The sequence below is a fragment of the Actinopolyspora alba genome (genome assembly GCF_900112765.1).
In the GTDB taxonomy this organism is placed as follows: Bacteria; Actinomycetota; Actinomycetes; order Mycobacteriales; family Pseudonocardiaceae; genus Actinopolyspora; species Actinopolyspora alba.
In genome coordinates this window covers 1-57671 of the sequence record NZ_FOMZ01000008.1, presented here as the reverse complement: position 1 = coordinate 57671, position 57671 = coordinate 1, and the positions used below count along the sequence as shown (strand labels likewise).

The window sequence follows — 57671 nt, the reverse complement described above, 5'->3', positions numbered from 1 at the left end:
CGAACAGCGCCGCACCGTTTGGCTCACTCACGCCGGTACGGGACACCCCAAGACGACCGAGTAGTCGTGCCGTCCACCACGTCGTGGACGCTGGCACGAGACGGTCTCATGGTCCATACGAGATTCCGGTTTGGTTCGCCTCCGGCCAGCTGCCGTTGAAGGTGATTTTTCGGATGGCTGGGTAACTCGATGTAGCGTTCGCTCATGCGGTGTTGCCAGGAAGCTGGTCCGTGACGCAAGGAGGTTTCTCGTTGGTTCGGCGGTGTGAAAACGTGCGGCGGCGGTTGTAAAGTCGCAGGTCGCAGAGGGGTGCTCTCCACGTGCGTGGAGGTTGGAGCGGCACAATTACCACGGCGTGATAGCCAAGCGCTGTGCTCGCCATATCTGGGAGAAGGTCTGTGACGTGGCGAGTTCGCGCGGTCGTGTGATTACCGGCTGGTCAGGGGTGCGGTGCGGTTGGTGGTGTCGGCATACTTCGTGCCGTGTTCTGGATGAATTCTGGGCCCCTGGTGGTCGAGCGTGACCTGGACGACGTTCGGGAGGCGTTGCGGCTGTACGGCGAGCCGCACGAGCTGGTGCGGTTCGATCTGGAGCGGGAGTACGGGTTCACCGAGGAGCAGTTCACGGAGTGGTGGGCCACTGCCACCAGTGCCGCCAACCCGCCGACCGAGCGCGACAGGGAAATGATGCGCCGCTTGTTCGAGGAAGGCGACGAAACCGGATTCTCGGAACGGATCGACGACTTGAGTGACCCCACCACCCCCCCGATTTGGTTGCGGCACTGATGGCTCGATACACGATTCGCTGGGGCGAGCAAGCCGATCGGACTTACAACGACCTTCCGTCACGGATTCAAAAAGCTGTCGACGAACGATTGGACGAGCTGTGCGTCGACCCGCGCACCGGAACTTACGACAAAGGTCGTGACCAGTGGAAAGCCGCTTTCCACGGTGGTTTGGTCATGTACACCGTCGGTGAGCGGATGTTGTTGATCGACGTGCTGCGCATCACCGCGCTCTGAGGCGTCGCGAGGATTTTCGACAAGGCACTCGCGGGTTTGTGCGGGATGTTCAGGGATGAGTCTTGCCAAAGTCCAGTGTGGTTCGGTTCCGGTGAAGTATTGCGGAAACTGGTGTGCCCGGTCTCCTGTGGCTGGTTCGTGGATACTGTGGTGCGATGCGGCCGTTGGCTTGTGGTCGCGGGTGGAGGTTTCTCGTTGCTTTGGCGGTGTGAAAATGTGCAACCGTGGTCGTGACATCGCAGGTCGCGGAGTGCTCTCCACGGACGTGGAGGTGAACCGCGGAACTCCACCGCCGCCGTTACCGCGCCGGAGTGCTCTCCACAGGGGCGGAGGCGGAGCCTGAGCTCCGGAGTGGTCAGAACGCGAGGGGATCTGAGTAGTCCTGCCGATGTCACTGTTCGGGTGAGGTCCGAACCTGGCGGCATGTCACAGGAGGGGAACGCTGTCGCGGGATGCGGGGAGGTCGGGACCGGTCGGTTCCGACTGGCCACCGAGACGGCGGGGACGATCATGGTCGTGGCCGCGCCGGTCCTGTTGGTGACGAGTATGGCCGGGTTCTACCTCGCGGCCGGTGTCGCGACCGGTTGGAACTACGAGGCCACCGAAGCGAGCTGGATCCTGCTCGGGGGATTCGGTTTCTACGTGTGGGCGATCATGCTCCTCGGAGCGCCGTTGTCGTTCCTGCTGTGCGGCGTGACCCGGCGTGCTTCGCTGCCGGAGCGAATCGCGGTGCGCAGAGCGGTGCTCTTCGCCGCCGTGGCGGGGCTGCTCGTTCCCGAACTCATGCTGCTGGCCGCCGGATTTATGTAGGAATTCCGAAAACCCCGTTCGGCGGCGATTTCTCGCGAAATCGCCGTGCGGTGTCGGAGAGCGAAGGGGCTCGCGAGGCCGGATGTGGTCTCTCAGCTGCCCTCGGCTTCCGGCGCGGTTTCCCGCGTGGCCGCGTTGATGGCGCGGGCGCAGTCGAGAACGGCCAGGTCGGCCAGCAGCCAGCCACGGGGCGGTGGGGGTGTGGTGGGAGCTTCTTTCAGCTGTTGGGTGAGTGCCAGGAATGCGGTGGCGTCGGTGGGGTCCAGTTTCTCCGCCGAGGTGACGAGATCGCGCCACTGCTGCTCGGTCTCGTCGGTGAGTTCGATCTTTCGTATCCAACCGAGCAGCGCCGTCACGCTCGCCGAAGCCGACTCCGGGACACGGTCGAGCTGCCCCAGCCGCTCCCGTGCCGCGTCGAGTTCCTCGGTCGGGGCCATCTTCTCCTCCTCACCGACGTCGCTGCCTGGTCGCACTGGGGATGGTAAATCCCTGCTGAACACCACTTCGGAGTGTGGGAGCGCTGTTCACCCAACTTCTCTGATCGAGATCTCGGGCTCGGGGTTGGGAGCTCATGCGATCGTCGCGGTACTGTTTCTACGTACCTCTAATCGGAGACGAGCGTGGTGGCGAATGGCTCCGAGTGTCCCGCGAAACGTGCGGCGGCGGTTGTAACACCGCGGTTCGCGAAGGTGTTCTCCACGCGTGTGGAGGTGGACCGCTGTTGTGGTCGGCCTTGCCGATGTGGCTGACGTACTCTCCACGGGCGTAAAGGCGACCTCCGAATTCCTTCGGACGGCTCGTGCGTTCGCTGCCGTGAGGGGGCGGCGTAAATTTCGCGAGAAATCGATAGGGGCGGCTCTGATTCGGCTCAGCCGGGACGGTGGTGCACGTACTCGATGATCGAGCCGTCCGGATGTCGTACCGTCACCCCGTTGCCCACCGGGGCGCGGAACGGCTGTTGCACCAGTTCCGCACCTTCCGCGCGCAGTCGTGTCAGATAGGGCTCGATGTCCGACACGAGCAGCGTCCCGGCCGTGGCCCGGAACGGTCGCAGCGCTTCCGCTGAACCGCCGATGATCAGGAAGCCTCCCACCGCGGTCAGCGTCAGGTTCTTCTCCGGATAGGGCATGACCATGTCCCGCCGGAGCCCCAGCACCCTCTCGTACCACGAGGTGGTCGCTTCGAGATCGGCGGTATCCACGAAGACTCTCACGAACGTTCTCGGCTGCTGAAGGGTGCGGGAATCCGTGAGTTCACGCCAGAGTTGATCGAGCAAGAGGATTCCTTCCGTCGGCTTTCGGGTTCGGACCCCCCGACCCTCCTGCCACGAACCGGAGTCAGCCAGCGGCCGATTCGTACTGTTACCGACACTGACAGGCTCATGGAACGTGGAGGGGCGATGTCCACGACGACGATCCGAGGTGAACTCGGTGCGTTCCTGCGGGCCGCGCGCGCTCAGCTCACCCCTGCCGATCTCGGACTGAACGTGCACGGCAGTCGCCGGGTCCGTGGCCTGCGACGCGAAGAAGTCGCTGCCGTCTCCGGGATCGGGTTGTCGTGGTACACCTGGCTGGAACAAGGCAGGGTCGCCACCTCGCGGCAGGTGCTCGATGCGTTGGCGAGCACGCTGCGGCTGGGTGAACAGCAACACCGGCACGTGCTCGCGTTGGGTGGCTTCCAGCCTGAACCCCAGGAAGATACCGATTCCGCCCGGCTTGCGGCGTTGCTGGCCGAGTGGTCGCGGAGCCCGGCGCTGCTGCTCGATCACCGGTTCGACGTGCACGCGGTCAACGAGGTGCACCACACGGTCTGGCAGTCGAGCCCCGAGGTGCGGGGAGGAACGAACCTGCTGCTCGCGATGGCGACTGAGCCAGACTGGCGCGACGTGCTCGTCGACGAGCGGGAGGTGCTGTACGAACTCTTCCTGCGATTTCGAGCTCAGGCGGACCTGCACCCCACCGACCCGAGATGTCACGAGGTGCTGCGAACGCTGCGGAACAGCCGCCCCGACCTGGCTCACTGCTGGGAGTGCCGTGACGTCCGCGATTACGGGACATGGCCGGTGGTCCTCACCGGTGGGAGCGGAGGCAGGCTGCGATTCGACTTCACGCTGCTGCGTACCGATGGGACGTCGGGCTCGCTGCTCGTGCAGGTGCCGGGTAACGATGAAACCCGGGAGTGGGTGCGCGGGCGAACTTCACCGGGCTAGGTTCAAAACGTGCGGCGGCGGTTGTAACACCGTGGTTCGCGAAGGTGTTCTCCACGTGCGTGGAGGTGACCCGGGTTTGCCGCAGGCGCTTCCCGCGCCGAGCCTGCCATCTCCCCACCGGCCTCGTCCTGCCTCGGAAGGCCCTCTCACCCTCAGCCAGTCAATCCCTCAACCGCGTTCGTGCCACCGAAGAGGCGGCGGACGACTCGGGAAAACCGTGACGGGTCCGCTGTCCGATAGGGGAGTGTGCGGTTCGCGAGGGACGGACTCGTGGCAGGACGAGCGAGGGTGTTCGGGATGACGATGACCCTCGTCGACACGCCACTGCCACGAGTGCTGTTCACCCGCCGCACCGCGTCGTTGGTGTGGACGGAGGTTCGACATGGTGACTGTCAGGGTGGACGGCTTGCGAGCGCGATACGGCGGGAAGCTCGCGCTGGACGGGATAAACCTGCGTATGGGGGCGGGTATCCACGGTTTGCTCGGACCCAACGGTGCGGGAAAGACCACATTGATGCGCACGCTGGCGACAGTGGCACGACCGAGTGAGGGCAGCGTCGAGCTGCTCGGCCATGACACCGCGCAACAGGACGGCCGGAAGCGAGCGCGTCGGCGGTTGGGATACCTGCCCCAGACATTCGGTTACTACCCGGGATTCACCGTGGCCGAGTTCGTGGAGTACATGGCCTGGCTCAAGGAAATGCCCAAGGACCGTGTTCCGGAAGCCGTCGAACGTGCGATCGAGCGGGTCGGTCTGGTCGATCGGGCGGGTTCCAAGTTGAAGAAACTCTCCGGCGGGATGTTGCGTCGCGCGGGGATCGCACAAGCGATCGTCAATGACCCGGAGCTGCTGTTGCTCGACGAGCCGACGGCCGGGCTCGATCCGGAGCAACGGGTGGAGTTCCGGGGACTGCTGCGGGACATCGGCTCGACCAACACCGTCGTCGTCAGCACACACCTGGTCGAGGACGTCGCCATCGCCTGCGACGAAGTCACCCTGTTCGACGGCGGGAAGCTGATTTTCCGTGGCACACCGAACGAATTGGCCGAGTTGGGCACTTTCGGGGCGGATGACGCTCGTGGCGGGGACACCACTCTGGAACGCGGCTACACCGCGGCGCTGCGCGCCTACCGGGAAAGGGCGGTGGCATGACCGCACGTGTGCTTTGGCACGAGATTCGCCGTAGCGGCCTGCCGCTCTGGATCACTCCGCTGCTGCTGCTCGTCTCGGGGTTGGTGTTCATCCAAACTCTGCTGCGGACGGGAGGACAGCGTTTGGAGTGGGCCACCTCGATTTTCTACGACATGACGCCGATGGTCGTGCTGGCCAGCACACTGGCTCTGGTGGTCGCGGCATGGCGGGCCGGGCGCGAACGCCGAAGAGGCGTAGCTGAACTGATCGAATCCACTCCGCGCGCATCTTCGCAGCGTGCGTTGCTCTCCTGGATCTCCGTGGCGATCTGGCCCGTAGTTTCCTGCTTGCCCGCCGTAGTGGCATTCGGATCGCTCAGCCGGGAGGCGGTTTCCGGTCCACCACTGTTCGGGATTCTGGCAGCGGGGCTGGCTACAGTGGTCGCCTACGCCGCGCTCGGCTTCGCCGTGGGTACTTTTGTTCCCGGAAGATTCACGGCACCGGTGGCTGGTGTCGTCTCGTTCGTTGTCACGATCGCTCTCGGCCCACGGGTGCCCCACGGTTTGCTGTCCGTTGTTCCGCAGCCCACCTACGGCACCATCGCGACCAATCGGTCCAGCGTCGGGCTGTGGGACCGGCCGGTGTGGTGGTTCGCACCCGCTGCCGCGCTGTGGTTCGCTGCGCTGGCCGTCGCGCTGCTGGTAGTGGCTACGGCGCGACGCCGCCTGCTCACCATAGTGCCGTCAGCTCTCGCGGTGCTCCTCGCGATTCCGTTGGCGCAAACCCAGGTTTGGCGTATCGACACCGCGAGCCCGTCGCTGAACTGCAGCGATGGCAGTGTGCGTGTTTGCGTACCGAACGAGGTCGGTGTGGCTCCGAACGCTGTGGCCACCTCGACGAAACCGGTCCGAACGCGTCTGGACGACCTGCCCACCGTGGCCCCGCTGGGAGTGGTCGATTCGACTTCTGCCAGTGCGTATGTCTGGCCGCAGAACTGTCGTTCCTACCCGGAACGAATCAGGTGCTCTTCGCCGCGTCCTTCGACGGCCGGTGAGAAGCTCGCCGAGCGAGTTTCCGGCTGGCAGTGTTCGTCATCCTCCTCACCGGGAACACCCATGTACACCTCTCCGGCGCCGCGATTGGAACGCGGAGTGCGGGACTGGCTGCTCGGGCGGACGGGTGATTCCGCGTCCGAGATCGCCCGATATCTCGCCACGCTTCCCGACAACGAACGACACGAATGGCTGAGCCGCTATCTGCTCGCCGCTGAGCGGTGTGATGTTTCGGCTGTCGCGGGATTGCGGGTTTCCTGATGGTGTCCGGACGTTTTCTGCGGTTGTATCTCCGGTCCCGGAACGTTCCCGCTGTGGCCGGGGGGATGGTTTCGCTGCTCGTTCTCAGCGGTTGGAACGGGCGGTGGTTGGGTTGGACTCTGCCGAGAGTGGTCCTGGTGTTCTTCGTGGTGCTCGCGGCGGTTCTGCTGGCCGGCAGTTTCGCCACGCCGAGTCCGGAGCTCGATGCCGGTGCCGTTGTGCCGTGGTGGCGGTGGCATCTCGGGCATGCTCTGGTGGGCATCGCCGGATGTGGGGTGTCGCTGGCGCTCGCGGTGTTCGTTCACCGGCACGGCACGCCTGGTCTCGATCTCGCCGTGCTGCGCGATCTTCTCGGATTCAGCGGGTTGGCGCTGTTGACGGGGGCATTGCTCGGAGTTCGGTTGTCCTGGACGGTCCCGCTCGCCTACGCCCTCGTCGCATGGGTCTTCTCCTCGGTGACCGCACCCTGGAGCAGAGCGCTTCTGTGGCCCGTGCTGTCCCCGACAGCGGAGGTTTCCTGGTGGGCCGCCATCGGACTCTGCGGCATGGGCACCACGCTCATCGCCGTTCGCGGTACGACACCGGAGATCAGGCAGTGAGCGTCCCGCGAAAACCACCACGGATATTTCATCCGATACAGGAGTGTGCGGGCCATGAGGCGCGGGCGGCCGTCCGACGAACGGCTGATGCGAGCTGTCGCCAGGGGAGACGCGGAAGCTCTGGCGGAGTTGTACGACAGGCACGCGCCGTGGCTGTTCCTCAGACTCAAGCGTCGTTGCTCCGATCAGGGGCTCATCGAGGAAGTCGCCCAGGACACTTTCCTGGGAGTTTGGCGTGACGCCGAGCGGTACGAGCGGGGAAACGTCGGTGGCTGGATCTGGACCATCGCTGTTCGGCGTCTCATCGACGCCCAGCGGGCACGGAGTGCCAGGCCCGAACAGGCGAGCGAAGCGATCGACACGGCCCGTACGACTCCGTCGGCCGAGCAGCACGCACTCGGCGGTGTCGAACACGGTGAACTGGGCGCGGCGCTGCACAGCTTGTCGCCGGAACTCCGGGACGTCGTACGGGTCACGATCATAGACGGTATGAGCATGGCGGAGGCGGCCGCCGCTCTCGGAATTCCGGAGGGAACCGTCAAGACCCGCGCCCGGCGTGCCCGAGCTCTGCTGCGGGAGGCCCTGGCATGAAGTATCCGAGGAACCACTGCGGGGGTTGATATGGACTGGCACGTTCCCGAGCGCCATCTCGACGCGTATGTCTCCGGGGAGATCGGAGATCCCCAGGCTTGGTCCGTGGAATCACACCTCGTCGAGTGCGCGATGTGTGCCGACCGGGTCGCTCAGACCGTGGCGAACACCGAACTGGCACGACGGATCGAGAGCGTGCGCGAGCGAGTGCTCAGCCACACCAGCGGTGCGGCACATCCCCGAACAGCTCCGGAATCTCGAACAGCGATTTCCTGGTCGCGCATCCGGCGGCTGCTCGCCTCGGCCCCCGCCCTGCGCTTGCCCTGGTTGGTGGCAGCGGTGTTCGTCGTCGCGTGTGCGGCCGCGTTGAGCCTGCTCAGCAGTGGGCCGGAACAAGCGGGTTCCGTGCTGCTCCTCAACGCGCCACTGCTACCACTGGCCGGAGTGGCGCTGAGCTATGGACCGGGGATGGATCCCGCCTACGAACTCACGCTGACGACTCCGTACTCGGGGTTGCGGTTGTTGCTGCTTCGCACGATCGGTGTGTTGGCGGTGACGATTCCGTTGCTACTGGGCACGAGCTTCGTTTTCCCCACCGGGGGGATCTCCGCCGTTGCCTGGTTGTTGCCCTGCCTAGCGCTCGTACTGGTGACTCTGCTGCTGGGGAGCTGGATCGAACACCGTCTCGCCGCGGTGCTCGTCGGTGCCGCGTGGTGCTCGGCGGTGCTCATGCCCCGGTTTCTGCTCGTGGTCGATGTGTCACGGGTGTTCGATCCGCTGTTCCAGTTGATCTGGGGTGGAGTGGTCGTGCTCAGCACGGTGACCCTGATCGGACGACGCTCGGCTTTCGACAGGATGGCAGGTTGACACCTCTCGGTGCTGCGTAAATTTCGCGAGAAATCGACACGCCCCTGGCCGGGTGCGGCCTCAGCCGCCGGCCTCCTCCCGGAGCAGCCGGAGCGCCGCCCGGTGCGCCCGGTGCAGCGGGGTGGCGTCCTTGCGCAGCGTCGCGCGCACCACGGCTCCTTCCAGCAGCAGGAACCACTCCTCGGCCACGTCGGACGGATCGGGGCACCCGGCAGCCTCGGCGATCTCCGTCAGCCACGTGCGGATCCCGTCCTTGTTCCGCTCGATGATCTCGCGACCGGGGTGCTCGGGATCGGTCAGCTCCACACCGGCGTTGACGAATCCGCACCCCCGGAACCCGTCCGCCACGGTCCACTCCTCGTAGCCGTCGAACACCGCCGACAGCCGCTGCTCGGCCGTCTCGCTTCCCGCCGACACGCGTTCCAGGGTTTCCCGCCAGCGCCGGTCCCGCTCGGCCAGGTGCTCGGCCACCAGCCCGTCCTTCGAGCCGAAGTGCGCGTACAGCGTCACCTTGGTCACCCCGGCCCGTGCCGCGAGCGTGTTTACCCCCACCGCCCGGATGCCCGACTCGTAGAACAGCCGCGATGCCGTTCGCAGGATGCGTTGTCTGGCCGAACCGGGTTCGCTCGTCATTGACCCACTGTGCTTCGTGTCCACCATCGGTTGCCACTATACAAACCGGTATGTAGGGTACGGCTGCCGGTAACCACCGGCGGCGATCCGAGACGGAGGTAGTTCGATGAGCACCACCAAGCCCGTGGCAGTCGCGTTCGACGTGCTGGAGACCCTGCTGGACCTGCGCGCGCTGCACACCCGCTTCACCGACATCGGCCAGCCGGCCGAGATGCTGCACCCCTGGTTCCTGCGGTTCCAGCGCGACGCGCTGGCGCTGGCGTTGAGTGGCGAGTTCGCTTCGTTCCCCGCGGTGGCCCGCCAGGCGCTGCGCACCGAGAGCGAGCACACCGCGAGCGAGGCCGACATCGACCACGTGCTCGACGGCTTCGCCCAGCTGCCCGCCCACCCGGACGCCGAGCCCGCGCTGCGCAAGCTCTCCGAGGCCGGGGTGCGCGTGGGATGCCTGACCGTCGGCAGTCCGGAGAACACCGCGAGCTTCTTGGCCAACGCCGGTCTGGCGCAGTACGTGGACCGGGTGGTCACGGCCGACCAGGCGGGCATCTGGAAGCCCTCGCCCACCGTCTACCGGGCCACCGCCTATCAGCTGGAAGTGGCACCTCGCGACATGGCGCTGGTCGCGGTGCACGCCTGGGACTGCCACGGTGCCAAGCGCGCGGGCTGCACCTCGGGGTGGTGCTCCCGACTGGAGGGCGAACCGGGTGACGTCTTCGACGCCCCCGACGTGACCGGCGACGACCTCGTCACCGTCGCGGACCGGCTGCTCGCGCTGCCCACCCGGTGACCCGGCGGATCCACGGACAACTCCTCGTCACCGTCGACCGCATCCCCCAATAGGATGCTGGTGTTCGACACGAATCCGCAGCCAGGCGAGGAGGGGGCGAATGTCGGCAGGCGAAGGCTCGGAAGCCACGGCGTTTCCCGGGACACCCACGGAGTCCCACTGGGCGCTCACGGCGTTTCACGGGCGCGCGGGGGACCACAACGATCGTGCCATGGCCGGGGCGCGGGTCCTGGGCACCGAACTCGCCCGCTACATGCGGGCCGGGCTGACGCGGATCGGCCAGTCGCGTCCGGCGCTGAACGCGGGCTGGGAAACCGAACTCACCGCCGCGCTACCGGAGTTGCGCAGGCTCGCCGACCGGTACGAGACCTTGCTGGCGGCGGGAGCCAGGCCGGTCACCGCGTTAAACAGGTGCGCGGTCGCACTGGCGACGTTGCCGGTCATCGCCCGGCACCGGCCCGACGCCTGCGTGGTCTGGCTGGACGCGCACCCCGACCTGCACACCCCGGAGACCTCCGACAGCGGCTATCTGGGCGGCATGGTGCTGGCCGGTGCCAGCGGGAGGTGGGACTCCGGCCTCGGCGGGGAGCTCTCGCCGGGCAACATCGTGCTCGGCGGTGTGCGCGACATCGACGAGGCGGAACAGCGGTCGCTTTCCGAGGGCACCATCAGCGTCGTGTCCGCGGGTGAGGACATGGTGGACAACCTCCGCACCGCGGTCGCGGGCAGGCCGGTGTACTTCCACCTCGACTGCGACGTGCTCGAACCGGGGCTGCTGGGCACCGACTACCGGGTGCCGGGCGGGCTCACGCTCGAAGGACTGCGTGCGGTGGCCGGGATGCTCGCCGAGCACGAGACGGTCGGTGTGGAGCTCGGTGAGTTCGAGACGATCCAGCCCACCGGGGAGACCGACACGCAGGCGGCGCAGCGGTTGATCGAGGCGGTCTCGCCGCTGCTGGACAACACGCGCGGCTGACCCCGAGGTCCTCCCGACCGCCCCGAGCGATCGGGAGGACCGGTCTCCGCCCCGTGCGGAACACCGTGGTGGTGTCCAGCACGGGCCAGTCGATGAGCGGCCGGTCGGGGAACGGCAGCTCGTTCCCGGCCGGTGCGGGTCATCCGGCTGTCACGGGCGGACCAGCACCTTGAGCGCCTCGCGCTCGTGCATGGCGCGGTAGCCGTCGGCCACGTCGTCGAGCCCGACCGCCTTGTCGAACACCAGGCCGGGCTGGACCCTGCCTTCCAGCACGTCGGGCAGCAGCTCCGGGATGTAGTTGCGTGCCGGTGCGACTCCGCCGCTGATGGTGACGTTGCGGAAGAACGCCTCGGCCGACTGCGGGATGTTCGCGTAGGTCGGCGCGCCGACCCTGCCGATCGCCCCGCCGTCGCGCACCACGCCCACGGCGGTGGCCAGCGAGTCGTCTGTGCCGACGCACTCCAGCACGTGCGGGGCGCCGTGCCCGCCGGTGAGCTCGCGTACCCGTTCGATGCCCTCGGCGCCGCGTTCCGGCACCACGTCGGTGGCGCCGAACCGCTTGGCCAGATCGGTGCGCGGGGTGTGCCTGCCCATGATGACGATCCGTTCGGCGCCGAGGCGGGCGGAGGCGAGCACGCCGGACAGCCCGACCGCGCCGTCGCCGACCACGACCACTGTGGAGCCCTGCTTCACGGAGGCGGACACGGCGGCGTGGTGGCCGGTGCTGAACACGTCGGAGAGGGTGAGCAGCGAGGCACTCAGCGCCTCGTCGGAGCCGCCGGGCAGCCGGACCAGGGTTCCTTCGGCCCGCGGCACGCGCACGGCCTCGCCCTGGCCGCCGTCCACTCCGTCGGAGCCCCACATGCCGCCGTTGACGCAGGAGGTGTGCAGCCCGTCGTCGCAGAACTCGCAGTTGCCGTCGGAGAAGGTGAACGGCGAGACCACCACCTCGCCGCGCTGCGGCGAGTTCACGTCGGAGCCGGTTTCCTCGACCACGCCGAGGAACTCGTGGCCGATTCGCTGTGGTTCGGCGGCCGATCCGTCGTCGGGACCGAGCCCGACGCCCCGGTAGGGCCACAGGTCGCTGCCGCAGATGCAGGCGTGGGTCACCCGCACGATCGCGTCGGTGCTCTCCCGCAGCGTGGGGTCGGGGACCTCGCCGACGCGGATGTCCTTCGGGCCGTGGAGCAGTGTTGCCTTCAAGTCTGTGAACTCCGGATGAGGTGGGTTGTCGATTTCACGGTTCGGCGGGGAGCGGCTGTGCTCAGCGCAGGTCGACCAGCATCTTGCCGGTGTTCTCGCCGCGCATCATGCCGAGGAACGCCTCGGGGGCTCTGTCCAGACCGTGCAGCACGGTCTCCTCGTAGCGGATGCGTCCCTGGCGCAACCAGCCGCCGACCTCGGTCATGAACTCCGGGTACTTGTCGAAGTGGTCGATGACGATGAAGCCGCGCGCGGTGAGCCGCTTGCTGACCATCTGGAACATGCCGCGCGGACCCGGCTGCGCGTCGACCTCGTTGTACTGCGAGATCGCGCCGCACATGGCGATGCGGCCGAAGTCGTTCATGGTGTGGATCGCGGCTTCCAGGTGGTCACCGCCGACGTTGTCGAAGTAGACGTCGATGCCGTCGGGGGCGGCTTCGACCAGCTGTTGGTGCACCGGTCCCCGCTTGTAGTTGAACGCGGCGTCGAATCCGAGGTCCTCGGTGAGGTGGCGGACCTTCTCGTCCGATCCGGCGCTGCCGATGACCCGGCGTGCCCCGTGCAGCTTGGCGAGCTGTCCGGCGATGGAGCCGACCGCGCCCGCCGCGCCGGAGATGAACACGACGTCGGTCTCGCGCAGCCCGGTGATCTCGAACAGCCCGGTGTAGGCGGTCAGTCCGGGTGCGCCGAGCACGCCGAGGAACGCGTTGGGGTCGGCCAGCTCCGGATCCAACCGCCTCGCGGCCCCGGCGTCGAGCACGGCGTACTCGCGCCAGCCGAGCACGTGCATCACGAGGTCGCCGGGCTGAAAGCCCTCGGCCTCGGAGGCGACCACCTCGCCGACCGCCGCGCCGGTCAGGGGCTCACCGACCTGGAAGGGGGCCACGTAGGAGGGGCGGTCGTCCATCTGGCCGCGCATGGCCGGGTCGACGCTCATCACCAGGTTGCGTACCAGCAGTTGCCCGGCCGCCGGTTCGCTCACCGGCACGGTGGCGGTCTCGAAGGTCTTGTCGGTGGGCCACCCGCTGGGGCGTTCGGCGAGCCGTACTTCTCGTGCTGTCTCGGGCAGTGACAACTGCTTGTTCTCCCGGGGTCGTGGTTCGGTTCGGGATCTCGTCCGCTTCGTCCCGCGGGCGATACCAACTTTCATTGTACACAACTTAACTTGCCAAGTTTGTATTGCGCACAATTGATATTGTGCCGTGGCGGTCGGGGAGAACGACTCACGGGACACGAGACTTCCGTGGGAAAGGTTGTCGTGATCGGCTGGAGTGTCACCGGATCGCCGGGACCGTGCCGTTCCGCCGGTGTTCGCCACCGAGGAGCGGGGGCGCACGATCGACCGCGACACGCACGAACCGCCGGTGAGCACCGGCTGAACCGATCGGAACGAGCGACGACAGGAGAGGACCACACCCGTGGACCACGTTTCACTCGGCAGGACCGGAGTCAAGGTCAGCCCGCTGTGCCTGGGCGCCATGAACTTCGGTGCCTGGGGCAACCCCGATCACGACGACTCGATTCGAATCATCCACCGCGCGCTGGACGCGGGCATCAACTTCATCGACACCGCCGATGTGTACTCGCACGGCGAGTCGGAGGAGATCGTTGGCAAGGCCCTCGCCGATGGTCGCAGGGACGACGTCGTGCTGGCCACCAAGGCGCACGCCCCGATGGGCGAGGACCCCAACCGGCGCGGCAACTCGCGCCGCTGGATCGTCCGCGAGGTGGAAAACAGCCTGCGCAGGCTGCGTACTGACTACATCGATCTCTACCAGATCCACCGGCCCGATCCCGACACCCACATCGACGAGACGCTGGGTGCGCTGACCGACCTGATCCGGGACGGCAAGATCCGTTACGCGGGCTGCTCCACGTTCCCCGCTCACCGGATCGTGGAAGCCCACTGGGTGGCCGAGCAGCGCGTGCGGGAGCGGTTCGTCACCGAGCAGCCGCCCTACTCGATCCTGACGAGGGGGATCGAGGCCGACGTGCTGCCGGTGGCCCGCGAGTACGGCATGGGTGTGCTCCCGTGGAGCCCGCTGTCCGGCGGTTGGCTCTCCGGCAAGTACCGGCGGGGGCAGGACGCACCGAACACCCACCGGGCCAACTTCATGCCCGACCGGTTCGACCCGAGCGAGCCCGACAACGTGCGCAAGCTCGACGCCGTCGAGGAGCTGGCGCGGCTGGCCGCCGACTCCGGGATCACACTGGTGGACCTGGCGCTGGCGTTCGTGCTCAGCCACCCCGCGGTGACCGCGCCGATCATCGGGCCGCGCACCATGGAGCAGCTGGAGTCCCAGCTCGGCGCGGCGGACATCCGCCTCGACGCGGCGACGCTGGACCGCATCGACGAGGTCGTGCCGCCGGGGACCACGCTCAACCCGGCCGATGTCGGCTGGACCCCGCCGGATCTGGAGCGCAAGGAGCTGCGCCGCAGGCGGTGACAACCCTGGGGCAGGAGCGGCTCGGCTGCCGTAGTGGCTCGGGTGGCGGAACCTCTCGCGGGCTCTCGCCGCGGGTGCCCCGACATCGGGTAGGTACTACACAACGTCTGGGGCCGCCCTCGCGAGAGCACCACGAGAGAACCCGCGGCGGCGCCGGTCGCGGGCGTGGTGGGAGCTCGGCTTTGGGAGCCCTACCGGGGCGGCGATTTCGCGAGAAATCGACGCCGCCCCGAGATCGGGGGCGGAAACCCCTCGCGGGGGCGTCGACTGCCGGTGCGGACCGGAACGGTGGAAAGTCGTGGACCGGCGGAAAGTCGTGGACCGGTGGGAGCGCTCAGTCCTGCCGGTCGATCTCCTCGGCGGCTCGGTCCAGTGCCGAGGTGACGCTGTTCAGCGCGCTGTGCAGCTCGCCGAGCTGCTGTTCGTCCAACCCCGTGGCGCTGAGAATCCGCCGCGGAATGTCACCGGCCCGCTCCCGCAGCGCGATGCCCTCCTCGGTCGGGTGCACCACCACCGAGCGCTCATCGTCCGGACTGCGTTCCCGCCGTACGAAGCCGGCCTTCTCCAGCCGTTTGAGCAGCGGGGACAGCGTTCCGGAGTCCAGCCGCAGCGATTGGCCCAGTTCCTTGACGCTGCGTTCGCCGTGCTCCCAAACGGCGAGCATCACCAGGTACTGCGGATAGGTCAGTCCGAGCTCCGCCAGCACCGGCCGGTACAGCGTGTCGAAGGCGCGGGAGGTGGCGTGCAGCACGAAGCACAGCTGGCGCTCCAACCGCAGCAGCTGTTCGGAATCCGCGGGCGGCGATTCGCCGCCGGATTCCCGCGCTTCGTCCGTTCGGTCCGACACGTGCGCAGCATAACAGTCGGTTGTGCACAACCAAATCGTGTGGCGCCGGGACCGGTGGGCGGAGCGAGAACCGCGCGGGGGAACCCGACCGTGTCCCCCCGCGCCGGGAGGATCCGCCCGACGCGGGAGGTCAGCGGCGAGAGTCGGTGCGGGGTTCCCCCGGTCCCGGCGCTCGGAGAGGTCGGGCACGAAGCCCTAACGGCGTCCGCTCGCCAAGCCGAGCAGCAGCAGTGCCCAGACCTCCTCGAAGTCCGCGTCGAGCCCTGGTTCCTCCCACTCCGCGGCGTGTGCGGGGTTGTGGAACCGCGTGGTGGCCGTCAGCACCGCCCGCGCGGCGCGGTGCGGGTCCTCGACCTCGAACTCGCCCTGGGAGACGCCGTCGGAGATGATTCGCGCGAGCATCCCGGCCAGCGTATCCAGGTGCACCCTGATCACATCGCGCGAATCGGTGGCCAGCGCGTGGTAGGTCGCGAACAGCTCCGGATCCTCCCGCGCCATCAGGCGTTTGGTCGTGCTCAGCTGTTCCAGCCAGCTCCGGAGCCGTTCGGTGGCCGAGCCGTCGGCGGTGGTCAGCGGCCACAGTCGTGCGTTGACCCGCTCCAGCCAGCGCTCCGCCACGGCGTCGCGCAACGCGGCCTTGTTGGGGAAGTGCCGATACACGCTGCCGTGGCTGACTCCCAGGGCGCGGGCCACGTCCACCACGGTCGTCTTGCCGGGCCCGAAGCGGCGGAGGGTGTCCTCGGCCGCTTCGAGGACCCGTTCGGCGGTGAGCGCTTCGGTCACGAGGAGCCGTCCCCGGAGTCTCGCTCGCTGTCGAGCAGTGCCATGCCACCCTCGTCGTAACGCTGTCCGGCCACGGCCCCCGGCGGTACCGCGCGCTCGATCGCGGCCAGTTCGTCGGCGGAGAGCTCGAAGTCCAGGGCGCCCAGCGCCTCGGTGAGCCGGTCGCGGCGACGGGCGCCGATCAGCGGCACGATGTCCGAGCCCTGCGCCAGTACCCAGGCTATCGCCACCTGGGCGACCTCGACGCCCTTCTCCCGCGCGATCGAGCGCAACTGCTCGACGAGCTCCAGGTTGCGCTTCAGGTTCTCGCCCTGGAACCGGGGGTAGTGGCTGCGTGCGTCCTCCTGCTGGGTGTCCCTGCTCCAGTGGCCGGAGATCAGGCCACGGGAGAGCACGCCGTAGGCGGTGATGCCGATGCCGAGTTCCCGGCAGGTCGGCAGGATCGAACGTTCGATGCTTCGCGAGATCAGCGAGTACTCGATCTGCAGATCCACGATCGGGTGTACCGCGGCGGCTCGCCGGATGGTCTCGGAGCCCATCTCGGACAGCCCGATGTGGCGAACGTAGCCCGCCTCGACCATCTCCGAGATCGCACCGATGGTGTCCTCGATCGGAACACGGGGGTCGAGCCTGGCCGGGCGGTAGATGTCGACGTGGTCGGTTCCCAGCCGTTGCAGGGTCTGGGCCAGCGAGTTCTTCACCCCGGCGGGACTGCCGTCGAATCCGACGATTCCGCCGTCCGGGTCCCGCATCGCCCCGAACTTGACGCTGATCTCCAGCGAGTCGCGGTCGTGCCGCCGCAGCGCCTCGCGCAGCAGCAGTTCGTTGTGCCCGCTGCCGTAGAAGTCGCCGGTGTCCAGCAGGTTGATGCCCGCCTCGACGGCGGCGTCGATGGTGGCGTGGCTCTCCCGCGTGTCGGCTGGGCCGTAGAAGTCGGACATGCCCATCAGACCGAGGCCGAGCGTCGAGACCTCGGGGCCGGTGTCGCCAAGTGCGTATCGTTTCATGCCTTCGAGTTTCATTCATGCGATGACAGATGTCAATATCTGTCAGTTTATATCCGTGATGGCGCGGGACTCATGGCTCGGTCAGCACCACCGGCCCGTCCTCGGTGACGGCCACCGTGTGCTCGCAGTGGGCGGCCCGGCCGCCGTCGGCGGTTCGGAGCGTCCAGCCGTCCGGGTCGGTGCGGTAGTGGTCACGACCCCCGGACAGCAGCATCGGCTCGATCGCCAGAATCAGGCCGGGACGCAGCCGGAAGCCTCGGTCTGGCCGTCCCTCGTTCGGCACGTGGGGTGGTTCGTGCATGGCACGACCTATGCCGTGGCCGCCGTGGTCGGCCAGTAGTCCGTAGCCTTCCGCGCGTGCCGGTGCCCCGATGGCGTGGGCGATGTCGCCGAGCTTCGCGCCCACGAGAGCCGCCTCGATGCCACGCCGCAGCGCGGCCTCGGTCGAGTCGATCAGCTGCTCGTCGGCGGGTTCCGCCGAGCCGACCGTGAAGCTGATCGCGGCGTCGCCGCACCACCCGGCCACGAAGGCGCCGCAGTCGATGCTGACCAGGTCGCCGTCGGCCAGTTCCGTGTCGTCGGGGATGCCGTGCACGACCGCGTCGTTGACGCTCGCGCAGATGACCCCGGGAAACGGTGTCGGCGCCCCGGAGGGCTGGTATCCCCGGAACGCCGGTACCGCCCCGGCTTCGTTGATGACCGCCTCGGCGGTGCGGTCGAGTTCCAGCGGAGTCGTGCCCACCCGGGCGTTCCGGCGGACCTCCCGCAGGGCCTGCCCCACCACTCTCCCGGCCGTCCGCATGTTCGCGATCTGTCCGGGCGTCTTCAGTTCGATCACGTTGTCTTCTCCTCGTGCCGCGCTGTTTCCAATAACAATACCGGTATTATTATTGGGTGCATGGTACGAGTGCCACTCAGTTCCGACGAGATGGACCGGGGCCGCAGGCTCGGTGCGATGATCCGCGCCGCTCGCGGGCCGGAGAGCATGAACCGTACGGCCGAGAAAGCCGGGATCTCGGTGGAGACGCTGCGAAAGATCGAGACCGGACGCATACCGACGCCGGCCTTCTTCACCATCGCCGCACTGGCCGGAGTGCTGGACATCTCCCTCGATCGGCTGGCGCTGCACACGGACACCGCGCCGGATGACCCGCCGCACGGCGAGCCCGGGCGAACCGACGCCTCCTGACCGGCCGCTCGGTACCGCGACCAGATCGGAGGCCGAAGGACGTTTTCGTCGAGTGAGCGGTTTCGCCCGACGGTGCGGGGTGTTCGACGATCCGTCGAGCGACGCGGTTACAGCTCCGATTCGCCCCACACGTCGACGAGGACCTCGTCACCCAACGAGAGTTTCCCCGTGCGCAGCACCGCGAACTTGCTGCCCAGGAACACGCCGGTTCGGGTGGCGGAGGTCCGGTACTCGGCCAGCGTCCTTATCGGTTCGGGCCCCGTCTTGATGCCGGACCGCTGATCGACCCTGGTGACCCCGCAACGTTTCGCGGGTTTGGCGTAGCCCAGTTCGGTCTCGCCGATGGTGACCCGTCGTGCCAGATCCTCCGTGTGGGGCCGTCGCCAACCGGAGATCACGATGTTCGGTCGGAACCGGTCCATCGGCAGCCCGGACTCGCCCCTCGCCGCCAGCCTGTCGTTCAATTCATCCAAAGTGGACTCCGACAGCACCAGCAGCGGGCAGCTGTCGGCGTAGGCGGAGGTCCCCGTGGTGAGCCCGTCGGTGGTGCGCTCGTGCTCCGGAGGAACGCACACCAGTCGACAGTGGGCACCGATCACCTCGGAGAACCACTCCGCCGCTTCCTCGCCCTGGTCGATCCCCCGATAGCTCATCCCGTGCAGCGTCACCTCACGACGCGGCGGTTCGGTGTCCACCCCGAGGATCAGCTCCTCGACCCCCTCACCGCGAAGCGTGAGCAGTCCGCCGTCGTGGTCGATCTCGGGACGGACTCTCGCCAGCGCCGGACTCCCCCGCTGCGTCCGGAACACCCCGTTCTCGTCGGTGACCATGAACGCGCGGTCGTGACGCGGTCCGCTCGGCGTCAGATCGACACCGCTCAACGAGTTACCGGCACATCCCTTGATCGGATACCGGACCAGCTCCGAAACCTGGGGCATCGCGCCGAGTCTAGGGGCGGCGGCACCGAGCTACAACTCTCCGTCAGCCCGGTCGCCCCGATCCGTCCAGGCGACGCCTGGCGATGTCCGATCGCTGCTCGGCATCAGGCGGCGGCACGACGGTGATCCCCGCCTCGGTGAGCATGCTCAGGTCCAACCGCCACTCGCGGGTGGAACGCCGGTGCCACAGTTCGAACATCCCGGCGATGTGCTCCTCGGCGTCGTCGCGGCTCCACCCGTTGACGGCACACAGGTGTTCCAGGGCGCTCTCCGCCAGACCACGTATGCGTGCCAGTCCGAAGTGGGTGACGGTGTGGCAGGCGTCGCACAGGCAGATCAACCGCCGCAGCGCCTGCACCGCTTCGTTCTCGTCGTAGGACCACCGCTCGTGCGCCTCCAACCTGCGGGGGACCGAACGGTCCTCCGGCGCTCCGCAGATCTCGCACGCGGACCCGGCGCGGCGCACGATCATCCGCCGCAGCCTTTCCCAATCCCCGGCGGTGACGCACGAACGCACGTTGGTGAACCAGCAGGACGAGGGAACGAGGTCCACGAACAGGCCGGTGCCGAACTCCCTGTCCTCACCGGGAAGCAGCTCCGGCACCTCCGGCTGCGCCTCCCAGCGGCGCAGCGCCGACATGCCCTCCCGGGGCGCGTACCAGCGTTTCGCACGCGGATCCCAACGAGCGCCCAGCGCCTTGGCCTCGTCCTTCTCGGCGAACGGCACGTCCAGCCAGTGACGTTCCGGCATGCTCACGCCCCCGGGACGGTGCTCGGTTCCGGACGTGCGCGCACGGGCCAGGAGTCCGCGTCCTCGCGAACCCGCGCCGCACGCTGCCGCAGTCTTTCCGCCTCGGCGGCTTCCGAGACCTTGCCCGCCTGTTTGTCCAGGTAGTCCGCGAAGTTCCTGGTTTGTTCCCGGTACCAGCCGACCTGGTTGTCGTGCAGTCGCTCCAGGGGGAGCTCGCCGACCCGCTCGGGGTAGCTCTTGGCCAGCCGCCATGCCAGCCTCGCCGCGGCGAGCGCGTCCCCGTCGGAGGTGTGCGCACCGTCGGCACGCACCCCGTGGTGCTCGCACAACGCACCGAGGGTCCGCTTGCCCTTGCGGTACCGGTCGAGCTGCCGGTCGATGCAGAACGGGTCGACGACCGGTCCGGCGACCGACAGTTCACGGCCGTGGTGCCTGCGCAGCTCCGCGTGCAGCACGGAGAGGTCGAAGCTCGCGTTGAACGCGATCAGCGGGGTGCTCGGTCCCCACGACTCCGACAACGTGGTCGCCAGCTCGTCCACCACCGCTGCCGCGGACCTGCCGTGGCTGCGCGCGTGCTCGGTGGTGATGCCGTGCACCCCGCTGGACTCCTCCGGGATCTCGATTCCGGGGTCGGCGAGCCAGTTGCTGGACACGGGATCGCGCCCCGGGACGATCGAGATCAGCGTCGCGGTCACGATGCGGTCCGTGTCCGTATCGACGCCCGTGGTCTCCAGATCGAAGGCGAGCAGCGGGCCGTCGGCCCAGCAAACACCGGAATCGTCCATGATTCGAAAGTACCCGCCCTGCCACGTGGTGTGTCCAGCCGTGGGTGTCCGGTCGCGACGAAAGGCCCGATCACACGTGAAGGTGCCGCGCACGGCGCGGGCCGTGCGCGGCACCGGTGGAGTATCCGGCTGTTCCGAGGAAAACCCCGCGTCACCCTCGGTGCGGGGGTGGGCACAACGGTCGACGGCGGGATTCCTCGGCGCCGGGTCGGGCCGATCCCGGAGGATCGCCCGTTAACGGTTTCCTCACTCCTCGAAGAAGTCGATGACCTCACCGAGCACGCTGATGTCGGTCAGGAAGCCGATGTGGGTCTGGCCGACTACGTGGTTGTTGTCCGCACCCAGCACCCGGGTGTTGGTGTAGGGGATGATGACTCCGTCGGCGGGGGAGTACCAGGTGGCGTAGTCGGATTCGCCGGGAGTCCAGTCACCGGAGTTGAGCCGCTCCTCGAAGGACGAACCGGGCGTCATCTCCCGGCAGGAGGCGTACATCAGGCACGCGCTCGCGGAGGTGGTGCCCTGGTTCGCCCCGGCCAGCGAGGCCCAGTTCGCCACGTTGGTGTGGCCGCCGAGCTCCTTCATGTACCAGCGGGTGACGAGGCCGCCCATCGAGTGGTTGACGATGTCGACCTTGTTCGCACCGGTCTCGGCGAGCACGTTGTCCACGTACGAGGCGAGCTCGGCCGCGCTCCGCTTGTTCGACTGGCTCCAGTCGTACTCGAAGGCGTACAGCTCGGAGCTGGAGTAGCCGCTCAGTCTGAACTGCGCCTGGGCGGTGGTCCAGTTGGAGGCGCTGCCGGTGTAGCCGTGCACGAACACCACCGGATTCGGGCCGGCCGCGTTGGCCACCCCGAAGGAACCGAACGCCGCCATCGCGGCAGTCGCCAGCAGTACGCCGAGTATCCTGCGCATGAGTCCTCCTCTGCGATCTCGGACAGGACGCGACGAGTCTGTGACGGACGGCGGGTCTGGCACATCGGTGAAATCACCAGTGTTCGGGCGAGCGCCTTCGAGGACCTTCTTCCCGGACGCGAACGGTGTTGTCGATTTTCGTCCTGTTGCGTCTTTTCGTGGTGTTACTCACGGTTCACACTGTGGCCATGTCGGTCGGGATCACCGCGGAGACCGGGTCACCGATCCGGTTGCACAGCCGTAGCTCGGTGCTGGCCGCGCTGCGCCGCACGGCCGATCGGCGGGCGCGCGGCGGAGCCGCGATGGTGGTCGAAGGTGCCCACGGCAGCGGCAAATCGGTGCTGCTCGAACAGTTGTCCGTCGAGACGGGACTGCCGACGTTGGACCTGACCGGTGTCCGGGCGGAGCGCGACATCCCGTTCGCCGGGTTGAACCGGATCTCCCCGCCGCACGGCAGCCCACCCCTTCCCGAGTTCCCGATCGACGAGACCGAATCCGTGGCGTGGCAACGGTTCTGGCGGGAACTGGGGCGGCTGCTCGATCACGGCCCGCTGCTGTTGCGGGTGGACGATGCCCACCTGCTCGACACTCCCTCGCTGCGGGTGCTCGCACTGCTGGCGCGCAGGATCGAACGACTGTCCGCACTGCTGGTGCTGACCGCCGAGCCCGTCCACGAGGACCCGGGGCAACCGCTGGACGGGATACCCCGTTCGCGGCTGGCGCCCCTGGACTTCTCCGACGGCATGCGACTGCTGTACGGGCAAGCTCAGTTCCCACCGTCGCCCGAGGTGGCCGAGGAGGTCGTCGCGAGCTCCGAGGGGAATCCGCTCGCCCTGGTGGAGTTCGCGCGCGCCCTCACCGCGCGACAGTCGGTCGGGCTCGCCCCGGCACCTCTCGTACCACCGCACGACGGAAGGTTCCGCGGCGAGACACGGCGTCGACTGTGGAGCCTGCCCGATCTCGCGCGTGAACTGGTCATGCTGACCGTGGTCCACGACAGGCTCGACCACGAGGAGGTGCTCGCCGCCGCACCGCTCGCCGCGGCGGATCCGCACGCGTGGTCGACCGCCGCGGGGTCGGGCCTGGTCGAGTTGGGGGAGGGCGGGCCGCGACCGGCCGGTGAACTCAGCCGACGCTGCCTGGAAACCGACGCCTGTCCCGGTGAGCTGCGGCGTGCCCGGTTGTCCCTCGCCCGGGAGATCGAAGGCGCCCGGGGGTTCGAAGGTGGCGGTCACCGCACCCCCGCGCCGCGACACCGCGCCGAGGTGAGCGCGGACTCCCCGGAACGGCTCGCGACCGAGCTGGAACGCACCGCCCGCGAGGCCGAGAGCGACGGCGAGCACGACAGGGCTTCACGGCTGTACGAGCGAGCGGCCGCGTTGAGCCACCACGACGAGTCGAAGGGGCTCCGGATCCTCGCGGCGGGTCACGACGCGTGGACCGGGGGCGAGCCGCGCCGTGCCCTGGTGATGACCCGCCGAGCCAGAGCGCTGGTGCGCTCGACCGGGGCGCGCGGCATGCGCGATCTGCTGCGCGGCGGGGTCGAACTGTGCGACGGCAAACCGGCCACGGCGGTACGCGAACTCACCGAGGCGTCCAGCGCGCTGCTCGACACCGACCGCGAACTCGCGATCACCGCGTTGATGCTGGCGGGCGACGCCTGCTGCGTGACGGGCGACTACCGCGAGTACTACGAACTCGCCTCCCGAGCCGAGTGGTTGCGAAGACCCGAGGACTCCCCCGACACCGCGCTGATACTGCGCAACTTCACCGCGATGTCGGCCACCTTCCAGGGGCGGCACGAGATCGCCGCCCCGGCTCTGCGGGAGGTGATCCGACTCGCTGATCGGGCCACCGAACCCGCTCCACTCGTCCTCGCTGGGAACGCGGCGTTCACCCTGGGCGACCCGGCCGTCTCCTACCGGTTGGCCACCCGTGCACAGCGCACCGCCGAGGAGCGGGGCGAAACGGTTCAGCTGCCCTGGGCCTCGGTCTACGTCTCGCTGTCGGCGCTGTTGCTGGAGCGCTACGCCGAGGCCGAGAGCAGCGCGCTGGAAGGAGTGCGGATCTCCCGCGCACTGGGCCAGCGCAACCGGATGATCGACCACCTCGCACTGCTGGCGCTGGTGGCGGCGCTGCGCGGCGAACCGGAGACCGTGGAGATCCGACTCAAGCAGGCCACCGAACACGGCCTGCTCAGCCGGGGACTGGGCAGGCCGGATGCCTTCTGCTCCTGGGCCGCGGCGTGCGCCGAGCTCGCGCACGGCCGTCCGGTGCGGGCCGTTCACCGGCTGCGGCTGATGGACTCCGGTATCGGCGGCTTCAACCCGGCGGTGCGGGTGCTGGCGGCTCCGCACTTCGTGGAGGCCGCCGTCTCCTGCGGTGAAGCCGACGACGCCGTGCGGCTGCTCGGCGCCTTCGACCACTGGGTGAGTTCCACCCGCAGCACCACGCGAATGGCGCTGTCCCACCGCTGCCACGCACTGCTGGCAGAGCGGGCCGCCGATGCCGACGAGCGGTTCCGCGCCGCCATCGAGTCGCACCGCGAGAGCGGCGGGGCGCTCGAACTGGCGCGGACGGAACTGCTCTACGCGGGCAGGCTGCGGCGCGCCCGCAAACCCGCCGCGGCACGCGAACTGCTCGACGAGGCGGGCACCATCTTCGACGAGTACGGTGCCGAACCCTGGTCCCGGCGGGCGCGTGCCGAGCTGCGTGCCACCGGGCGCTCGGTGCCCACGCGTTCACCGGGGGCGGTGAACGAGCTCACCGCGCGGCAGGCCGAGATCTCCCGGCTCGTGGCGGAGGGTGCGACGAACCGGGAGATAGCCGAGCTGCTCTACGTCAGCGACCGCACCGTCGAACACCACCTGCGCAACGTCTTCGCCAAGCTCGGAGTGCGTTCGCGGACGGAGTTGGCCAAGCTGTTGCGGTGACCTGTCGCTGTCGCGGTGCCCTGTCGAGGGTTCGGGTCCGGCGAGCACGCGTGCCCGAGCGGCTGTCGGTTCGAACTCCGTGCTTCTCGGCGAGTCGTTCGCGTTCCCGGTGAGTCGTTCGGGTTTCTCCGCGAGCTGTTCGGGTACCGATCTGGAGGACGCGCACCAGCGAAACCCCTCGGAGAGTCATGGCTGAACAAGAGTCGGAAGAGGAACGGTCCCGGACGGACAGCAAGGGCCGACACGCCCCGCTGCGGGAGGACGAGGTCGAGCGCGCCTTCGACACCATCGTCGCCCGGGGCAGGCCGAGACTGTTCCGGACCATGCCCGAGCTGCTGGCGAGCGGCACCATCGCCGGAGTAGAGATCTCGCTCGGGGTGCTCGCCTTCCTCTACGTCGAACAGGCCACCGGCAGCGAACTGTTGGCCGGGATCGCCTTCGGAGTCGGTTTCATCGCGCTGCTGCTGGGCAACAGTGAGCTCTTCACCGAGGGTTTCCTGGTGCCCATCGCCGTGGTGCTGGCCCGCGAGGCGGGCTGGTGGCGGCTGGCCCGGTTCTGGCTGGCGACACTGGTGGGCAACCTCCTGGGAGGCTGGGTGAGCATGTGGATGGTGGTGGTCGCCTTCCCCGGGTTGCGCTCGGTGGCGATCGAGACCGGCGAGAAGTTCGCCGAATCCGGTTTCGACCTGCGCACCTTCCTGCTCGCGGTGCTGGCGGGCAGCACGATGACGCTGTTGACCAGGATGCGCATCGGTACCGACGACGACGTCGCCCGGGTGCTGGCCTCGCTGGCCACGGCGTTCCTGGTGGCGGGCCTGGGCATGTACCACTCCGTGCTGGACACGCTTTTCATCTTCGGCGGCATTCACGCCGGTGCCGGGTACGGCTACGGCTCCTGGATCGCGTTCTTCGGCTGGACCGTCCTCGGCAACGCGGTCGGCGGGATAGGGCTGACGACCTTTCTGCGGCTGGTTCGCAGCCACGAGCGGCTCTACGAGTGGCGTCGTGCCGCCCCCGCCAGCCGCCGCCCGTGATCGGTGCATGAAGTGGTACGGACGTGCGGCGCTCACCGCCGACCATGTCTGGAAAGCGATCGACGGCCTCGTCCTGGACGAGGAACTCATCCAGGTCGACCTCATCCGTGGTTGACCACGATCCGGACTTTCGCCCGACTCCGCACGTAGCCGTTCCTGAACTTCCCGACGCGCCGAGTGCGCTCCGGTTCATCGCTCGGTGTCCGAGTCCTGTTCGGTCCCCTCCCGGCTCCCGTTCTGGTCCTGTTGTTCGGTCTGTTGTCGGACCCCGGCCTGATCCGGGTAGCCGGTCTGCTCCCGCTGCTCGGTCTGTTGTTGGTTCGCCCGGCGCTGCGCCTCCCGGTAGCCGTAGGCGGCGCGACGCACCGTGGCGTCGTCCTCCAGACCGGAGCCGAGCGCACCCGCCGCCACCCCCATCGAGGTGGCGGCCAACGCCAGCCCCAGGTAGTTGCCGATTCCGATGCTTCCGCCGAGGCTGCTGCTCAGCAGCTCGGGGTCGATCAGGAACAGGCTCCCGGCCAGGTTGGCCGCGAACAGCACCACGTACAGACAGCCCACCCCCGTCACGATCGTCAGCGCGGTGGAGGAGTTGTACAGCATCCGCTGTTCCCGGTCGGCGGTGTAGCGCGGTTTCTCCCAGAGCTTGTGCGTGACGATCAGCCACGTCGCCATCAGCGCCACCGCCAGGACCACGAGCAATCCCCGGCGGAACGGCCCCAGCATGTCGGCGATCTGCCAGACCGTGCTCGAGGTCAACCCGAACACGGAAGTGGCCAGTGCGGCGGCCAGCGCTCCGGACATGCCCAGCACCAGCCGCCACGGTGTGTTGCTGCGCACCATGCCGGACAGCAGCCGTGCCCTGCCGCGTCGTCTCGTGGAGCGGTAGCGCACCGCGATCGAGTCACTGGAGGCACGTTCCCGCCGGATGGGAGCCAGTACCTCGGTCGGTGGACTGTACAGGCCGTTGTCGGTCCGATCATCGTTCCCGGTCAGCTCGGCGAGAACGCTGGCCAACAGCTGCCTCGCCCTGCGCTGCGGCTGGAACCCGCCGAGGGCGGGAAGCGAGATCACCCCGACCCGCTCGTGCTCCTGTCCGATGTCGGCAAGCACCGGTCGTTTCTCCTGCCGCAACGGCAGATCGGTCACCCCGACCGCGTAGTCCCAGCCGTGCAGCCGTCGCTGCCGTTCGGTCGCGTCGAGGATCTCCTTGCCGCTGCTGCGGCCCGCGGCGACCGGGTCGCTGACGAGCTCGATCGACCACTCGGCCTCGTCGAGGCGTTCCGTCAGATACCGTGGCAGGCTTTCGGCCAGCGAGTCGGCGACGTGACTGGGGAAATCCGGATCGCTGACCAACCCCAGTGATGCCACTGCACATTCCTTCCCGGCGATTGAGAGTTACTCGGCTCGCTTTTCGTGGTCGCTCGCTTGGCGGAACCTCTCGCACGGCTCGTGAGCGGATGCCCCGACATCGGGTAGCGACCTACACAACGTCTCCGACCGTCCTCGCGAGAGCCGCACGGCAGGACCCGCGGCGGTGCCGATGGCGAAGGGCGGTGGGAGTTCGGGCCGCGGGAGTGCTGGGAGTACCGCACCGGCGACACTGGCGCCGCGACCCGCACGGTCGCTTCCCTACAGCGGTCCCGGGCCACCCCGCCGCAACGGGGCGTCGATTTCGCGAGAAATCGGCACCAGCCGGTGCGGGATCGCCGTGCGTGCCGGTTACGTAACCACGGACCACGACTGCTCGCATCACTCAGTCGTGTTCGATCCCCTTGCCGGTCGTCGACCGGGTACCGTGCGCGGTCGGCCGTCCCTTGCCGCGGGGTGGCTCCGGGGTCACCTCCGAGCCCGAACGGCTGTGGCCCGGCACGTCGGAGGGCTCCTCCTCGGGACCCGGAGTGGGCTCCGCACCCTGCCGCAACTCGTTCAGCCTGCCGGTCAGCTGCTCGATCACCGGAACACGAGCCGCGTGTGCCCGCTCGTGCTCCAGCAGGGTGTTCAGCTCGTCCTCGGTCAGGGATCGGATGCGATGCCCCAGGGTGGAGAGCGGCATCTCGTCGTAGTCCGGTATCGGTAGTCGTGCCGTCACTGGATCTCCTTCCCGCACGTTCGTGCGGCCGGATCGGGGTACGTGTTCAGGCGGGTACGACCGGTGCCACCCAACCGTCGTCGGCGGTGGTCCAGTCCGCGCTGCGCGACCAGCCCGCGGCGAGCAGCTCGTCGTCGGCCTCTACCGGTCCCGAGACCGTCGGTGGCAGTTCCAGCTCGGTCACCTCGGCTCCCCGGTCGTCGCGCACCGTCAGGACGGGGTTGTCGTCCTCGGTCGCCGTGATGAAGTGAGCGGTGTTGACCATTCCCGTTCCTCCCGGTGTCGCTTCACGGGTCGTGGTGGAGGTTTACCCCGTGGGCGCCCCGGCTACGCATCCGAGAAGTCGGCGATGATTCCCAGTGGAGGGACGCCCGCGAACGTTCCCGGCGGGCGGGAGCGGGCGAGCGGGATCCTTTCCGCGTGCGAGCTGCCGGTGCCTGGCGTATGCAGGGCTTTCCGGCCGGAAGGAATCGAGGTGGGGTGAATGGTGCTCGCTGCCGGGGAGACGACCGGCTATCTGGGGCCGATCGTGGCTCTGCTGTGCGCCGCGGGACTGATCGGTTACCTCAGCATCCGGCTGCGGATCGTGCCCATCGTGGGGTTCCTGCTGGCGGGGGTGTTGATCGGGCCGCATCAACTCGGACTGGTCTCGGACTCCGAAGTGGTCCGCGCGGCGGCCGACATCGGCGTGATGCTGCTGCTGTTCACCATCGGCATCGAGTTCTCGCTGGACCGCATGGCCTCGATACGGCGTTACGTGCTGCTGGGCGGTGGGTTGCAGGTCGTGCTCACCGTCGGGCTCACCACGGCGGTGTCGTTGCTCTTCGGCGTCGAGTGGCGTCCCGCGCTGCTCACGGGGCTGCTCGTGGCGCTGTCCTCGACCGCGATCGTGCTCAAGGTGTTGTCCTCGTCGGGACGCACCACCACGACGGTGGGCGGGACCTCGATCGCGACGTTGATCTTTCAGGACCTGGCCGTGGTGGTCATGGTGCTGCTCGTGCCGCTGCTCGGCCGAGGCTCCGGCGGCGGCGTGCTGGAGCTGCTGCGCGCGCTGGGAACCGCGCTCGTGGTGCTGGTGGTGGTGCTTGTGGTGGCGCGCAAGGTGATGCCACCACTGCTGGAACGCGTGGCACGGACCTGCTCTCCCGAGGTCTTCCTGCTGGCCGTGGTGGCCATCGGCCTCGGAACGGCCTGGCTGACCTCGCTGGCCGGGGTGAGCGTGGCGCTCGGCGCCTTCCTGGCCGGGCTCGTGGTCAGCGAGTCCAAGCACAGTTCACACGCGCTCGGCGAGGTGCTGCCGCTGCAGATCCTGTTCAGCGCCACGTTCTTCGTCTCCATCGGGATGCTGGTGGACCTGCGTGCCGTACTGCGGATGTGGTGGCTGATCCTGCTGCTGGCCTGCGCGGTCGTGCTGCTCAAGCTGATCACCGGCGGAGTCGCGTTGTTGGCGCTGCGGGTCGGGCTGCCCACGGCGGTGGCGGGTGGCTTCCTGCTCGCCCAGGTCGGTGAGTTCTCGTTCGTGCTGCAGAGCGCGGGGCGTGCGGCCGGGGTGGAGCCGTTGGGTATGGGAGCCGACGGCGAGCAGGTGCTGGTGGCCGTGACGGTGACGCTTATGATTCTCACCCCCGTGCTGGCCGCTCTCGGCGAGCGGTTCGCCGAGGCACTGCGGCGGCGTCGTCCCACCGGGGAAACGGCGGCGGGCGAGCCGTCGGGCGCCGTGGGAGGACATGTGATCGTCTCCGGATGGGGAGAGGTCGCCGCCGCGCTGACCACCGAGCTGCGTGCCCGGGACATTCCGGTGGTGGTGATCACGCTCGGCCCCGAGCTGGCCGCGGACGCCGAGCGGCGTGCCGACCGGGTGGTGCGAGGTGATTCCACGCACGGCAACGTGCTGCACGAGGCCGGGCTGGCGACGGCGCGGTTGGTGGTCATCTGTGAGAACGCGGGGGAACAGGCCGCCCGAATCGCTGCCGTGGTCGCGCGGTTCGCGCCGGAGACGTCGATCGTGGTGCGTCCGATCGATCGCGCCGGTGCGGAGGAACTCGTGCCTGCCGGGGTCGATCGGATCGTCGACACTGTCGGCGCCGTGGCACACCCGCTGACCGATACCGTGCTGCGGCGCCTCGGGCGGCTCGATTCCGCCGGTTACCCGGACCCGAACACCCCGGTGGACTTCCGGGTCGATCCGGCCACGGCCTGTCCGCACGCCACCGAGATCGAGCCGGTGCTGCCGTCCTCGGCGGGCTGTACCGAGTGCCTGCGGCTCGGCGAGCGCGATTGGGTGCACCTGCGGACGTGTCTGCACTGCGGCAACGTGGGGTGCTGCGATTCTTCGCCGCACCGGCACGCCAGTGCGCACGCGGACACGTGCACGCATCCGATCGTGGCCTCGGCGGAACCGGACGAGAACTGGGCGTGGTGCTACTTAGACCTGGCCAGACTGGAGCGTTCCCCGAGGCGGTGATCCGTTCCCGACCGCCGGAACCCCGTCCCGGCTGCCGTGCTACCTCGGGCAGTGCTCCCTCGGGGATCACCCGGGCAGTGCTCCCTCGGGCGTGCGCTCGTTCGGTCGGCCCGCTCCGCGTGCTCGACGTCCCGCCGTGTGGCTGTGGTTCACACCGCTACGCGAAGCGGGTGAGTTTGCGCGGGGCTGTTGCCCTCGATCCGATGAGTGATCACGCTGAGGGAGTGAGCGCAGATCGTGCGGAGGTGGTGCCGTCCGTCTCGGGTGCGGCGCACCGGCGCGGCGCCGGTCGCCGGGACGGCACCGCACCACCCGCCACCGACTACCGTGCTCCGGGGGTCGTGTCCGCCCGACCGGTCGTGCTGGCGCGACTGGTGTCCGCGCTCGTCCGGGAAGGGCTGCTCGATCCCGAGCACGCCGCCCGGTGCGGACTCCGGATCCCGTTGTCCCGGGTGACCGCCACGGGCAGACTCGCTCCCACCGGGCCGATCACGTTGTCGGAGGGCACGGCACAGCCACGTACGCTGCTCGATCCAGCGGAACTGCTCGATGCGCTGCTGCGGCTGGAGCTGCTCGCGGGGGATCCGGACGCATGGCAGCGGCTTCGCGCCGATGTCGCGGAGAGCGTGGCGGCGCTGGCGCGGGCGCTGCGTGCCGAACGAGCGCGTGCCCGCGAGCTCCGCGACTCGGCTTCCGCCGTGGACATCCGATGCCGACCGTTCACCGCGCTCCTCGGGGAGCTGCGCACGAGGCACGGCTCCGACGATTCGCTGCTCGGCTCCTTCGAGCAGTGGGTGATCGACGGGCACCCGATGCAGCCCGTGGCCAAGGTCAGGACCGGTCTCGGCGCGGCCGACGAGCGCCGGTACGCTCCCGAGTTCGAGGTCGGGTTCGACATGCGGCTGGTGGCGGTGGCCCGGCACGCGGTCTCCGGCGCCGACCACACCGGTGAGCTCGACGGTGCCGGGGCGATGTGGCGCGAGCTGCGTGCCGCCTTTCCGCGAGCGACCGAGGCAGCCGAGTCGGAGCTGCTCGGCCGGGGGATTTCCCCCGCGTCGTACACGTTGATCCCGGTACACCCGCACCAGCTGCGGTTCGCGATTCCGGAACTGCACGGGGAGGCCCTCGCCGCCGGAACCGCTGTGGTGCTCGACGCCACCGTCCCGGCGCGCCCGCTGATGTCGCTGCGCACGCTGGAGGCCCGAGAACCCGAACGCCCGCCGGGATTGCAGGTCAAAACCGCCGTCGAGATACGGCTGACCGGCGCGGTGCGCGGGGTCTCACCGGGGGCGGTGCACAACGGACCCGAGCTGTCCGCGCTGTTCGACCGCATCGTGTCGCGGGATCCCGACCTGTCACCTGTGGACGAGCACGGCCTACCGCGTTTCGCGGTGTGCCGGGAACTCGCCGCCGTCGGACACCGGCCCACCGGTTCGACGGGGGACGCGGATCGTGACAGGGCGCGTGCCCGTTCACTGGCGGCGGTGCTGCGCGAGCACCCGGGAGCGTCGATGGCCGGCGGTGAGGTGGCGCTGCCGGTGGCGGCACTGCTCGCCCGCTCCCCGCTGACCGGCAACAACGTGCTCGCCGATGTGCTGGCCGAACTGAACCCCGGCCTACGGAACGGCCGGGAGGACGGAGCGGAGTCCGCTCTCGACACCGCGCGTCGCTGGCTGCGGCTGCACCTCGAGCTGGGGATGTTCCCGCTGCTCGCGCTGTTGGTGCGCTACGGCATCGCGCTGGAACCGCATCCGCAGAACAGCGTGCTGGTGCTGCGCGACGGCCTGCCGCACCGGTTTTTCGTGCGGGACATCGGCGGGGTTCGGGTGCTGTCCGAGCGGCTGCGACGGCGCGGTCACGAGTTCGCCCCGCACCGGGATTCCGCGCTGACGGGCACCGATGCCGCGGCGTTGCGCGACAAGCTGTACTTCCCGCTGTTCGGCAATCAGCTCGGCGAGCTCGTGGCCGCCGCTGCCGCCGCCACCGGCTGTTCGGAACAACCGCTGTGGCGGGTGGTGCGGGGGAGCGCCGCGGGCGTCTTCGAGCGGTTGCGAACCACGGCCGCCGACGAGGACGAGGTCGCGGACTGCGACTCCGACGCCGAGGCGTTGCTGGACCGGCCGTGGCGGCTCAAGACGATGCTGGGGATGCGCCTGGCCGGGTTGGTCACCGAGCAGCGCTACGTTTCCGCTCCGAACCCGTTGTCGGCGACATGACTCGCGAGGTCGTGTTCACCGGTGAGGTCCCCTTCCCGGGGGATTCGGACTCGTTCGACGTCGATGAGCGAGCGATGCTGCGCGAACTACGCGCCGAGGACGCCGAATTGGCCGAGGACTGGGTGGCGGAACTGCCGGCAGCGCGGCGGGACACCGCTCACCACGCCCTTGCCGCGTTGTTGCGCGAACAACTGCTGCCCGGTGCTGTGGAGGTTTTCCGACTCCCTCTTCCCCGGGACGATGCCTCGAACGAGGCGGTGGCACACCGCCTGGGGTTGTCCAGCGGTGCCGTCGGGGCACTGCGGATCCGGTGGCGCTCTCGCGAGGGCGGGTCGGTGCTGGTGCGGCTGAACGGCGGCACGCTCGTGACGGTGTGCTCGGCGGACTCACCGTTCGGGTTGTACCGGGTCCACGGGCCGGTGCTGTTCGACGACGGTGCCGCGCCAGTCGAACTGGAACGGCCAGGACAGCTGATCGACGTGCTGCGACCCGGGACCGAGGCCGACGACCGGCGCGGGCTGCGGAACGAACTCGCCGATTCCGCCCGGAATCTGGCGCTGTCCCGCGCGACGGTTCGACGCGGGGCGGCGGCCGTGGCTCTTCGGGCCACCGCTCTCGGAACCACGGGTCTGCTACCCACGCTGGCGTTCCGGCACTCCGCCAGTGAGGTCACGCTCGAGCTGGACGCGCTGACGGTCGAGGGGCACAACACGCATCCCTGCGGCAAGGTGCGGGGCGGCTTCTCCGCCGTCGACTCCACGCGCTACACCGCCGAATCCGGGCGGGTGGTCGAGCTGCGCTTCGCGGCGGTGCGGCGTGGTTTCGTGCGGTCCACACCGGACGAGTCCGGGCGTTCGGTCGGCGAGCTACTCGCCGAGCACTTTCCGGCGTTGGCGGCCGGAACGCGCCGGGAGTTGCTTCAACGGGGTGCTGATCCGTCGGATTACCTGCTGATTCCGGTGCATCCCTGGCAGGCGCGCGAGGTCGTGCCGCGCGAGTACTCCGCCGAACTCTCCTCGGGCGCGCTGCTGCTGCTCGACGAGCCGCGGCTGCCGTGCAGACCCACTCTCTCGGTGCGAACCCTGGTGACCGATCGTCCCGGCAGGCACGGGCGACGGCTGACCGTCAAAACGGCACTGGACGTGCTGTTGACCTCGGCCAGGCGCACCATCGCGCCGGAGAGTACCCGGGACGGCCCCGTGGTCGGCACGTTGTTGCGGAAACTGTTCGCCGCGGATCGGGTTCTGTCGAGTGGTGCGGGGGTCGTCCCCGACCTCGCCGGGATCGCCTTCGAGCCGTCGGAAGGCGGTTCGGCCTCGCCCGGTCGGAGGCGTGGCCTGTCCGCGTTGCTGCGCGAGGACCCCGCTGATTCGCTCCACGAGGACGAGCAGGCCGTTACCGCCGCCGCCCTGCTGGCACTCTCGCCCGTCTCGGGGGAGCCGTTGCTGGTGGAGCTGGTGGACACCGTGGCGCTGCGCGACCGCGTCACACGCGCCGAAGTGGCCAGATGGTTCCTGCGGGACTACGCGGAATCGCTGCTCGCCGCCACGTTGCCGCTGCTGTCGTGCTACGGCATCGCCGTGGAGGCACATCTGCAGAACACCCTGGTAGTGGTGCGGCGTTCCCGCCCGGCCCGGCTGCTGCTGCGTGATTTCGCCGGTGTGCGAGTGCATTCGGGTCGGCTGCGGGCGGCGGGCCACGAGGTGCCGACGACGCGGCCGGGAGTCACGACCACCGAGGATCCGGCGGTGCTGCGTGCCAAGATGTGCCACGCCACGTTGCAGGCGAACCTGGCCGAGGTGGTGTCGCTGCTGCAGCGTTCGTGCGCCCTGCCGGGAGCGGTGGCGTGGCGGATCGTGCGTGAGGCGGTCTCGGCAGTGGCCGCACGGGTCGGGCAACGGGGTGGCGCGGCGCTCGCCGCGGATCTCGCGGCGCTGTCCGCTCCCGAGTTGCCGCAGAAGGCGCTGGCCACCATGCGGCTGCGCCCTGACGAGGGGGATGTCTACCTGCCGCAGCCCAACCCGATGTCCGGCCCGTTGCCCGAGTGGGACTCCGTTCAAGCCGAGGGGCTCAGTGGTCCACCTTCTTGAGCACGAGGTGTGCGGGCTCGGTCCACGGTGAGTCGATGTTCCAGGCCGGGACGGGTCCGCGGCCCATGACCCTGGTCAGGACGTAGTTGACCTCGCGCGGTTCCACGGGAGTGAAGTTCCGGTAGTTCGCACGTAGCAGGGTTCCGGTAACCGGTCCGGCCTCCGCTATGCGCTTGTTGACGTCATCGGCCAGGTATCCACGGTCGGACAGTCCATCCACTATGGAGCATTCGCAGAAGTAGGCCAGAGTCCCGATCTCGCCGGGACTGCGTACCGTGGCGTCGCCGATCCGCTGTTCCAGCAGGTTCCCGATCCTGGCGTAGTCCGCCGGTGTCGCCCAGTTGGTCGTGATCGTGGCGCGCTGCCAGGGCATCCCGGTTTCCACCACGATCCTGGCCTGGTTGGCGAACATCGCGGTTCCCAGGGCCACCGCCACAGTCGCGGCCAGCACCGGAATTCCCCGTCGTTGTCGGGCGGCCCCCGTAGTAACGGCTCCGATCACGCCGGCGAGGAACACCGTGAGACCTAGCATGCTCGGAACGTAGTACCAGTGGTACGGCGGAACCCCGAGCGTGGTGTAGGCGTAGAAGTGCGCTACCCCGCCCACTCCCATGAGCGCCCAGGGGTGCAGCCTGTGCGCTTTCGCGTTGCGCAGCAGTCGTGTCACCAGCCATACCGGCAGCGCGAGCGCTCCGAGCGCCACCGTGCTCAGCGCCGCGATGGTCGCGGCGGGATACACCTCGTAGTACAGTCGCAGTCCGTTGCCGAAGCTCCAGCTGCCCCAGGCTTCTTGCATCTGCTTGAGTACCAGCGTGTCGGGCACGGCCGAGCCGAACGCGAACCAGCTGAAGCCGAACCACGGCAGTGATACGAGGCAGGCGGGCACCAGCCAGCGCCAGAATTTCCGCCACAGCGCGGGGCGACCCAACAGCAACACCACGACGAAGACGCCCAGGTCCAGCCTGGTCAACGCGAGCAGCCCGGCCGCTACGCCGAACAACACCCGGTTGTGTGTGGTGGCCCCCAGCAGTAGCAGTCCCAGCAGCGCGGAGGCCAGCGTCATCTCCAACCCGACCGAGGAGAGCAGGAACGGGTTGGTCAGCACGAGCAGTGTGCCGAGGACCACGGTCAGGCGCGAGAAATCACTGTGCCGTGCGGAGCGGTGCAGTGCCACGGCCAGGACCGCGTTGGCGAGTACGAAGAGGGCGCCCAGTGCCAGCACGGGCTGCCGCAGCAGGAAGGTCAGTGCCGCCAGTACCAGCACGTTCAGTGGCGAGGTGGCGGTGTTGGAGAATTCCTGCTGGATCATTCCCCAGTGGCCGTGAAGGGCCAGGTTACGTGCGAAGTCGATGGTGATGTAGGCGTCGTCCGTGAGTCCGCCTCGCACGAGCATGAACACGAGTCCGGCGAGCAGTGCCGCACCACCGGCCACCAGCGCGGTTTCCCGTTTTCCCGATCGGTTTGGTAGTGCACTACTGGAAAATGAAGGTGAGGATTTTTCGTCCCGCGTTACTTCGGTGACCGCCACTGTTTCCCCTCTCACCGCAAGAACAGTGCGAGTAGTCGCGTTTGGTCCCGTTTCGGGTTCTACAGTCGGCGTTGCCGCTCAGTGCCGTTCTCGGCCGGTGTCAAGCACCATAGCGCGTGTCGTTCCGAAACGCTCGATCGTTTTCCGGTGTCACCGCGCGGCGTTCATTTCTTTTTCGATGAGTACCAACCGCCGGAAATATTGTTCATCAACCAGCGGATGCGCTCGTGCGAGATCACGCCCTGAACCGATGTTTTCGGTTTTGCCGCGATGTAAAGTGAATTCGGTTCCATGATTTCGGGGAACCGCTCGAATGTGAGTATGGGGCGGTCGCGGCCAGGGGGGCGGAGTGGTATGAGTCAGCCGAGCTCGTTCGGACGCAGTCCCTGCCGCAGTCGTTCGAAGGTCTCGTCGAGGTAGTGCCGCAGGCTCTCGTCGGATTCGGAGTCCTGCCAGCTCTGCACCGAGACCCGGAGCGTGGTGATCGTCGTGGCGGACAGCAGCCGCACGTACACGTCCTCGGTGGTCCTGCCGAGTCGCGCGGCGAAGCCCTCGGCCAGCGAGGCCTCCAACGTGCGGAACGAGGTCACGATTTTTTCGATCAGTTCGGGGTGGTGTCGAAGCACGACGGCCTGATCACGCCAGGTGGGACCGTTCATCGCCGTGCCGATGGCCTCGCCGAGCACCGCCCGGGCCACTTCGAGCGGTTCCTCCTCGGGAGGCCGTTCCAGGACGCGTGTCGAGGTGCTGTCGATGGTGTCCCGATCCCACGGGACGAGTACTTCCTCCTTGGAAGTGAAGTAGTTGAAGAACGTCCGTGGGGAGACGTCGGCGCCGGCGCAGATGTCCTCCACAGTGACCGCGCCGGGGCCGTGCTCGCGGAACAGTCGGACGGCCGCCTGTTGCAGGGCCTGGCGGGTGGCGCGTTTCTTGCGCTCGCGCAGCCCACCGGAGCCAGCTTCACCCGCGTCGGAGGCCGGAGTGGTTCCAGCTGTGCCGGGCGCGGTGTGCGCTGATCTGGCCATGTGCCCTCTCCCTGGCTGCTGCGATGCCGCCGCTGCTGAGCTGGGGCTTCATCGTAGTGGGGCTGTCAGTGCTCGGACAAACCGGGCAGTGCTCGGACAAACCGGGCAGTGCTCGGACAAACCGGGCGTGTGGGGCCGATCACCATGAATATGCGTAGTTGCATTTTTGCAGTCGCTGCACCGATCTGTTAGAGTGCCTTACGGCGCCGGGAGCGGTGCTGCCTAACGGTCAGCGGTTCGTGGACTCCCATCCCGGCCGGGCCGAGTGTCGATCGGCTCGTGAGTGGTTCCCGGGCGCCCCGTCGCGTCGGTGATCGACCAGTGGCTCCACGGTCCACCGTTCGCAATCTTTTCCGCGATCATGGCGAGGAGCCGGTGTGCCGAAGGAAGAGCTGAAGTCGTTGGCTCGCAAGTTGGCGTCGACGCTGTGGTTCCCGATGTTCTTCGTCGTCGGGTTCATGGTGTTCTACCTGATCCCGTTCCACGCGCCCGCGCCGCACAACGTGCCGGTGGCTGTGGTCGGTGAGCAGGCCGCCGCCGGTATCGAGGTCTCGTTCGGCAACTCGGTTCCGGACGGTTACGACATATCCGCCGTCTCCAGTGAGCAGGCCGCGCGACGGGCGGTGCTGGACCGGGACGTGGTAGCCGCCTACGATCCGGCCGACGGCGAGATGTTCTACGCCAGTGCCAACGGCAGGATGGCCGTGCAGATGCTGCGGCAGTCCTTCGCCCCGGTGGCCGCCCGGGCGGGGCAGCGGCTGAGCACGACCGATCTGGCCGCCACCGCTCCCGGGGACGTGATGGGGACCGGGTTGTTCTACTGCCTGATGGCTCTGAACATCGCCCCCTACGTGTTGGTGATGATGCTGCTGCGGGCACAGTTGACCACCCGGCAGAAGCTGGGATCGATGGTCGGCTTCGGAATGGTCTCGACGCTGATCTGCTACTTCACAGCGCTCTCGCTGGACGTCATCCACAACGACCCGTTGCTGCTGCTGGTCGGCTTCCTGCTCACGCAGGGAATCGCCTGGACCGCCTACGGGTTGGTGCCGATCGTCAAGCAGTTCATACCCGGCGTGGCCATCGGGCTCTTCGTGCTGCTGAGCCTGCCCTCCAGCGGTGGTGCTATCCCGTTGCACTTCGTGCACCCGATCTTTCAGTTCCTGCACCACATCATGCCGCTGGGTAATGCCGTGGACGCGATGCGCGGCATTCTCTACTTCGACGGTGCCGGGGCGGCGCGGGGCACGCTCGTGCTGTGCGCCTGGGTGGTACTCGGTGTGGCGTTGGTCGTGTTCAATCATTTCCGCGCCGAGCGGCGCGCGGCGCGGACCACCGAGCAGCGGACCTACGAACAGCGGGACGGCGAGCAGCGGGAGCGGTCCGGTGAGTCGGCCGGGCGGACTTCCGGCGAGGAGTACGAGCACGGGGACGAGAGCGGTGTCACCGTCGACCCGGCTTTGGAGGCTCCCGAACCGGCGCACCACCGCACGCTCGCCGGTTCGGTGACCGACGGTTCCGGGGCTGCCGTGCCGGGTGCCAGTGTCACCGTGACGGATGGACGTGGTGTCCAGATCGCGAGGATGCTGACCTCCCCGGAAGGGGAGTACCGGGTGCACGACCTTCCCGTGGAGTCGATCACCGTGGTGGCCGCCGCGGCAGGGTTGGAGCCCGCTGTGGACAGGTTGCGAGCTCGTCAGGGGTGCGTCGAGCGGTGCGACTTCCTGCTGGACAGCGAGTCCGCCAGTCGCAGCGTCCGGCCGGTCGGCGTGAGCGGTGCCGGGGTTCTTTCCTGAACGCCGACCGGGTGTCCGTTCGACCGCGGGCACCCGCCCGCGCAGGTTGCTGAGTGAGTACTCACTCATTATGATGGGGGTGTGAGCACGCAGGAGTCCCGCCGCCGTGCTCCGGCGATGAGTTCGGAACAGCGGCGAACCGAAATCGTTCGAGCCACGTTGCCCCTGCTCGCCGAGCAGGGCGCGAACGTGACCACTCGGGCCATAGCCCAGGCGGCGGATGTGGCGGAGGGGACGGTTTTCCGGGTCTTCACGGACAAGGGCGAGTTGCTCCGTGCCTGTCTCGCGGAGGCGTTCCGCACCGACGAGGTGTGTGCTCGGATAAGGGAGATATCAACGAGCCAGTCCATCGACGCCAGACTGACCGAAGGGGCGGCGCTGGTGCTCGACCACTTCGACAGACTGGGTGAACTGAAGCGCAATCTGGCCGCTTCCGACTACGATCTGCACCAGCGCGAGACCCACGATGCGAAGCGGGCCGCGCGGCACGAGCCGCCACGTTTCGTGCTCGAACTGACCGATGCGTTCGCCGCACTGATAGCTCCCGACGAGCAACGGCTGCGGGTCCCCGTCGAAGACGTCGCGGCCATGTTGCTCGGCCTGTTGCTGAGCGCGCGGTTCGCCGGCAACTCCGACGACGAGGCGCGCGCCAAACTGGCCCCGCGCATCGATGTGCTGCTGCGCGGTGCGCTGGCGGCCTAGCGCCCCCGAGATCTCAAGCCCCGACGTCTCAAACCCCGACATCGACCGGCCCGAACCGGTGAGAGGGAAACAATGGCAAGACCGCCCATCGAGGTCGAAAACGTAACCAAGGATTTCGGAAAGTTCAAGGCTCTCGAGGACGTGAGCCTGCGAGTCCCCCAGGGCAACGTCCTGGGGTTGCTGGGGCACAACGGTGCGGGCAAGACCACGCTGGTCAACATCCTCAGCACCCTGTCACCACCGACCGCCGGAACAGCGCGCGTCGCGGGCTACGACGTCGTGCGGCAGAGCAGGCAGGTCTGTGCCCGCATCGGGTTGACCGGCCAGTTCGCCGCCGTCGACGAGCAGTTGTCCGGACTGGACAATCTGGTGCTGATCGCCAGGCTCCTGGGAGCGACCAAGCGCGCCGCCAAGCAGCGGGCGGAGGAGCTGCTGACCCTGTTCGAGCTGACAGAGGCGGCCAAGCGGCCCGCCCGGACGTACTCCGGCGGTATGCGGCGCAGGTTGGACCTGGCGGCCAGCCTGGTCGGTCATCCGGACGTGATCTTCCTCGACGAGCCGACCACCGGGCTGGACCCGACCAGCCGGATGGGGCTGTGGCAGATCGTGGAGAACCTGGTCGACGACGGCACCACGGTGCTGCTGACCACGCAATACCTCGACGAGGCCGACCGGCTCGCCGACTCCATCACCGTGCTCTCCAGCGGCAAGGTCATCGCCTCCGGAACAGCCGAGGAGCTGAAGGCCGAGGTGGGGCAGCGGACCGCCACCGCCACGCTCGCCGACGCCGCCGATTCCGCTCGTGCCCTCGAGGCGCTCGGCCGTGCCGGGCTCAGCCCGGTGCACGACGAACAGCGCAACGCCATCACCGCCCCGGTCAACGCCTCGCACGAACTCGCGGTCGTGGTCCGCGCGTTGGACGAGGCCGGAATCGAGGTCAGCGGCCTCGGCCTCGGTGAGCCCACGCTGGACGACGTCTACCTGAACCTTGCCCACCACTCCGCCGAACCGGCCGCCTGAGCGACGGGAAGTCCAGATGACCAGTACACTCACCGCTCCGCGAACCGGAGCGCAACAGTCCACGCCGGACCGCACCAACTGGCACGGCGCCGGGGTGTGGACCCAGATCGTGGTGCTGACCGGCAGATCCTTACGCGCGGTCCTGAAAGATCCCCGAATAGTCGTCTTCAGCCTGCTGCAACCGCTGATCATGCTGACGCTGTTCAGCCAGGTCTTCGGCAAGGCGTTGATGTCGAGCATCCAGACCGGTAGCTACATCAACTACCTGATGCCCGCCATCCTGGTCACCACCGGTATCGGTGCCTCGCTGCAGTCCGGGGTGGGGCTGATCACCGACATGAAGAACGGTGTGCTCGGCAGATTCCGTTCACTGCCCATCAGGATGGGCTCGGTGCTGCTGGCACGCAGCCTCGCCGACCTGTTCCGGACGGCGGTGCAACTGGTGATCCTGCTGGGCGCCGCCGCCGTGCTGTTCGGCTTCTCCCCGAAGGGCGGATTCCTCGGCACCTTCAGCGCGTGGCTGCTCGCGCTGCTGGTGAGCTGGTCGTTGACCTGGGTCTTCCTCGCGATCGCCTCGTGGGTTCGCAAGGAGGAGGTCATGCAGAGCGTCGGCTTCCTGGCCATGTTCCCGCTGATGTTCGCCTCCAGCGCGTTCGTCCCGCTGGATGCGCTGCCCGACTGGTTGAGCATCGTCGCGCGCATCAACCCGCTGACCTACGCGGTCGACGCCTCCCGGGACCTGTCGCTGGCGATGCCGGTGGGAACCGGTGTGCTGTCCGCCGTGGGGACCAGCGCGGTGCTGCTGGTGGTCGGTGCCTTCTTCGCGGTGAAGGGGTTCCGCCGCCCGCTGTGACACTCCGAACCACACGCGACGAAGCGAGCAGGCACTTCGCGTTCGTCGGTCTCCCCGCGCCCGGACACGTCAATCCGACGCTCGCGCTGGTGGAGGAGCTGGTCGGACGCGGCCACCGGGTCAGCTATGTGACCGGCCCCGAAGCGGTGCCCGCCGTTCGAGCGGCGGGTGCCGAGCCCGTCTCGGTCTCGCTGCGGCTACCCGACCCGCCGCCGACCGACGCCTCGACGGCGCCGGTGGCGGCGGTGTCGCGAATGGAGCGTTTCCTCGCCGACGTGCGGCAGAGCTTCCCGGCAATGCTGGATCGGTTCGACGGGGACGTTCCCGACGTGGTGTGCTCCGACGCCGCCACTTCGATCGGACGCATGCTCGCCGAGAAGCTCCGGGTCGTCCACACCGCGCTGCTGCCCGGTTTCGCGAGCAACGAACGGTTCTCGCTGCGCGGCCTGTTCACCGAACAGCTGCCGAGCGCGTTCGATCCGAACAATCCCGTACTGCGTGACTTCGGGCAACACATGCGGGCGTTCGCCGAGCGCTACGGGGTGAGCTTCGACTTCCACTCGATGATGTCCGACGCCGGTGATCCGCTGAACCTCGTCTTCCTCCCCAAGGAGTTCCAGATCGAGGCGGACGGCTTCGACGAGCGGTTCGTCTTCCTCGGCCCCATGATCGGCGGTCGTGCGGCGAGGGAACGGTGGCGGCCCGTCGATCCGGACAAGCCCCTGCTGTTCGTCTCGCTGGGGACTCTCGGCCACGAACGGGTGGATTTCTACCGCAGGTGCATCGAGGCGTTCGGAGACGGTGCCTGGCAGGTGGCGATGTCCATCGGTGATCGCGTCGATCCGGCCGAACTGGGAGAAGTACCCGACAACTTCGAGGTGCGGCCCGGTTTTCCGCAGACCGCGGTGCTGCGTGCGTCCAACGCGTTTCTGACGCACGCCGGGATGAACTCCACGATGGAGGCGCTGTACTACGGAGTTCCCATGGTGACCCTCCCGCGGCTGCTCGAGCAGGAGCTCAACGCCGACCGCGTGACGCGGCTGGACGCGGGCCGTCGGCTCGATCCGAACGCCTCGCCCCGAGCGCTCCGCGAAACGGTCGACGAGGTCGCCGGGGACGACACCGTGCTGGCGGGAGTAAGTGGGTTGCGTGACCTGGTGCGCGGTTACGGTGGCCCCGCGGCCGGTGCCGACGCGTTGCGGGACCTGCTCGCGGAGCGGGACTCCGGCTGAGACCGGAACGCGACCACCCGCCCGGAAGCGGCGCTCCGAGCGGGTGGCCTGGCCCGTGTTCACGGTTGCCCGAACGGCTGCCTCACATCGGGGTGAGCGTCAGCGTGGCGGAACTCGCCCGCGTGTCCTGGATGTAGGACGCGAAACCGGCCACGTCGTCGAAGGCGAAGCCGTACGCCTTGCCGTCGACCGTGTTGGCGTGCATCGCCTTCGCGTAGTGGTTCGTCACCGAGTGGTTGTAGAAGTCCGCCGGGTTAGCGGCGGGCTGCGAGGTAACGTTGTGCAGGTTGGACCGGTTGAGCCCTGCGGCCAGGATCGCCGCCACCGGTCCCCTGGGCGCCGCCCCGGCGAACAGCGCACCGTTGCAGAACAGCACGTCGCGGGTGCTGGGCCGGTCGAACGCCCCGACATCGCCGTCGAAGACGAACCGGTCACCGGATACCGAGCCGTGGTAGACACCGGTGCCGATGTCCACCGTCATCGTGCTCGAACGGTACTGCTCCCACACCTGGTCGATGTAGGAGTCGAAGTAAGTGCTGGAGAAGTTGCCCAGGTCCAGCCCGTGCCCCGGAGCCACGATCCGGTAGTCACCCTGCCGCAGGTTCTCGAAACCCGGGGTGGAGCTGACGCTGGAGAAGATCCGGTCACGGCCACCCGCTTCGAGCGTCCCGGTGGTCTGGTCCGAGGCACCAACCAGTCGGATGGAGGAGGGCACGCTGAACATGTCCACCATCGTGGTGTTGCAGTACATACCGGTGTCGTTGAGCGTGAACTCGAAGACGTCGTGCAGCACCGTGTTGCTGGGGTCGCTGGGCACCCAGCCCGCTGGGTACTGCAGCGCGGGTTGACCGGTGCCGCTCTCGACCACCTTGAACTTCAGCTCGCCGCCCAGGGCGAAATAGATGCGCCCCGACATGGCGGGCAGGCTGATCGTGGTGTCACCGCTGTTGTTCAGCGGAATCCCGTAGTGGGCGTAACCGTCCGAACCGTTGTCGGAGAACGAGATCGGCACTCTCCGGCCGTCGGGGGTCACCCGAACCTGCTGGCCCGAGTGGTCGACTCCGACGATGTAGAGCGAGATCGAGGTGTTGGCGAAGTCGCCGGTGTGGTTGGTGATCGTCAGTGGCAGCGGCACGGCGGCGGCGGTGGTTCGTGGCCGTGCCGCCGCGGTGGCGCCGCTGCCCAGTACCGGTGCCGCCAGCGCCGCAGTGGAAAGTCCCCCCAGGAATGTTCTCCTGCTGAACAAGGTGCCTCCTTCGGTCGGACCGCGGTAACGGCCCTCATGCGGTCCAGACCAGTGTGCTGCCGCCGGAACCGATCCAGCATTACGTCGATCCGGCGCTGTCGATGGCACGTCCGGCAGAGCCGAAAAGTGCCAACCGAATGTCCCGGAGGGGACAGTGTCCTCCGTCAGCTGCTGCTTTCCCCGAAAGTCGCGCCGTGCGGATCCGCCGTTTCGGCGGCCGACCGCTCTCGACCGTGGCGGAAGGCTTCGAGGGGGCGGCCGTCCGGCCCTCGTCTTCGATGCCCTTCGCGGCCACGGCCTCCGGGTGAGTTCTCTCCCCGACCCTCACGCGGCGATTTCGCGAGAAATTGACGTCGTCGTTCGTGCTCCCCTGCTCCTGTCAGCGCAGCGTCAGCGTCGAATCAAGTCGCGTTGTTACGCACGACGCGTAATCCCTGCCTCGGAGGGCGGTGCCGCATTCCTCCGTGCGGGGCCCCTCATCTGATCGCGTCCGGGGGACGGTCCAGCCAACATCGTTCGCCCCGGACCGGAGGAAAACCGAATGACACTTACCAGGGTTCTGCTCGTGGCGGGCGAACGGCTGACCGGATTTTCGGAGCGGATCGATCGGCTCGTGGCGGAACTGACCGAGCGAAGTCACGAGGTCCGCCTGCGGTATCCGATCTCGGAACTCACCTCCGCCGGACGACCGGTGGTTCGGCCGCCGTTCTTCGACGCCCTGCGTGACTACGGGCGTTCCGGTGCCGAATCCTGGCACAGCCCGGCACACGCCGGTGGGCAAGCCTTCACCAGGACGGGAGTCGGTGCCGAGTTCGCCGAGTACCTCGGCTCGGAGGTGCCGCGCACCGATCTTTCGGTCTCGGTCCCACGCTTCGGCTCGTTGCTGGACTCCACCGGACCGATCGGCGATGCCGAGCGAACCGCGGCGCGCGTCTTCGGGGCCGACGAGACGTTCTTCGTGCTGAACGGGAGTTCCGGAGCCAACCGCACCATCATGCACAGCTGCCTGGCCCGTGGGGACCGGGCGCTGCTCGACCGCAACTGCCACAAGTGCGTCTGCGACGGCGCCACGCTGACCGGAGCTCTGCCGGTCTACCTGCCCGCCCAACGCAACGGTTACGGACTCAGCGGGCCGATTCCACCGGAAGCACTGCGGTGCCACGCTGTCTCGGGCGAGGCGGCGTACGCCGTAGTGACGAACTCCACTTACGACGGGATCTGCTACGACACCAACCGGGTGGCCGAGCTACTCGGCGAATCGGTCGACGACCTCCACTTCGACGAGGCGTGGTTCGCACACGCCGCGTTCCACCCGATCTACCGCGATCGTTACGCCATGGCCGCCGCGGGCAAGGCCGGTGCGCCACGCGTGTACGCAGCGCAGTCGACTCACAAGATGCTCGCGGCGTTGTCCCAGAGCGCGATGATCCACATCGGTGTTCCGGAGGGTGAGGCTCCGGACGGCCACCGCTTCAACCTCACCTACGCGATGCACGCCTCCACCTCACCGTCCTATCCCATGATCGCAGGACTCGACGTCGCCTCGGCCATGCTGGACGGCGGTTCCGGTGCCGCCATGCTGGACGAGGTGCTCGACGAGGCGATCGGTCTCCGACAGGAAGTGGCCGGGTACGCCGCCGAGTCCGCCGAGAGCGGGACGGGATGGTTCTTCGGCGTGTGGCAGCCACCAGCAGTCGAGGTTCCCGAGTCCGGGCAGCTGGTTCCGCTGCACCGCGCCCCTCCGGAACTGTTGCGCTCCGAACCCCGGTGCTGGTCACTGGAACCGGGGGCCGAGTGGCACGGTTTCACCGACCTCGAAGAGGACTACGCGCTGCTCGATCCCTGCAAGGTGACCCTGCTGTCTCCCGGCTGCGATCAGTGGGGTCGGTTCGAGGAGGCCGGACTGCCCGCCAAAATCGTGGCGCGCTGTCTCGCCGAGCGGGGCATCGTCGTCGAGAAAACCGGGCACTACACGTTGCTGTTGCTGTTCACTCTGGGCACCACGGCCGAGAAACGACAGCGTCTCTCCCGGGCGTTGTGGGACGTCAAACTCGCCTACGACACCGATGCGCCGCTGTCCGAAGTGCTGCCCACCCTGCTGGACGAGCACCCTGAGCGCTACGGCGGTGAGACCCTGCGCGGACTGGCGCACGAGATGCACGAGCGGCTGCGAAGCCACAGGGTACCCGAACTGCTGGAACGGGCCTACACCAACTTGCCGCGCCGACCCCGCACCCCCGCCGACGCGCACGACGAGATCGTCCGCAGGCGTACCGCACAGGTACCGCTGGGGCGGTTGGATGGCCACATCGCCGCGAACATGGTGGTTCCCGTCCCACCCGGTGTCCCGATCCTGATGCCGGGGGAGGAGACCGGGAATGCCGAGGGCGACTTCCTGCGCTACCTGGCCGCACTGCGGGATTTCGACCGCGCCTTTCCCGGGTTCGAGCACGACATCCACGGCATCGAGCGCGACGATTCCGGCGAGTACCACGTCGACTGCCTCCTCCCGTAACCCGGTGCGGCGATTTCGCGAGAAATCGACGCCGACGTTCCCCGCAGCCCGCGGGCCGTGCGTCCTACTCGGAGATCGCCGCGGTGCGTGCTCCGGCCGTCGCCGCCGGCTGAAGCGCCCGCTGCGCGAATCCGGCGTCACCCCGATCGGATGAGCCCTCCGGACAGGTTTCACCGCACTGGGGTTCAGGACTCCGCGAGGTGCGGCGGGAAACCACCGGTGGCGATCGGGCCCCAGTCCTTGATCTCGATGCGGAGCAGCGACTTGTTCTGCCAGGCCATGGCTTCGCGGTACTCGTCCCAGTCAGGGTGCTCACCCGAGATGCAGCGGAAGTAGTCGACGAGGCCGTCCAGCGCCTCCCTGCTGTGGGTTTTCCGCGCAGCTCACAGCGTCTTTTCTGCGGTGGCGGAATGCATCTTCGGCAGAGTTCGCACCTGAGACACCCGGTTGAGGAGCGCTGCCGACACCGCTGCAGGTGTTTGACCTGCATCGATGGTTATTTCATGTGTTGCTGTCGTTCCACGGAGCTCGCCTGATTCACCTATCTCATGTCCACGGTCATGCTCGACAACCTTGGTTGCCTGGCCGAGTGGGGCAGGATGTACACGTTTCCGCTTGTTAGAAACTGATGAATATCACTCGTTGCGGGGACGATTTGCCGGGTGATTGTCGTATGCGTCAAGACAAGTAGTAGGTATGGTTGCTATGGCGTGTGCTGTGGTTCTGGCAGTCGCACGACTACGCGGGGCAGCCCAGCAGAGCTGGGCTGCCCCGGGGTGACCGTGTGGTGACGGTCGCTTTGTTATCCGGATGCCGTGTCGACACGACTCGCTATGCGTCCTGTGGTGGTGTCATTGGGTGCACTGCTGCGACGTGTCGATACGGTGTTCTTGCTGCCCATCGGGAGTGCTGTTCCCCTCCGCATCCGCTGGAGGCTGTGAAGGCCTGCTCTTCTTGAAAGCGATTTCTCGTGGTAGTGGGCGAGTCGGTCTGACCAATCCCGAAGGAGTGGTGGCAGGCTTGGGGGCTCCCGCGTTACGCATCTTGGCGGGCCTCACGGTCACTGCAGGTGCTTGCGTTTGTCCATCGAGGGCAGCGTTCCACTTGGTGTGAAAGACACCTTCGCACTCGGACCGACCGCGTTCGTCGAAGGTGTGTCCTGCGAATTCGCACAGGATGTTGATCACTGCATGCACAGTGAGCCACTCCGGAATGGTTTCCCCGCGAAGCAGTCTCCGGATTGTTTCTCTGCTGGGCATGCCCGCCAGATCGCGTTTCGCGATGGTTTCGCTCAGCAAGCGTAACTGAGGTCGGCTCGCTTGCCGATAGTGCTGATGCAGTGATTCCAGGAACTCTCGATGTGGCCCCAACGGAACGACATCAAGGTCTGGCATCGCGATTACTCGCGGCACGCGGACTCCTTTGACACATATGGACACATCTTGTCCTGTATTGACATTCATACTTACTCCTGTTTCCGGCGAGAGCGCCTGTGATCAGCGAAAACATTGGTATGCATGAACATGTCGTTGTACAGTCTCCCACACGAGGTGTATGTGCATGTGCACTGTGTGCCGGTCGAGGGAAGCTCTTCGTGTTCGTCGCTCGGGGTGCGAAGACAGAGTCGAGGGTTCTGTTGGTTACCTTCGAGTAGGGGCGTGTGTTGGAGCAAGTCTTTTCTGTCCGGAGTTGACTCAGCGTTCCTTTGGTGGATCTGCTGATTTGCTTTTGTTAATTACAGGTGGTGGAAGTATCGGAATCAGCTTCGACCGCCAACGAGGGGATGCAAGGTTGAAGCGACACTGATCGAGGTGACTCCGAACGCTGCCAGCCCGCTCGCTACGCCCACAGCGACCGCTAGCAACGTTCCCGATGAATGTGCTGCTCCCAGCCCCGCCGACACTCCTGTCGCGGTGCCGGTCGTAAGTCCGATCACCACCGCCATAACTGTGATCACGAGAGTTCGCAGGGAGCACAGGTGGCTGGTTTCACTTGGGGCTTCGTCCGAAGGGACTGGTTGTTTTCCGCGGTCTCCGTGGGGCTCTCCCATCGAAAGTTACCTCTTTTCCCGTGTACCCGGAAGCTGGCTTTCGTTTCGACGAAAGCCAGCCTCTTATGTCCAGTACCGCCTGGACGATCCAATAGAGATGTCGAGCATTCAGCTGAACGACGACGGTACTGCCTGGATCGCTTGCAGCGCGCTCCATCGATTCTGAAGGATCACGAACATGGGTTGACCAAGAAAGCCACGGTTCGCCGCCGTGTGACGGGTGATGACAATGTCAGCTTTCGGTTGCCAGAGCACGAATTCCTGGGTCAGGAAGAGCCAGTGGTCACCCTGGTCCGGCGGACGCGAGGGGAGTGTTACTGGCCAAGCGATTACCGGTGGTGACGATGCTGGCCCGTGGGTGGCGGGGGAGCTATGCGACCGGTGGTGGGCGTGGACGGCCATCGCCGAGGTGTGGGCACGGTTGCTCAGGCGATATGCGGCAGGTTGTTGACCGGATCTTTTCGAATCCGTTCACCAGTAATCGGTTTCGCCGTGCACTACTGACTTGAACATTACTTCGATCAGGGTGAGGCCGAGAGGGCGTGCGAGGTGGCGTTGCGTGCGCTCGACATCGGGGAACGGTTGAAGTCGGCGCGCTGCGGGGTCTACGTGGCCGAGTTCCGGCAGCGGTTGGACAAGTTGGGCGACAGTCCGGTGGTGCGCGAGTTCAAGGAACAGGCGGCCGAGACCTCGCTGTGGACGCCGGGTCAGTAGGGTGCCCAGTCCCGGCGGCTAGCTCCGGTTCGCATGTCGTCGACGCGGTTGTGGACCTCGGCGGCGCTGCGTGCGTCGTCGCCGGCTTTCTGGCTGAGCCAGATGGTCATGAGCACTTCCCGGATGGCGGCCAGGTCGTGGTAGCCGGGCCATTCGAGCAGGTCGTAGTCGTAGATGCCGACGAAGGTCTCGTACTCCTCGTGGGTGTGCCAGCCGAAGCGGTCGTAGTACATGGCCGTTTGGATCAGGTCCCATTCGCGAGGGCCGGTGGCGAAGCCGTCCAGGTCGATGAGTACGGCGTGGCCGTCGGATGCCCGGATGACGTTGCCGATGCTCGCGTCGCCGTGCACCGGGCCGCGTGGCAGCACGAACTCCAGTTCGTTCCACTTGCGGCGGGCGTCGGCGAGCCCTTCGTGGAGGAACGCGAGGTCGTCGTCGGAGACGCCGCGGACCTTGGCCAAGCGGGTGTCGGCGCGAACGAACGGGTCGAGTTCGGGAAGTTTCAGCGTCTCCGGAGGATCGAGCCTGTGTAGGTCGCGGATCAGCGTGGCGACCTGGCCGATGTCGCCGTATTCCTCGTGTTCCGACACCGACTCCCACACGGTCGCCACACGACCGTCGACCACGATGGGCTGCTCGACGTCGAGAGCACGCGTAGCCGGATAGCCGGCCGATTCGAGCCACCGCGCGACCGCCACCTCCTTGGCGGCCGCGTCGGCGTATCGCGAGGTGCGGGCGATCCGCACGATCACCGGCTCCCGCAACCGGAACACGGCGTTCTCCCCGATCCTGACCAGCTCGGCTCCGGCAGAGTCCAGGCTCGCGCGCTGGCACACCTGCTCCAGAGTCCGGGCGGCGGTCTCGTGGGTGAATGGATCACTGATATCTGCTTCTCCGTCTCGACCTAGTGCCATGTTGATAACTATAGGCTACAGCATCACGGTAGATTGGTAATTTTTCTTTATCTAGCGTTTAGATTTCTTTGTGGCTGAGTATCTTTCTCCAGAAAAATCGCCTTTCCATAGATCTTCGTTTAGAAGAAGAATTATATCCTTTTCGGTTTCTTTGTTGAATACAAGTGCGTCATTCTGTATTAATTTATCCGAATCTAGATCTTTTTCCTTCATCTTTTCTCGTAGCTTTTCTATTGTTAGCTCTGGAAGGTAACCTGAATTGAGAATATTGAGAACTCTGCGCCTCATGTTCCTATTTTTTCTCAGGCGTTCTGCTAGGTAGCTAGGATGATCTACGGGTATTGGAAGCTCACTGCTTAGTTGGTCAGCCCACTCTCCGGCGCTTGAAAGAACCGCCTCGCTATCTTTGAATAGATCTTCGAAATTTTTCTGATTCAAAATTGCCACATCGTCGCCAAGAATTATTAAATCGAAAAATTCATCAAAAGAAAGTATTGGGTTTTCTATTTTTGTTAAGGTTTCGTCGAAAGCTGCAACCAGTCCTTTGGTTGCGAGTCTTATCGGACTGCCCTTGCGGATGAATATTGCGGATACCTCTGGGGATACCGCCAAGTGTAGTGCATAGAGTGTGAGCTGCTTTTTTTAAGTTCGCTTGAGGAGATTTGTTCAAGCGAGGCCCCTTTGGTGATTTGATCAAGCAAAGCTGTGTCGAGTAATTCGTCATGTTTTGCATGTAGCCACGAAGTTTCTTCATCCATCTCGTCATTCGGGTCGTATTCAGCTGGTTCTTTATGTACATGCGTCTTTTTTAGGGAAGTTTTTGCATACTCGCAAAGCTGTCCTATTACTTCTCCGCCAGCTTTGACCATCCTTCCATGCGCGGACTTGCCGGATCTCCAAGCCACAGTAAGTGTGGCCGTGTATCCGTGGTCGAATATTTCGGAGTAAGTTATCATCAATGGGGCCTTTTAGTTGTTGAGATTATTATTATGGCTTGCTGTTCGGTTTGGGCGATTAATGAGAACATTGTTTCCGAAGCGGGTTGCCTCGATTGTGTCACCTTTTCTTAATGATTGTCTTGTTACTACATACGCCCCCAGTTCGTTGGTGTCAACGATAGAAATTACCTTGTATCCTATCAGGTAGAGCAATGGGTTGATCTGGATGATCGAAGAGCGGAGATGTATAGTTGCAGCAATAACTATAAAAACGGCATACGCTGCTGCATCACGAATTGAAGGAGTGGAGACTGTCACGAAAGGTAACAAGTACGTGCCTACGTACGCCCCTGCTTCTGCGCCTGCTGGTTTTGCGTCCTCTAATGTGTGCATCCCTCTTGATGCTCGAGCATCAAGCCGAAAAAGCAGTCCCAATGAGATCATCCCCACGAGTGCTAGCACTATGCATGTAATAATCAGCCATATTGGCTGGAATCTAAGAGCAAGCAGGGCGAAGAGTGGGCTATAGGAAGACAAGAAGAGTAACGGTTTCGCTAGCATGATGCCTCCCTGCAAGTAGTCCAACTGGTCGTCAGGATGTCACATAGGTACGACAATCTTGTGGCTTATGGAGCAGAACGACAGCTTATGGTTTGCAACATCAGGAACTAGCATACGAACTCTCGAAAGTTGTTGATGTTTCTTAGGGTGGAGCTGTGAGCCGTCAGTTACTCAGTGGTAGTATGCTGTTCTTCCTTTGCGGGAATTGGCTCAGGTTCAATGCACGACCTTCGCCCGTTTACCCCGGGCGACGTCGATGAGTCCTTCCTGTCGGAGCAGCGTGATCGCTCGCTGCACGGTGCCGGTGGAGAGGCCATGGGTGGCGGCGAGGTCGGTGACGGTGGGGAGTTCGTCGCCGGGGGAGTAGGTGCCGTTGGTGATGGCGTCGCGGAGTTCGGCGGCGAGGTGTTCGTAGGGGCTGCGGGGCCGGCGGCTGGCGGGCTCGGGTCTGGGGACGGTGTCGGCGATGGTGTTGGCCGCTTTGCGGTCGGCTTCGGTGACCCAGCCGGCGTAGGTGTTCAGCGTGGTCACGCCGCCGTCGACGTGGCCGAGACGGCCCGCCACGGTGCGCAGGTCGGTGCCGTTGGCCAGCAACTCGGTCGCGGAGTAGTGCCGTAGCGCGTGCAGCCGGGTGCTGCGCAGTTCGAGGCGTTGGGCCAGGCGCCGGTAGCGCTGGCTGACGCTGCGGGGCAGCAGCGGAGCGGACCCGTCGGGTTCGATGCTGAAGACGAACGCGTTGTCGTCGAAACCCGTGCCGAGGGCGGCGCAGTTCGACCGCGCCTGCTCGCGGTGGTCCCGCAGCAGCTCGACGGTGTGGGTGTCCAGCGCGATGCGGCGGCGCTGCCGCGTCTTGGTGCTCTTCTCCCGGGCACGTTCGCGCGTCTTGGAGTAGCTGCGCTCGATGGACAGCATCCCTGCCGCGAGGTCCACATCGCCCCACCGCAGCGCGCACAGCTCACCCCTGCGGCACCCGGTGACCATGGTCAGCCACAGCAGCAGACACCACTGTGGATCCTCCGACGTCTCCCGCAGCAGACTCGCGGCCTCGGCGGCCGACGGCGGATCGGGTTCGCTGCGTTCGAACGACGGCGGCTGGGCGATTTCGGCCTGGTTGACCGAGAGGTAGCGCCAGCGCACCGCCCGGTCGAAGGCGGAGCGGAAGATGAAGTGAATCTTGCGCACAGTGTTCGCCGCCAGCGGGGTGCACTCGTGGTCTTTCGCGTGTTTCCCGCCGCACAGGTCCTTGCAGTCCCGCAGCCGGGCGTAGCAGCGCTCCAGCAGTTCGGCGTCGATCTTCGCCGCGGCCGTGGCGCCGAAGGTCGGTTCGATGTAGAGCCGGATCAGGTCCTGGCAGCGCTCGCGGGTGCTGTCCTCGTGCCGCGCGACCTCCAGCCACTGCTCCAGCACCTGCGAGACCGTGACGTTGCTGCGCGGGTGCCGCTTCTCGTCGACCTGGTTCTGCAGCCGGGTCAGCGCCTTCTCGGCCTCGCGGTAGCTGCCGTGGGTCTCCTTGAGGTAGTGCTGCTTGCCCGTCAGCGGACCGACACCGGCATAGACCCGGACGCGGAAGCCGTCGCCACGTTCCTCGATGTTGCCGCGCGAGCGGCGCTTACGAGTCGCCATGAACATCAAGTCCAGGGCAATTTATGCCCACAACCATGCCCACGAACTTCGAACTCTCGACCTCGAAAAGTCGTTTTCGCTGGTCAAACTGGGCGCCCTCGGCAGGATTCGAACCTGCGACACCCGCTTTATGGGATGAGGCTTCGCATCATCTGTCACCGTCGGTCAGTCCTTGGCGTGCGCTGGGGCGGAGCGCGTAGGCGGGGACTTGTTACATGGCGGTAGCAGTGGACGTTTGTCGTTGATTTGTGGGGGTAAAGTGGGGGCGCTTTGAGGGGGTCACACCCTCAACCCGTGGAGTAATGATCCATCGCTGTCATCCGCTGCCGGCGATGCTCAATCACTGGCGTGCGCTGTGACGGAACATCGATCAGCATATCCGTTGTGGGTGGGTGTCAGTCGTTGTCTGTCATCGTTTCGTACACGTAAAGTGCACTCATGATCTTGGGGCTGACTGGCAGCTTGATCTCTACTCCGGGCAGAAAGCACGGCCACTGACCGAGAACCGCTCCAGTTCCTTCACTAATCCGACACTCAGCCACTAGACACTTGCAGCTGCAGTCAGGTCATCTGCGCTCGATTATATAACAAGTTAGTTGACCAGATGACATGCCCCGTAAGATATGCGCCATGAGCGAACTAGATCGACGCGGATGGCGAGCTTTCGACAAGGTAACAGGCGGCGGGGTAGGTGCTACAACTGGCATCCTTACAGGACTGCTCATCAGTCCTGAGCTTGCTTCAGTCGTTGGAAATGCCTCGGGGCCATTGTTTGAAGAAGCTTCCTACAGCATTCGTGCTGTTGTTGATCGAAGGAAAGCGAAAATAGACCAAGCGGGAGAAATTGCTTGCTCCGAAGGAAACTGTACCTTTGAAGTAATATTGGAAAGCGCCCTGGAAGATGATCGAAAAATTGAGTTGATAGCCCGTGCGCTACAGGCGGCTTCTGTTGCTGAAGAAAAAAAGAAAATTAACGCCCTCGGGCGAGCCTTGGCGCGCGGAGTGCTTAACGATTCACAAATAGACGAACAATACAGAATAGCTACAACTCTGGCGGGTGTCGAAGTTATCGATATTCGCGCATTGGCTTTGATGTCCGGTGACAATAAAGCATGGGTCAAGCGTAGCGCTGACGCTAAGAACGGTGGCGTGGCAGCGCTAACCGAAATTGATCCTACCTTGAATAATGTAGTTGATTCGGTAGTGGCGCGGTTGAGTACTCATGGTTTGATTACCGATGAAAGTCCGGGCGGGCTTAGCTTTGGTCACTCATGGAAGGTTACCGATTTTGGTCGCAGCTGTCACAATGCGCTACTCGAAGGGGAGTTTAATTGTGATAATGAGTGAAATTTTTGCCAAGTAAATTTAACTGCAATAATGAGACCATCTAGTTTACCTCGTCGGATGGTGCGCTTGCGTAAACAACGTAAGGGGCCAAAGTGAGGGCGTACGCAGCGGGACCACACTTCGCGGGAACAGGTGCCCAACCGGCCACGGTGCCAAGCCGTACCGGTGCGCGTGCGGTGAGCTTCCTTCGGCGGTCCCTGCCGCCTGGGTCGCCTGCCTTCCGCTCCGCGTCCGGGGATGCCGCCCGCCCACCGCTCGCGGTCGGCCGCCGGCGCCGGGACCGGGCTTGCCCGCACGCCCGGCGTCGGCCTGGCCGACCGCACCAGACAAGCGGGCGGGCGGCTCTCCCCCGGACGCACTGGGCAAGTAGGCAGGCGGCCCCGGCAGGGGCCGCCCTTGATGAAGAAAAGAAACTCTACACACACGCACACTGGGTTGGTGCTGGTTCACCTGAGTGCGGGGAAGAGGTCGGTGAGTGCTTGGGCTCGGGCTTCGATGATGTTCATGCGGGCCTCGTGCTCGGAGCCCTGCGAGTGTGCCTCGTGGTTGGTGGTTTGGCCTTCCCACTTGCGGTAGAACAGTCCGCATTGTCTGGTGAAGTAGCCGTTGGTCACCGCGTCGAGGGCGAGCAGCAATCCGGTGTCTTCGGAGGCTGGTAGCGCCATCCATCCGCCCAGAGCGACGAGCACGGTGGTTCGTACGCACAGGGTCGCCGGGTGTACTTGGGCGCGGTGGTTGTGGCTGCGCCAGTGTTCGAGGACTGATCCGCGGGACAGGACACCTTCGTCGGGGTCCTGGTCGAATCCCACGGTGGAGCCGTCGGGGAGTAGATCGAGTACCCGCGAGGTGCTCCAGTCGATGTGTGGGGAGGACAAGGCCTCGATGTCGCGGGCTAGTGCTCCTTCGGTGAGTAGGTCGTCGGAGTCGAGGACCTTCACCAGTTCCCCGGTTGCTCGGGACAGCGCCATTGTCCGGGCCATTCCGGCCCCGCCTTGGCGTCCGCTGTCGGGTTTGATGCGGGGATCGTCGGGCAGCACGTCGGCGAGGATTCCCTCGTGTCCGTCTTCCTGGACGAGCCATTCCCAGTCCCACTCGGCGGGCATCTCCTGCTCGATCAGCGAGCGGTACGCCTCGGGCAGATAGTGCGCGCTCGGGCCGTGTACGGGCGTGATGACCGATATGCGCCGCGTCATTGGTCCCACCGATTCAGGTGTGTGGTGTAGCTGAGCAAGGTTCGGTCGGCCGACATGAGGATGTCGGAAACCTCGGCGACCGTGTCGGTGGTGTCGATGGAGATCTTGCGCACGGACAGCACCACGACGCCTTCGTCAATGCCCATCTGGTGGGCCTCTTCCGGTGTGGGCAGCCGGGCGGTGACCTCATCGGTGATGCGGTCGATTTCGATTCCGAGGGTCGAGAGCTGGTGCTGTGTCCCTCCGGGCCACGGCTCGTTGGCCTCATCGAGTAGCGCGGGGTTGGCCGAAACCGTGTCGTAGACCAGATACGAGGTCGCGCTCCGGAACGAGGTTCCGTCCGCGGTGTCCCGCGTTTCGTAGGTGCGGCGCAGCAGCTTCGTGTCCGGCGCGATGCCGAACACGGTGGCGAGGTCGTCGTCGGCCTGCGTCGTGTCGTAGGCGATGTGGAAGCTCAGCCGCTCGAACGGCAGCCCGGTGTCCGCCTCGGTCGCTCCCTCGCGCGCCCGGTCCTCCTGCGGGTTGACCACCCGATCCTTTTCCCACTGATACCGGCTGTCGGCGTCCCGCTTAACCCGCTGCGGCGGCTGGCGCACGTAGGTGCCCTTGCCCTTCTGGACGGTCACCAGTCCCCAATTCCGCAGCAGCTTGATCGCGTTGCGCACGCTCGTCCGCGACAGCCCGTAGGTTTCCGCGATTTCGGGCTCACTGTGCAGCGGTTCACCCGGCGAGAGCCGGCCCTCGTGGATCTGCTCCCGCAGCTCTTCGGCGACCTGGATGTAGCGCGGACGCCAGTCTCGTTGCGACATATCCCCAGCGTAACAGGACATGTCTGCCTGTCTGCCATGCTCAGTTGCACTCGTAAACCTGGCTGCCATTGACATGGCTGCCATGTGCTGTAAGGTGGCAACCAACAACAACGAAGGAAGGTGATTGTCATGCGGAACATTCCGGTGAATCTGGGTGGGTACAAGTTGCTGGTGACCGAGGAGCCGATGCAGAAGACGCGGGAGCGGGACGGGATGACCGAGGTTGTCACGGACGCGAAGACGGATCTGCCGTTGTTCATCATCTCGCTGTTCGCCAAGGCCAAGGGGCAGAAGGGCGAGGAGATCAAGGTGACTCTGGATGCCGATCCCGGCGAGGTGGAGGAAGGCTCGTTGGTGGAGTTGGTCGATGCTCGGGTGAGTCCGTTCGATTTCGTCAACGGCAAGGGCGAGAAGGTTTCCGGGATCACGTTCCGCGCGGCGGGTGTCACCCCGGCGGGCTGACCGGGTTTCCCCCGACATTATCGGGGTTCTTTTTGAGTGTTCGCGTCGTGGTTCGGCGTGTGCTTTTTCCTGGTGTTTGAGAATTGCATAGTGGAGCCGAGTTGTGTCTTTTTCCGGCGCATTGTGTGTGTCGGGAAATGGTGTTGATCCCCGGCCGCATGGAGCGTGGCCGGGGGTTTTCAGGGTTTCCCGATAGGAAGGAAGGGTGCTGATGACGATGCGAGCGGGGCAGACGCAGAGTGTGCGTTTTGATGGGTTGTTGACGTGGGTGTCAGAACCTCCGTGGCAGGGCACGAGCGGGAAATTCCGAGTGGGGTTGATCGTCAAGCCGCTTGACGGTCAGGGAACGGTGTCCCGGGGTGGTGATGAGATCCGGGTGACGTTGGACAGTCCTCCGGATTCGGGGTTCGCTGCTGGGGATCGTGTGGAGCTGCTTAGCCCGTATGTGCGGGCCTACGAATTCCTCGCAGGCGGGGGAACAGAAATCGGGCTGATGTTCAAGGCCGCCGCGCTGCAATCG

Annotated in this window: 53 protein-coding genes and 1 pseudogene (1 of these 54 running past the window's edge); 29 read left to right on the top strand and 25 right to left on the bottom strand. The window is 66.5% G+C overall.

Features of this window, described 5'->3' with window-relative positions; all coding sequences use genetic code 11:
• The 4 genes from BM150_RS24515 to BM150_RS13280 form a co-directional block, all read left to right on the top strand.
• Positions 1-64 carry the 3' portion of a hypothetical protein gene (locus BM150_RS24515; protein WP_217641627.1) on the top strand. It extends 122 nt beyond the left edge of the window, so only the last 64 of its 186 coding nucleotides appear in the window; its start codon lies off the left edge, out of view; the stop codon is at positions 62-64.
• 427 nt (positions 65-491) lie between these two features.
• Positions 492-785 carry a hypothetical protein gene (locus BM150_RS13290; RefSeq protein ID WP_139219526.1) on the top strand — a complete coding sequence of 98 codons (294 nt, stop codon included), beginning with the start codon at positions 492-494 and terminating at the stop codon, positions 783-785.
• On the top strand, positions 770-1021 hold the full coding sequence (locus BM150_RS13285) for a type II toxin-antitoxin system RelE family toxin (RefSeq protein WP_139219525.1): 252 nt from the start codon (positions 770-772) through the stop codon (positions 1019-1021). Before BM150_RS13290 ends, BM150_RS13285 begins: the two co-directional genes overlap by 16 nt.
• Positions 1022-1444: 423 nt before the next feature.
• Positions 1445-1831, top strand: coding sequence for a hypothetical protein (locus BM150_RS13280; RefSeq protein ID WP_092927586.1), 387 nt, complete (start codon positions 1445-1447; stop codon positions 1829-1831).
• Between the two features lie 92 nt (positions 1832-1923).
• On the opposite strand, the gene BM150_RS13275 is transcribed toward BM150_RS13280, so the two are convergent.
• On the bottom strand, positions 1924-2304 hold the full coding sequence (locus BM150_RS13275) for a hypothetical protein (protein ID WP_245755478.1): 381 nt from the start codon (positions 2302-2304) through the stop codon (positions 1924-1926).
• Between the two features lie 395 nt (positions 2305-2699).
• On the bottom strand, positions 2700-3107 hold the full coding sequence (locus tag BM150_RS13270) for a VOC family protein (protein ID WP_217641626.1): 408 nt from the start codon (positions 3105-3107) through the stop codon (positions 2700-2702).
• A gap of 123 nt (positions 3108-3230) precedes the next feature.
• On the opposite strand from BM150_RS13270, the gene BM150_RS13265 reads away from it, so the two are divergent.
• From BM150_RS13265 to BM150_RS13240, 6 genes are all read left to right on the top strand, one after another.
• Positions 3231-4040 (top strand): helix-turn-helix transcriptional regulator, encoded by an 810-nt coding sequence (locus BM150_RS13265; protein ID WP_092927767.1) that lies wholly within the window; start codon positions 3231-3233, stop codon positions 4038-4040.
• A gap of 382 nt (positions 4041-4422) precedes the next feature.
• Positions 4423-5193 (top strand): ABC transporter ATP-binding protein, encoded by a 771-nt coding sequence (locus BM150_RS13260; protein ID WP_092927585.1) that lies wholly within the window; start codon positions 4423-4425, stop codon positions 5191-5193.
• Positions 5190-6485 (top strand): ABC transporter permease, encoded by a 1296-nt coding sequence (locus BM150_RS13255; protein WP_092927584.1) that lies wholly within the window; start codon positions 5190-5192, stop codon positions 6483-6485. The genes BM150_RS13260 and BM150_RS13255 overlap by 4 nt, the downstream gene beginning before the upstream one ends.
• Positions 6486-6538: 53 nt before the next feature.
• Positions 6539-7084, top strand: a complete 546-nt coding sequence (locus BM150_RS13250) for a hypothetical protein (RefSeq protein ID WP_217641625.1) — start codon at positions 6539-6541, stop codon at positions 7082-7084.
• Between the two features lie 54 nt (positions 7085-7138).
• A complete protein-coding gene (locus BM150_RS13245) occupies positions 7139-7675 on the top strand; it encodes an RNA polymerase sigma factor (RefSeq protein WP_092927582.1) in 537 nt (178 codons plus the stop codon).
• 30 nt (positions 7676-7705) lie between these two features.
• A complete protein-coding gene (locus BM150_RS13240; protein ID WP_092927581.1) occupies positions 7706-8542 on the top strand; it encodes an anti-sigma factor family protein in 837 nt (278 codons plus the stop codon).
• Positions 8543-8602: 60 nt separating this feature from the next.
• On the opposite strand, the gene BM150_RS13235 is transcribed toward BM150_RS13240, so the two are convergent.
• Positions 8603-9175 carry a TetR/AcrR family transcriptional regulator gene (locus BM150_RS13235; RefSeq protein WP_092927580.1) on the bottom strand — a complete coding sequence of 191 codons (573 nt, stop codon included), beginning with the start codon at positions 9173-9175 and terminating at the stop codon, positions 8603-8605.
• A 106-nt stretch (positions 9176-9281) separates the two neighbouring features.
• Between BM150_RS13235 and BM150_RS13230 the strand changes: the two genes are divergently transcribed.
• Both BM150_RS13230 and BM150_RS13225 read left to right on the top strand, forming a co-directional pair.
• Positions 9282-9959 (top strand): haloacid dehalogenase type II, encoded by a 678-nt coding sequence (locus BM150_RS13230; protein ID WP_092927579.1) that lies wholly within the window; start codon positions 9282-9284, stop codon positions 9957-9959.
• A gap of 100 nt (positions 9960-10059) precedes the next feature.
• Positions 10060-10935 carry an arginase family protein gene (locus BM150_RS13225; protein WP_092927578.1) on the top strand — a complete coding sequence of 292 codons (876 nt, stop codon included), beginning with the start codon at positions 10060-10062 and terminating at the stop codon, positions 10933-10935.
• A 150-nt stretch (positions 10936-11085) separates the two neighbouring features.
• Here the strand turns inward: BM150_RS13225 and BM150_RS13220 are convergent, their stop codons facing one another.
• Both BM150_RS13220 and BM150_RS13215 read right to left on the bottom strand, forming a co-directional pair.
• A complete protein-coding gene (locus tag BM150_RS13220; protein WP_092927577.1) occupies positions 11086-12138 on the bottom strand; it encodes a zinc-binding dehydrogenase in 1053 nt (350 codons plus the stop codon).
• Positions 12139-12199: 61 nt separating this feature from the next.
• Complete coding sequence (locus BM150_RS13215) at positions 12200-13288, bottom strand: NADP-dependent oxidoreductase (protein WP_175496809.1); 1089 nt, start codon at positions 13286-13288, stop codon at positions 12200-12202.
• Positions 13289-13556: 268 nt separating this feature from the next.
• Between BM150_RS13215 and BM150_RS13210 the strand changes: the two genes are divergently transcribed.
• The gene (locus BM150_RS13210) at positions 13557-14585 is read left to right on the top strand and encodes an aldo/keto reductase (protein ID WP_092927576.1); all 1029 of its coding nucleotides are present in this window, start codon (positions 13557-13559) and stop codon (positions 14583-14585) included.
• 334 nt (positions 14586-14919) lie between these two features.
• On the opposite strand, the gene BM150_RS13205 is transcribed toward BM150_RS13210, so the two are convergent.
• From BM150_RS13205 to map, 4 genes are all read right to left on the bottom strand, one after another.
• Entirely contained in the window at positions 14920-15432 is a 513-nt protein-coding gene (locus BM150_RS13205; protein ID WP_092927575.1) for a MarR family winged helix-turn-helix transcriptional regulator, read from the bottom strand.
• Positions 15433-15627: 195 nt separating this feature from the next.
• Positions 15628-16215 (bottom strand): TetR/AcrR family transcriptional regulator, encoded by a 588-nt coding sequence (locus BM150_RS24510; RefSeq protein WP_217641624.1) that lies wholly within the window; start codon positions 16213-16215, stop codon positions 15628-15630.
• A complete protein-coding gene (locus BM150_RS24505) occupies positions 16212-17222 on the bottom strand; it encodes an aldo/keto reductase (protein ID WP_217641623.1) in 1011 nt (336 codons plus the stop codon). The genes BM150_RS24510 and BM150_RS24505 overlap by 4 nt, the downstream gene beginning before the upstream one ends.
• Positions 17223-17292: 70 nt before the next feature.
• Positions 17293-18060 carry a type I methionyl aminopeptidase gene (map, locus tag BM150_RS13195; protein WP_092927574.1) on the bottom strand — a complete coding sequence of 256 codons (768 nt, stop codon included), beginning with the start codon at positions 18058-18060 and terminating at the stop codon, positions 17293-17295.
• A gap of 60 nt (positions 18061-18120) precedes the next feature.
• Here map and BM150_RS13190 point away from each other — a divergent pair, with 60 nt between their 5' ends.
• Positions 18121-18411: a helix-turn-helix domain-containing protein gene (locus BM150_RS13190; protein WP_092927573.1), complete on the top strand. Its 291-nt coding sequence runs from the start codon at positions 18121-18123 to the stop codon at positions 18409-18411.
• Positions 18412-18518: 107 nt separating this feature from the next.
• Here the strand turns inward: BM150_RS13190 and BM150_RS13185 are convergent, their stop codons facing one another.
• The 4 genes from BM150_RS13185 to BM150_RS13170 form a co-directional block, all read right to left on the bottom strand.
• Positions 18519-19349: an MOSC domain-containing protein gene (locus BM150_RS13185; RefSeq protein ID WP_092927572.1), complete on the bottom strand. Its 831-nt coding sequence runs from the start codon at positions 19347-19349 to the stop codon at positions 18519-18521.
• Positions 19350-19392: 43 nt separating this feature from the next.
• Positions 19393-20100 carry a DUF5710 domain-containing protein gene (locus BM150_RS13180; RefSeq protein WP_092927571.1) on the bottom strand — a complete coding sequence of 236 codons (708 nt, stop codon included), beginning with the start codon at positions 20098-20100 and terminating at the stop codon, positions 19393-19395.
• Between the two features lie 2 nt (positions 20101-20102).
• Complete coding sequence (locus BM150_RS13175; RefSeq protein ID WP_092927570.1) at positions 20103-20885, bottom strand: exonuclease domain-containing protein; 783 nt, start codon at positions 20883-20885, stop codon at positions 20103-20105.
• Between the two features lie 246 nt (positions 20886-21131).
• Entirely contained in the window at positions 21132-21797 is a 666-nt protein-coding gene (locus BM150_RS13170) for an esterase/lipase family protein (protein WP_092927569.1), read from the bottom strand.
• A 188-nt stretch (positions 21798-21985) separates the two neighbouring features.
• Between BM150_RS13170 and BM150_RS13165 the strand changes: the two genes are divergently transcribed.
• Together BM150_RS13165 and BM150_RS13160 are read left to right on the top strand one after the other, a co-directional pair.
• A complete protein-coding gene (locus BM150_RS13165) occupies positions 21986-24730 on the top strand; it encodes a helix-turn-helix transcriptional regulator (protein ID WP_245755477.1) in 2745 nt (914 codons plus the stop codon).
• A gap of 188 nt (positions 24731-24918) precedes the next feature.
• Complete coding sequence (locus BM150_RS13160; protein WP_092927568.1) at positions 24919-25764, top strand: formate/nitrite transporter family protein; 846 nt, start codon at positions 24919-24921, stop codon at positions 25762-25764.
• Positions 25765-25953: 189 nt separating this feature from the next.
• Here BM150_RS13160 and BM150_RS13155 read toward each other — a convergent pair whose 3' ends face one another.
• The 3 genes from BM150_RS13155 to BM150_RS13145 form a co-directional block, all read right to left on the bottom strand.
• A complete protein-coding gene (locus BM150_RS13155; protein WP_175496808.1) occupies positions 25954-27132 on the bottom strand; it encodes a hypothetical protein in 1179 nt (392 codons plus the stop codon).
• A gap of 385 nt (positions 27133-27517) precedes the next feature.
• Positions 27518-27853, bottom strand: coding sequence for a DUF8129 domain-containing protein (locus BM150_RS13150; protein WP_092927567.1), 336 nt, complete (start codon positions 27851-27853; stop codon positions 27518-27520).
• A 46-nt stretch (positions 27854-27899) separates the two neighbouring features.
• Positions 27900-28118, bottom strand: a complete 219-nt coding sequence (locus tag BM150_RS13145) for a hypothetical protein (protein WP_092927566.1) — start codon at positions 28116-28118, stop codon at positions 27900-27902.
• A gap of 219 nt (positions 28119-28337) precedes the next feature.
• Between BM150_RS13145 and BM150_RS13140 the strand changes: the two genes are divergently transcribed.
• The 3 genes from BM150_RS13140 to BM150_RS13130 all read left to right on the top strand — a co-directional run bounded on the left by BM150_RS13140 (position 28338) and on the right by BM150_RS13130 (position 34623).
• Positions 28338-30317 carry a cation:proton antiporter domain-containing protein gene (locus BM150_RS13140; protein WP_092927565.1) on the top strand — a complete coding sequence of 660 codons (1980 nt, stop codon included), beginning with the start codon at positions 28338-28340 and terminating at the stop codon, positions 30315-30317.
• Between the two features lie 224 nt (positions 30318-30541).
• Complete coding sequence (locus BM150_RS13135; protein ID WP_245755476.1) at positions 30542-32533, top strand: IucA/IucC family protein; 1992 nt, start codon at positions 30542-30544, stop codon at positions 32531-32533.
• Complete coding sequence (locus tag BM150_RS13130; RefSeq protein ID WP_092927563.1) at positions 32530-34623, top strand: IucA/IucC family protein; 2094 nt, start codon at positions 32530-32532, stop codon at positions 34621-34623. The genes BM150_RS13135 and BM150_RS13130 overlap by 4 nt, the downstream gene beginning before the upstream one ends.
• On the opposite strand, the gene BM150_RS13125 is transcribed toward BM150_RS13130, so the two are convergent.
• Both BM150_RS13125 and BM150_RS13120 read right to left on the bottom strand, forming a co-directional pair.
• Entirely contained in the window at positions 34604-36055 is a 1452-nt protein-coding gene (locus BM150_RS13125; protein WP_175496807.1) for a hypothetical protein, read from the bottom strand. The genes BM150_RS13130 and BM150_RS13125 overlap by 20 nt on opposite strands.
• 455 nt (positions 36056-36510) lie before the next feature.
• The gene (locus tag BM150_RS13120) at positions 36511-37176 is read right to left on the bottom strand and encodes a TetR/AcrR family transcriptional regulator (protein WP_092927562.1); all 666 of its coding nucleotides are present in this window, start codon (positions 37174-37176) and stop codon (positions 36511-36513) included.
• A 377-nt stretch (positions 37177-37553) separates the two neighbouring features.
• Here BM150_RS13120 and BM150_RS13115 point away from each other — a divergent pair, with 377 nt between their 5' ends.
• The 5 genes from BM150_RS13115 (at position 37554) to BM150_RS13095 (ending at position 42779) form a co-directional block, all read left to right on the top strand.
• Positions 37554-38972 carry a carboxypeptidase regulatory-like domain-containing protein gene (locus BM150_RS13115; RefSeq protein ID WP_245755475.1) on the top strand — a complete coding sequence of 473 codons (1419 nt, stop codon included), beginning with the start codon at positions 37554-37556 and terminating at the stop codon, positions 38970-38972.
• 81 nt (positions 38973-39053) lie between these two features.
• On the top strand, positions 39054-39674 hold the full coding sequence (locus tag BM150_RS13110; protein ID WP_245755474.1) for a TetR/AcrR family transcriptional regulator: 621 nt from the start codon (positions 39054-39056) through the stop codon (positions 39672-39674).
• Positions 39675-39746: 72 nt separating this feature from the next.
• On the top strand, positions 39747-40694 hold the full coding sequence (locus BM150_RS13105; protein ID WP_092927560.1) for an ATP-binding cassette domain-containing protein: 948 nt from the start codon (positions 39747-39749) through the stop codon (positions 40692-40694).
• Between the two features lie 16 nt (positions 40695-40710).
• Positions 40711-41547: an ABC transporter permease gene (locus BM150_RS13100; RefSeq protein ID WP_092927559.1), complete on the top strand. Its 837-nt coding sequence runs from the start codon at positions 40711-40713 to the stop codon at positions 41545-41547.
• On the top strand, positions 41544-42779 hold the full coding sequence (locus BM150_RS13095; RefSeq protein ID WP_092927558.1) for a macrolide family glycosyltransferase: 1236 nt from the start codon (positions 41544-41546) through the stop codon (positions 42777-42779). Before BM150_RS13100 ends, BM150_RS13095 begins: the two co-directional genes overlap by 4 nt.
• An 82-nt stretch (positions 42780-42861) precedes the next feature.
• On the opposite strand, the gene BM150_RS13090 is transcribed toward BM150_RS13095, so the two are convergent.
• On the bottom strand, positions 42862-44025 hold the full coding sequence (locus BM150_RS13090; protein ID WP_092927557.1) for a beta-1,3-glucanase family protein: 1164 nt from the start codon (positions 44023-44025) through the stop codon (positions 42862-42864).
• A 541-nt stretch (positions 44026-44566) separates the two neighbouring features.
• Between BM150_RS13090 and BM150_RS13085 the strand changes: the two genes are divergently transcribed.
• On the top strand, positions 44567-46540 hold the full coding sequence (locus BM150_RS13085; RefSeq protein ID WP_092927556.1) for an Orn/Lys/Arg family decarboxylase: 1974 nt from the start codon (positions 44567-44569) through the stop codon (positions 46538-46540).
• A gap of 185 nt (positions 46541-46725) precedes the next feature.
• Here BM150_RS13085 and BM150_RS25090 read toward each other — a convergent pair.
• Positions 46726-46899, bottom strand: a pseudogene (locus tag BM150_RS25090) (PPOX class F420-dependent oxidoreductase); the annotation flags it as partial.
• A gap of 2240 nt (positions 46900-49139) precedes the next feature.
• On the opposite strand from BM150_RS25090, the gene BM150_RS13075 reads away from it, so the two are divergent.
• Positions 49140-49304 (top strand): hypothetical protein, encoded by a 165-nt coding sequence (locus BM150_RS13075; protein ID WP_175496806.1) that lies wholly within the window; start codon positions 49140-49142, stop codon positions 49302-49304.
• Here the strand turns inward: BM150_RS13075 and BM150_RS13070 are convergent.
• From BM150_RS13070 to BM150_RS13060, 3 genes are all read right to left on the bottom strand, one after another.
• A complete protein-coding gene (locus BM150_RS13070) occupies positions 49298-50218 on the bottom strand; it encodes a phosphotransferase enzyme family protein (protein ID WP_092927555.1) in 921 nt (306 codons plus the stop codon). The genes BM150_RS13075 and BM150_RS13070 overlap by 7 nt on opposite strands.
• Before the next feature lie 51 nt (positions 50219-50269).
• Entirely contained in the window at positions 50270-50830 is a 561-nt protein-coding gene (locus tag BM150_RS13065; protein ID WP_092927554.1) for a Kiwa anti-phage protein KwaB-like domain-containing protein, read from the bottom strand.
• A 1103-nt stretch (positions 50831-51933) separates the two neighbouring features.
• Complete coding sequence (locus tag BM150_RS13060; protein ID WP_217641622.1) at positions 51934-53346, bottom strand: tyrosine-type recombinase/integrase; 1413 nt, start codon at positions 53344-53346, stop codon at positions 51934-51936.
• A 624-nt stretch (positions 53347-53970) separates the two neighbouring features.
• Here BM150_RS13060 and BM150_RS23755 point away from each other — a divergent pair.
• Positions 53971-54687 (top strand): hypothetical protein, encoded by a 717-nt coding sequence (locus BM150_RS23755; RefSeq protein WP_139219523.1) that lies wholly within the window; start codon positions 53971-53973, stop codon positions 54685-54687.
• 446 nt (positions 54688-55133) lie between these two features.
• Here BM150_RS23755 and BM150_RS13055 read toward each other — a convergent pair whose 3' ends face one another.
• Together BM150_RS13055 and BM150_RS13050 are read right to left on the bottom strand one after the other, a co-directional pair.
• Positions 55134-55880, bottom strand: coding sequence for a glycosyltransferase family 2 protein (locus BM150_RS13055; RefSeq protein WP_092927553.1), 747 nt, complete (start codon positions 55878-55880; stop codon positions 55134-55136).
• Positions 55877-56689: a GntR family transcriptional regulator gene (locus tag BM150_RS13050; protein ID WP_092927761.1), complete on the bottom strand. Its 813-nt coding sequence runs from the start codon at positions 56687-56689 to the stop codon at positions 55877-55879. The genes BM150_RS13055 and BM150_RS13050 overlap by 4 nt, the downstream gene beginning before the upstream one ends.
• A gap of 129 nt (positions 56690-56818) precedes the next feature.
• Between BM150_RS13050 and BM150_RS13045 the strand changes: the two genes are divergently transcribed.
• A complete protein-coding gene (locus BM150_RS13045) occupies positions 56819-57151 on the top strand; it encodes a hypothetical protein (RefSeq protein WP_092927552.1) in 333 nt (110 codons plus the stop codon).
• A gap of 211 nt (positions 57152-57362) precedes the next feature.
• The coding region (locus BM150_RS24500; RefSeq protein ID WP_217641621.1) for a hypothetical protein at positions 57363-57671 on the top strand (309 nt) is incomplete at its 3' end.

Coding starts and splice junctions, on each gene's coding strand:
- BM150_RS13290 (WP_139219526.1), top strand. CDS start 492: ATGAATTCTGGGCCCCTGGTGGTCGAGCGTGACCTGGACGACGTTCGG.
- BM150_RS13280 (WP_092927586.1), top strand. CDS start 1,445: ATGTCACAGGAGGGGAACGCTGTCGCGGGATGCGGGGAGGTCGGGACC.
- BM150_RS13265 (WP_092927767.1), top strand. CDS start 3,231: ATGTCCACGACGACGATCCGAGGTGAACTCGGTGCGTTCCTGCGGGCC.
- BM150_RS13260 (WP_092927585.1), top strand. CDS start 4,423: ATGGTGACTGTCAGGGTGGACGGCTTGCGAGCGCGATACGGCGGGAAG.
- BM150_RS13255 (WP_092927584.1), top strand. CDS start 5,190: ATGACCGCACGTGTGCTTTGGCACGAGATTCGCCGTAGCGGCCTGCCG.
- BM150_RS13245 (WP_092927582.1), top strand. CDS start 7,139: ATGAGGCGCGGGCGGCCGTCCGACGAACGGCTGATGCGAGCTGTCGCC.
- BM150_RS13240 (WP_092927581.1), top strand. CDS start 7,706: ATGGACTGGCACGTTCCCGAGCGCCATCTCGACGCGTATGTCTCCGGG.
- BM150_RS13235 (WP_092927580.1), bottom strand. CDS start 9,175: ATGACGAGCGAACCCGGTTCGGCCAGACAACGCATCCTGCGAACGGCA.
- BM150_RS13230 (WP_092927579.1), top strand. CDS start 9,282: ATGAGCACCACCAAGCCCGTGGCAGTCGCGTTCGACGTGCTGGAGACC.
- BM150_RS13225 (WP_092927578.1), top strand. CDS start 10,060: ATGTCGGCAGGCGAAGGCTCGGAAGCCACGGCGTTTCCCGGGACACCC.
- BM150_RS13215 (WP_175496809.1), bottom strand. CDS start 13,288: ATGAAAGTTGGTATCGCCCGCGGGACGAAGCGGACGAGATCCCGAACC.
- BM150_RS24505 (WP_217641623.1), bottom strand. CDS start 17,222: ATGAAACGATACGCACTTGGCGACACCGGCCCCGAGGTCTCGACGCTC.
- BM150_RS13190 (WP_092927573.1), top strand. CDS start 18,121: ATGGTACGAGTGCCACTCAGTTCCGACGAGATGGACCGGGGCCGCAGG.
- BM150_RS13185 (WP_092927572.1), bottom strand. CDS start 19,349: ATGCCCCAGGTTTCGGAGCTGGTCCGGTATCCGATCAAGGGATGTGCC.
- BM150_RS13180 (WP_092927571.1), bottom strand. CDS start 20,100: ATGCCGGAACGTCACTGGCTGGACGTGCCGTTCGCCGAGAAGGACGAG.
- BM150_RS13175 (WP_092927570.1), bottom strand. CDS start 20,885: ATGGACGATTCCGGTGTTTGCTGGGCCGACGGCCCGCTGCTCGCCTTC.
- BM150_RS13170 (WP_092927569.1), bottom strand. CDS start 21,797: ATGCGCAGGATACTCGGCGTACTGCTGGCGACTGCCGCGATGGCGGCG.
- BM150_RS13165 (WP_245755477.1), top strand. CDS start 21,986: ATGTCGGTCGGGATCACCGCGGAGACCGGGTCACCGATCCGGTTGCAC.
- BM150_RS13160 (WP_092927568.1), top strand. CDS start 24,919: ATGGCTGAACAAGAGTCGGAAGAGGAACGGTCCCGGACGGACAGCAAG.
- BM150_RS13145 (WP_092927566.1), bottom strand. CDS start 28,118: ATGGTCAACACCGCTCACTTCATCACGGCGACCGAGGACGACAACCCC.
- BM150_RS13140 (WP_092927565.1), top strand. CDS start 28,338: ATGGTGCTCGCTGCCGGGGAGACGACCGGCTATCTGGGGCCGATCGTG.
- BM150_RS13130 (WP_092927563.1), top strand. CDS start 32,530: ATGACTCGCGAGGTCGTGTTCACCGGTGAGGTCCCCTTCCCGGGGGAT.
- BM150_RS13120 (WP_092927562.1), bottom strand. CDS start 37,176: ATGGCCAGATCAGCGCACACCGCGCCCGGCACAGCTGGAACCACTCCG.
- BM150_RS13105 (WP_092927560.1), top strand. CDS start 39,747: ATGGCAAGACCGCCCATCGAGGTCGAAAACGTAACCAAGGATTTCGGA.
- BM150_RS13100 (WP_092927559.1), top strand. CDS start 40,711: ATGACCAGTACACTCACCGCTCCGCGAACCGGAGCGCAACAGTCCACG.
- BM150_RS13085 (WP_092927556.1), top strand. CDS start 44,567: ATGACACTTACCAGGGTTCTGCTCGTGGCGGGCGAACGGCTGACCGGA.
- BM150_RS13070 (WP_092927555.1), bottom strand. CDS start 50,218: ATGGCACTAGGTCGAGACGGAGAAGCAGATATCAGTGATCCATTCACC.
- BM150_RS13060 (WP_217641622.1), bottom strand. CDS start 53,346: ATGTTCATGGCGACTCGTAAGCGCCGCTCGCGCGGCAACATCGAGGAA.
- BM150_RS23755 (WP_139219523.1), top strand. CDS start 53,971: ATGAGCGAACTAGATCGACGCGGATGGCGAGCTTTCGACAAGGTAACA.
- BM150_RS13055 (WP_092927553.1), bottom strand. CDS start 55,880: ATGACGCGGCGCATATCGGTCATCACGCCCGTACACGGCCCGAGCGCG.
- BM150_RS13050 (WP_092927761.1), bottom strand. CDS start 56,689: ATGTCGCAACGAGACTGGCGTCCGCGCTACATCCAGGTCGCCGAAGAG.
- BM150_RS13045 (WP_092927552.1), top strand. CDS start 56,819: ATGCGGAACATTCCGGTGAATCTGGGTGGGTACAAGTTGCTGGTGACC.